The following is a 56,034-nucleotide window of genomic DNA, read 5'->3' on the forward strand; positions in this document are numbered from 1 at the left end:
GCTCGCTGCAGCTTCCTCCTGTCGTGTGCTGTCAGCCCCAGCTCGGCTGGGCTTCTTGCCGGTCGCATGCCCCAGAAATTGGGCATGCGACCCGAATTTGTCTCGGAACTTCTGGCGGCCTACTTAGACGAACGCTGGCGCATTCCGGCGGGCTTCATAGAAGCAGCCCAGCTGGTAGTGCACGGCGCCCTCCGAGTGCGCCCAGTCCGCGCACGTCCTGGGCGTCCAGCTCGCGGGCACGTTGATGGAGTCGCGCCAGCTGTCGGGGACCACCGCGCTGCAGACCTTCTGCCCAACTGCGCTCCCCGGAGGAGGAAGCCGGCTGCCATGCGCGACAGCGCCTCCCGCGAGGAGCATCGCCACCACCACCCACGCCGCCTGGATCCGCTTCCGCTGAGCCGCCATGGTCCTGCTCCTTCACGCCGGCCGGTTCATTCCGTGCCGCCAATGTCAGCAATGGCACTTCCCCGTGCCTTTCATTCAATGACTTATGCTCCGGCAATGCCACGCAATCAGCGGGAGTACGGCCTCAGCCATGCGGACCGCGTCGCTGAGATCGAACGGAAGTTCGGACGCGATCAGCTCGACGCGGTGCTCGCGCAACTGGGCCAGGTCTCCAACCCCACGGAAAAGCTGCTGGGCGCCATCGTCTTCCTCGCCAGGGTGGGCCATGTCGAGGACATCGCCAACACCGTGACGCTCGCCAATCAGGACCCGTCCCAGGTCTTGAACGCCGCGACGGTCAAGGACGAGCGCGGCTGATTCAGAGGTTGCGCGCCAGCCGCTCCCGCGCCTTCACGATGGCCGCGGTGCGCGTCGTCACGTCCAGCTTCGCGAACACGTTGCGCAGGTGCCACTTCGTGGTGGAGAGCGCCACGTTGGAGCGCTCGCTGATCTCCTGGTTGCTCAGGCCCTGGGCCAGCAGCTTGAGCATCTGGAGCTCCCTTTCGGTCAGCGGCTCCAGCGGCGCGCTGGGCAGGACCGCGAAGCCCGCGGGCTCGCTCCGGCCCAGGGACAGCAGGTCCTGGTACCGCTCCGTGTAGCGGGCCGGCAGCACGTGGCTCAGCTTGCGCTGCGTGGCCGCCGCGACGAGGACCTCCTGCAAGCCCGGCGTCTCGTCGAACACGCCCCGGCTGAAGCCGAACCGGGGCACCAGCGCGAAGCCCCGGTTCACCGCCGCGAACGCCGCCGTGGGGTCCCCTGCCCTCCAGTGACACACGGCCAATGCGGCCAGCAGCGCCGTCTCCCGCGCCACGCAGCCCGCCTCGTGCGCGCTGGCCCTCAGCGTCTCCAGGAGCCCGTGCGCCCGGTCGTGCCTCCCCTTCGCCATCAACACCCAGGCCTGCGCCACCCCCAGCTGCTCCCAGGTCTCGTCGTAGAAGCGCCGCTCGCTCCACTCGCCCCGGCGCATGCGCTCGCCCAGGTCGAACTCCCGCGCCACGACCTTCATCCGCGCGGGCGACTGCTCCACCATGGAGAGGCGGATCTTCTCCCCGCAGACGTGGGCCAGGAAGCGCGTCTGGTGGCCGCACTCGAGCACGCTGTGCAGGTAGTCCAACAGCTGCCACGCCTCCGCGTACTTCCCCCGGATGGCCTTGATGCGGGCCAGGACGAGGTAGGCCACCGCGAAGGTCTCGAACACCGCCGCCTGGGACAGGAGCGGCAGCACTTCGATGCAGAGGGCTTCGGCTTCGTCCAGGCGGTTCTGGTCGTAGCGGGTGTTGGCCAGCGCCGTCGCGGCGTTCACCCAGACCGGATTGCGCCGTCCCCGGCTCGCGCGCTCGAAGGCCGCCTCGCACCGGTCCACCGCTTCCTTCATGTGGCCCTGCGCCCGGTCCGCCAGGACGATGAGCACGTCCGTGTAGCCCACCATGTAGGGATTGATTGGCCCCTGCAGCGTCTCGCGCGCCACCGACGCGAGCCTTCGCATCGCATCGAACCGGTTCTGCCGCAGCGCCTGGTACGCCTTCGCCGCCAGCACCGCGCCCGCCATGAAGATGTCCGGATCCTCGTCCCCCGGAGACGCCTCCAGCTCGATGCCGGAGGCCGAGTCCGACAGCACGGCGTGCAGCAGCGCGAGCCGGGAGAGCTGCCGCGACAGGCGCTCGCGCTCCGGGGCGGGCGCCGCCGTCTGGAGCCGGCGCTGCGCGTCCTGCAGGGCCAGCGAGGCCGGCGCGAAGCCCCGGGACAGGATGAGGCACGCGATGCGCGCCACGCAGATGGCGGGCGACTGGAAGACCTCCTCCGCCGTCAGCTTCTCCGTCCACTGGAGCACCGAGGCAATCTCCCCCTCGCGCATCCACGCCTCCGCGCACCTCGCCACCAGCTCCAGACACCAGCCCCGGTCCCCGGACGCGAACGCGTGCGTCAGGGCTTCGTCTGGCAGCGCGTGCTCGGCGAACCAGGCGCTCGCCGCGCGGTGCAGCCGGGGGATGCGGTCCCCGTACGTGCACGCCAGCTGGGTGCGCAGGAAGTCGAGGAACAGCGGGTGGTAGCGGTACCACGGGTCCTGCGTGTCCAGGGACTGGATGAACAGCTGCGCCCGCTCCAGCTCCGCCAGCAGCGCCGGCCCCTGCGTGATGCCCAGCAGCGCGTTGCACAGCTCCCCGTTGAGCCGGTCCACCACCGAGCTCAACACCAGGAAGGCGTGCACCTCCTCCGTCTGCTCGCGCAGCACGACATCCGCCAGGTACCTCGCCACGTCGTGGTTGGAGCCCACCGCCTTGCGGAGCGCGTCGCTCACGCTGGCGTGCTCCCCCGCCGTCAGCAGGGCCAGCTTCACCCCGGCCACCCAGCCCTCCGTGCGCGCGCGCAGGTACTCCACGTCGTCAGGCTGGAGCACCGCGCCGCACAGGCGCCGCCCCAGTTCGTGGATGGCCTCCCCGTCCAGGCTCAGGTCGCGGCTGTCGAGCGTCACCAGCTGCTCGGTGAGCTTCAGCTTCGCCAGGTCCAGCTCGGGCGGGCTGCGCGAGGAGACGATCCAATGGACGTGCGGCGGGGCGTGGTCCAGCAGGTACGAGAAGGCCCGCACCAGCGCGCGCTCCCGCAGCACGTGGAAGTCGTCCAGTACCACCACCAGCTCGCGGCCCAGGTTCCACAGGCTGCGCAGCACCACCGTCGTCGCATGCTCCAAGGGGAGCGCCACCTGCGCGTCCAGCGGGCTGGCGATGTACGCGTCGAACTCCGGGGCCGCGCGGCGGATGGCCCCGACGAGGTAGGAGAAGAAGCGCTCCGGCGCGTTGTCCCGCTCGTCGAGCGACAGCCACGCGAGCAGCCGGGAGCCGTGCACCTCGCGGCACCACTGCGTCAGCAGCGTCGTCTTCCCCGAGCCCAGCGGCGCCGTCATCAGCACGAGCGTGCCGACGGCACCCCGGTCAATCTTCCGGAGCGCCGCACTCCTCGAGACGAGCACCGACGCCGTCCGCGGCGGCGCGAGCTTCGTCGGCAGCAGGTGCGAGAGCGGGTCGCCCATGGGCACGTCCCCTGTGACCGAGTGCAGCGCGAAGTAGACCACCGCGTCGTGCGCGGGAGAACCCGGGCCCTGACGTACCGAGCGTCAAGCAGTGAACACCGCGACGCGTCACGAACGGAGGACACCGCGACGCATCCTCGCACCCGCAGTGCGTGGGCGCCCCCCTCCCTTCGGAGGGGGCGATGTCGCAAGGCTCACTGGTAATCCCTAGTGCGCAGCTCTTACTCGCTCACCAGGAGATCCCCATGGTCCCGACCCCGCAAGTGGGCCCGAGCACGAACCGGTGGCGCACCCGAACCGGTCTGCTGTGCGCCGCCGTGTCGCTGTTCGCCTCCGCCCCCGCCGCCGCCCAGGCGCCCTCGTTCATTGAATTCGAGAGCGCGCACGTGCGCCCGCTGGCCCTGTCTCCGGACGGCACGAAGCTGTTCGCCGTCAACACGCCGGACAACCGCCTGGAGGTCTTCAACGTCACCAGCGAGGGGCTGTCCCTGGTGGCGGAGGTGCCGGTGGGCCTGGAGCCGGTGTCGGTCGCCGCGCGCAGCAACACCGAGGTCTGGGTGGTCAACCACCTGTCCGACAGCGTCAGCGTGGTGAGCGTGAGCGGCACGCCGCACGTGGTGCGCACGCTGCTGGTGGGTGACGAGCCGCGCGACATCGTGTTCGCCGGCGCCAACGGCAATGCCTTCATCACCACCGCGCACCGGGGCCAGCAGCGCACGGATCCGTCCATTGCCTCCGTGCCCGGCGCTGGAGACCCGCAGCTCACCACGCCGGGCGTGGGCCGCGCGGACGTCTGGGTCTTCAACCCCGCGTCCCTGGGGACGACGCTGGGCGGCACGCCCGTCCGCATCCTGACGCTCTTTGGCGACACGCCTCGCGGGCTGGCCGTCAGCCCGGACAGGAAGACGGTCTACGCGGCCATCGCCCAGTCCGGCAACCGCACGACGACCATCAACATGGACAGCGTGTGCAACGGCTTTGGCAAGGCGGGCGTGTGCCTGGTCCAGCCGGACACGTTCCCCTGGGGCAACAACCTGTTCGTGGGCGGCCTGCCCGGTCCGTCCACCAACGCCGACGGCGCCAGGGCCCCGGAGACGGGCCTCATCGTCAAATGGAACAGCGACCGCAGCCGGTGGGAGGACACGCTGGGCCGCAACTGGAACAACGGCGTGCGCTTCAACCTGCCGGACAAGGACGTCTTCGCCATCGACGCGGACGGCCTGCAGCAGAAGGCGTTCTACACGGGCGTGGGCACCACCGTGTTCAACCTGGCCACCAACCCCAGGACGGGCGCGGTGTACGCGACCAACAGCGACGCCAACAACCTCACCCGCTTCGAGGGCCCCGGCGCCTTCGGCGGCAGCACGGTGCAGGGCAACATCGCGAAGATGCGCATCACCGTCATCAAGGGGACGACGGTGTCGCCGCGCCACCTGAACAAGCACCTGGACTATTCAAAGCTTGCCGGCTCGCCCGGCTTTGACTCCACGGCGAAGAACCACAGCCTCTCCACGCCCACGGAGATGGCCGTCTCCAGTGACGGCACCAAGCTGTACGTGGCCGCGTTCAGCTCCAGCAAGGTGGGCGTCTTCGACACCGCGGCGCTGGAGGCGGACACGTTCAATCCCCGGACGGCGAGCGCCAACTACATCCCGGTGACGGGCGGCGGCCCCAGCGGCCTGGTGCTGGACGAGGCGCGCAACCGCCTCTACGTGATGACCCGCTTCGACAACGCGGTGAAGGTCATCGACCTGGCCACGAAGAGCCAGCTGGCCTCGGCCGCGCTCTACAACCCGGAGCCTGACTCCGTCGTGCAGGGCCGCCCGTTCCTCTACGACGCGAACTTCTCCTCGGCCAACGGCGAGGCCTCCTGCGCCAGCTGCCACGTCTTCGGCGACAAGGACGAGCTCGCCTGGGACCTGGGCAACCCGGATGACGCCGTCACCACCAACGCCATCGACAAGCGGCTCGCGAGCAGCCTGGAGATTGGCGCGTTCCGCCTGCTGACCGGCCACCCGAGCTCCGACGTCAACGGCACCGGCAACCAGAACTCCTTCCACCCCATGAAGGGGCCCATGACGACGCAGACGCTGCGCGGCATGTCCACGTCGGGCGCCATGCACTGGCGCGGGGACCGCTCCACGGGCTTCTTCGGCTCGGGGGCGTATGACGAGGCCCTGTCGTTCAAGAACTTCGTCGTCGCCTTCCCGGGGCTGCTCGGCCGCGCGGACCAGCCCACCGAGGCGGAGATGAACAAGTTCACGAACTTCCAGCTCCAGGTGCAGCTGCCGCCCAACCCCATCCGCAAGCTGGACAACTCGCTCACGTCCACGCAGGCCGCCGGCCGTGACTTCTACTTTGGCAGCCGCCGCGTGGACGGCCTGGCCATTGGCTCCAACACCGGCTTCAACTGCAATGGCTGCCACGCCATCGACGCGGCGCAGGGCCACTTCGGCACGGACGGCCAGTCCAGCTTCGAGGGCATCAGCCAGATCATGAAGATCCCCCACGTGCGAAACATGTACACGAAGGTCGGCATGTTCGGCTTCCCGGACAACAGCTTCTTCCAGCACCCGGAATCCGGGCCCACGGGCGACCAGGTCCGCGGCTTCGGCTTCACGCACGACGGCGCGGTGGACACGCTGTTCCGCTTCTTCAGCGCCATCGTCTTCGCCAACAACAGCATCGGCGGGCCCCTGGTGGGCTTCCGCGGCGACACCGAGCGCCGGGAGGTGGAGGCGTACATGATGGCGGTGGACTCGGACCTGGCGCCCATCGTGGGCCAGCAGGTGACGCTCACGTCGACGAACGCCTCCGCCGTGGGGGCGCGCATCGACCTGTTGATTGCCCGGGCGAAGGCGCCGTTCGTGTCGAAGATCCTCGGCGGCTCCACCTACGAGGCCGACCTGGTGGCGAAGGCCGCCATCGGAACCCGCGTGAAGGGCTTCCTCTTCGACCGCGCGGCCGGCACCTGGAAGCCCGATGACGGCACCGCCAACCTCACCACCGCGGCCCTGCGCGCGCTGGCGAACACGCTGGGCCAGGAGGTGACCTTCACCGCGGTGCCCCCGGGCTCCGGCACGCGCATCGCGCTCGACCGGAACCTGGACGGCAGGCTGGACGGTCAGTGACGCACTGATATTGGCCCCAGGTCCAATCCCAGACATCCCCCGAAAGGGGCAGTCGCAGGGGCGCGCTTGACGACGAGCGCGCCCCTGCTCTTTGCTCACGGCATGAAAGCTTGTCTCTCCACGCTCGTGAGTGCAGCTGTCATCCTCTCCTCCAGCCCCGGCCTCGCGCAGGAACGTGCGAACGACCTGCTCAACGGCAAGCCTCCGCCCACGGGCACCGGGATGCTGGTCGCCGGCAGCATCCTGACCGGTGTGGGGGCGGTCAACCTGCTCACCTCTCCCCTGTGTAAAACCAGCATGGTCCCCCGCGACACGCAGGACGTCTGCTTTGGCTCATCCCTGGCCATTGGCGGCGTCTTCGCGGCCGTGGGGCTCCCGCTCCTGTTCGTGGGCATCAGCCGCCACAACAACTACGTGGAATGGAAGCGGCAGAACCGCGCCGTCGCGTTGCTCACCGACGTGGGCGTCACGCCAACTCCCGGCGGGGCCGCGCTCACGTGGAACGCGTCATTCTGATCCGGAAGGTCCCGCGCTCCATCGTTCGACCATCAGGTCGATGAAGCGCCGCACCTTCGCGGGCAGGTAGCGTTTGCTCGGGTAGAGCGCCGTGATGGGAACGGACTCCGTCTCACAGGACGGCAGCAGCGCCTTGAGCCGCCCGCTCGACAGGTCTTCGTCGACCAGGAACCCGGGCAGATAGGCGATGCCCAGTCCCGCGACGGCCGCGTCCCGGATGGCCTCCCCGCTGTCGAGCCGCAGGCGGCTTCGTCCCTCCACCTTCACCGGCGAGCCGCCCTTCTCCCGCAGACGCCAGTGCTGCCGCCGCGTCCGGCTGCTGAAGAACAGGCAGTCATGCGCCGCCAGGTCCTCCAGCGTGGCGGGTTCGCCGTGCGCCTGGAGATACGAGGGCGCGGCGCAGACGAACACCGGGTGCCGGGCGACGACGCGGGAGACCAGGCGCGTGTCGGGGCTGGCGGCGTTGATGCGCACGGCCAGGTCGTAGCCCTCCTCGATGATGTCCGTGACGCGATCCGTGAAGCTCACCTCCGCCTGGAGCTCGGGCCAGGTCCGCAGGTAGTCCCGCAGCAAGGGGAGGACCTGCCGTCTGCCGAAGGCGGCTGGCAGGGTGAGCCGCAGAACCCCCCGGGGCGTTCCCGCGCGCTGCCCCACGCTGGCTTCCGCGTCGTCCAGGGCCGAGACGACCTGGAGGCAGTGCTCGTGGAAGACCCGGCCCTCGTCGGTGAGGCTCAGCTGGCGCGTCGTGCGATTGAGCAGGCGCACCCCCAGGCGTGACTCCAGCCGCGTCAGCGCCTTGCCTGCCGCCGAGCGCGTCAGCCCGAGCGCCTGGCCACCGCTCACGAAGCTGCCCGCGTCCACGACGGCCATGAAGGCGAGGATTTCATCCAGATGGGCGCGCTTCATCGCTGGGGCGCCATTGTAGCGGCCGCATCGCTGGAGAGGGGAACGCCGTTCCCCAATGGGACCGGTATACGAGCCCGGCATTCACCCATCCACCCGGAGACCTTCCATGCCCGTGACCCTGCTCAACCCCGATGGACTCATGAAGCCCGACGTTTACCGGCAGGTGGCGATCGCCACCGGCTCGCGGCAGGTGCACATCGCGGGACAGGTCGCGTACGACGCGCAGGGACAGCTCGTCGCGCGGGGGGACCTGGCGGGACAGGTGGCGCAGGCCTACCGCAACGTCGCCATCGCCCTGGCGGCGGCGGGGGCGACGTTCAGTGACGTCGTCCGGCTGACCATCTACGTCGTCGACTGGAAGCATGAGCAGATGCCCGCCTTCCTCGCCGGCATCGAACAGGTCTCCCGGGAGCTGGGCATCGTGCCGGCCCCGGCATCGCTCATCGGGGTCTCCGTGCTCTTCGAGCCGGGCGTGCTCGTTGAAATCGAAGCCACCGCGGTCTTGAGCTGAGCCGCTTCGTTACCTCGACTGGACGCGGCGGCGCCGCCGCGACTTCTCCCGGCGGTGCGACGGCTTCGGGTGGGCCCTGGGGGCCTCGGGAGTCCGGGCGAGGTGGAGCATCTGGTAGAGGCTGAGCAGCATCATCGTCACCGCGCGGGACGCGTCCGGGGCGGCCGGCGCGTCCTTGGGGATGACGGGACGCCAGGACTCGTCCAGTTGGATCCGGAGGCGCAGGTGTCCTCCACGGATGCGCAGCCGGTGGAGCTTCGCGCCGGGAGGAAGGCGCACCGCCTCCCGGGCCCGGTCCTCTGACAGCGTCGCGAGCTGGGGGTGCCGCTTCGCCTTCACGCGCAGCCGGGCCTCCAGGAACAGCGTGTCGTACTCCTTGAGCTTGATGCGCCGGCGCGGCCCGTTGGGACCGGCCTTGCTGACCTTGACCCGGCGGCGCTCCACGGCGGTCAGCCGCAGGTGTGCCCCGTCCCTCAGCCGCGTCTCCAGCTGGAGCCACGGGTCCAGCTGATCCGGCGGCGCCGTCTTCTTGAAGGTCAGGGGGAACGTGCTCGAACCGGGGCCCTTGTCGCGGGGATGGGGACGGATCCGCAGACGGATGGGAGCCCCCGGCACAAGGTCTTCCCTCAGGCGCCGGAGCACCCGGACGACCAGCTCCGAGCGCCGGCGCGGGTCGTCGCCAGGGTGGCCGTCCGCATGGAAGCGGAAGCTTCGGAGCTCGTAGCGCAGCCACAGCAGGATGGCCGACACGAGGAACACGCCCTTCGCGACGGTCGACCCGGCCCCCTCCAGGATGGTCCCGTAATAGAGGCCCAGGCCCACGCCCACCAGCGGGCCCAGGATCCACAGCACACGCCCGAGCCCCTGGAACCGCAGGGGCGAGGGAATCGCTTCCATGGCGTCCAGCACGCCCAACATGGGCGCTTCCACCACCAGGGCTTTCGACGTCGGGGCGATGACCTTCGCCGGTGCTGCGGCCATGCCGGGCGTCCTTCCAGAGGCGGCGTGTTCGGGAGCAGGCATGCTAGCCGATATGATCCCCGGGCCATGAGCCCCTCCCCTGCCCAGGGCCGTGGCGCTCATCGGCGCGTTCATCTACGGGGAGCTGGGCCAGCGCATCCCCAAGGCAGGGGGCAGCTATGTCTATCTGCGCGATGCCTTCGGCCCGCTGCCCGCGTTCCTCAATGCGTGGGGGTTGATGCTGATGATGAGTGCGCCCTGAATCAGGGGCGTGTATGGGAAGCCCCGGGGAAATCCCGTAGCCAGGCAGCCACCGCAATGTGCAACGCGGCCAGATCGCAATCGTCCGCACTCACAGGAACTACACGTTTTGCTCGTTTTGATTTGCAGTTAGAACGAGCGCGGTGTTAGTAAGGCATTGGCTCCGGCCAACCCCCGTACAAACAACTCAGGAGAAGTCCATGACGAGGAACGTGAAGCGTTTCCTGGCTGCCTCCCTTTTGTCCCTCGCGCCGTCGGCTGCCTTTGCCGGCCCGGCCGACCTCGGGTTCCCCGACTTCCTTTCCCAGCGCACGGAATATGTCAGCGTGCGCGAGGGCGCGTTCGAGATTGCCCAGGTGAAGGGCGGTGCGTCGATTGGCGCGGCGCTGGAGAACTTCTTCGTCACCAACCAGAGCGGTGCCACCGTCTCGCTGGGCCTCCAGATCCTGAATGGCACGTTCAACGGCGTGTTCTCGCCCTACCCCGTGCCCACCGCCAACCTGGGCGGGTTCCAGGTGAGCGCCCCCGCTCCCATGCCGTCGTTCTCCCAGCAGTACTACTGGACGGTCGACCCGGCGAACCCGGCCGGCGCGAAGACGTGTGTCTGGCGCGTGGACATCGCGGACAGTGCCGGGAGCTGCACCGCGACGGTCTATTACGGCACCTACGGCGGCGCCGTCTGTACGGTCGATGCGGCCAACTCCTTCATCGACATCAACACCTGCCAGGCGCAGATCGTCACCATCATGCAGTGAGTTGAGCCTCACGCTGCCCGGGGCCTTCTCCATGAGGCCCCGGGCGGTACGAGCCGTTCAGCGGCGGGCGAACATGCGTCCCAACCATCCATCTCGCGCCGCGATGCAGGCCCGGGCCAGGCCGGATTGCGGAGCGATGTCATAGAAGCCGTGGAAGGCCCCGCCCCAGACGTGCAGCTCGCATTCACCGCCCGCGGCCAGGATGCCGCGCGCATAGGCCATGGCTTCATCCCGGAACGTCTCCGCGGCCGCCACGTCGATGAAGGTCGGCGGCAGCCCCCGCAGGTCCGTGGCGCGCGCGGGCGCGGAATAGACAGACACGTCCGGGCCGCCCTGACGGTCGCCCAGCACGGCCCGCCAGGCCGTCAGGTTGCTCACCCGGTCCCAGACACCCACGCCTTCGTACCGGCGCGCGGACTCCGTGTCGTTGCGGTCGTCCAGCATGGGGCATTGCAGCAGCTGTCCCGCCAGCCGGGGGCCCTTCCGATCCCTCGCGAGGAGCGTGGTCCCCGCCGCGAGCCCGCCACCGCCGCTGCCTCCGAAGATGACGAGCCGGTCCGGGTCGAAGCGCAGGGCTCCGGCGTTCGCCGCCATCCACGCCAGCCCCGCGTAGCAGTCCTCCACCAGCGTGGGCGCGGGATGCTCCGGTGCCAGCCGGTACTCGACGCTCACACAGACCGCGTCATGCCGGAGCGCCCACTCCACCAGCGGCTTCGCGCCCGCGAAGCGGGTGCCCATCACCATGCCGCCGCCATGGATGTGATAGACGGCCGGGCCCGGCGTCGAGTGGTCCTTGCGGGTGATGACCGAGACCGTGATTTCCGCGCCCTGATACCCCGGGATGACGTGGTCGACGCAGTGGACCTCCGCGTCGCCAATCAGGTCCTCCCGGGTCACCCGGCTCAGCGTCCGGAAGTGCTCCAGCTGCGCCAGCGTCATGCGCACGGGCACGTACCCCGCCAGGGCTGGCAGGAGGGCGGCCAGCTGGGGGTCGAAGTCGGCGGATGCATTGGGAGGGTTCATCCCTCCGTCAATACCACTTGCGGGTGAGGGACACGCGCGCACCCCGGACCTATGGGTGACGGACATCCACGCCCGACCGGCGGAGGTCCCGTCCGATGAATTTCAACACCCGCGAGCTCCTGGTCCGCGACGATGTCATCGCGGCGCTCAACAGCTCGCTGTCACTCCCCCAGGTTCTCGAAGCCGCGCGGGCGTCGCTGCTCGAATTCGTTCAGGCCGACGCCATGGCCCTGTGCCTGATGCACGTCGAGCCTTTCGATTTCCAGTGGCTCGTCCCCGGCTCGCCCATCTCCATCCTGGATGAGTACGCCGTTCACGCCGAGCATGACTTCCTCCGGCCCGCCATCATTGCCCGGCCCAACGTGGTCATCCGCGATACGCAGCTGCTCACCCGCCCGCAGTTCGAACGCACCCGCATCTACCAGCGCAGCCTGGAGCTGGACCTTCCGCTGGAACACATCATGGCCGTCCAGCTCCCCATCCGCTCCGGCCTCGTCGGGGCGCTGGCGTTCTACCGGCATGAGCCGCACCCCTTCACCTCGCGGAGCACCACCGCCGTCGCCAGCCTCAACGCGCACCTGATGAACACGGTTCGCAACTGCCATGACGTCCAGGGCCTCATGGCGGGTGCCCACCTCATGGATGAGCTCCACCACGGTCCCGGCTCCGCCTACCTCGTCGTGGAGCCTCACGTCCGCGAGGTGTACCGCTCCAAGCACGCCGCGGCCCTCCTGGCCCGGTGGTTCAGCCCCTCGGACCTCCACTCCTCCGGCCTTCCGCGCGTCCTCCAGGAACAGCTGGAGGCGCTGGTGGCCATGGACGCGGACAATCGACTGGGGAAGACGCTCTGGGTCTTCAACCATCCCGAGGCCAGCCGCACCTGCCGGTTCATCGAGCTGCCCATGGCGGATGGAGCCCGGCGGTGGGCGCTCGTGTTGAACGAGCTCCCGCGCTCCATCCCGCTCCCCCGGGAGATGGAGCGCCAGCTCACGCCTCGCCAGGTCACCATCGCGAGGCTCCTGCTCCGCAACCGCACCAACGAGCAGATCGCCGAGGAGCTCGGCCGCAAGCTCCTGACCGTGAAGACCCACGTGCGGGACATCTTCGACCGGCTGGGCATCGACAGCCGCGCGGACCTCCTCTTCCAGGCCGCGCGGCTGAACAGGCCTGTCTGACGGTCGCTACCTCACCGGCTGGTGGCGCCGCTCTCACGGAAGATGCGCGGGTAGACGCTGCGGGCGACGCGGGCGGAGAAGAGGATGGCCTCCTGGTCCTCCGGGTCCGTCAGCGGCGCCAGGATCCGCTGCATCTCCGCCACGTGGTCTCCGTCCAGCGCGCCGTGGCTGCGCAGGAACGTCACCGACTTGTGGATGTTGGGAATGGCGGCCACCGCCTTCAGCCGCTCCGCCCACACGCCGGCCCGCGTCCGCGACAGGTACTCCAGCGCGTACGCGGTCCCCAGCACCGCCGTCGGCACGCCCGCGAGCGACGTGAAGAAGTTCCACCCCGTATATGCATCCACTGCGGGGCTGCGCTCCGCGGCCTCCACCTGCTCCTCCGGGACGCCCAGGTTCTTCAGGTCCGACAGCAGCCACCGGTCGTGGCCCTTCTCCTCCTCGCCCTTCTGGACCAGCAGCTCCGCCAGCTCCGGGTGCCGGCCCAGCCGCCTCAGCCGGTAGCCCCCTTCCGCGAGGATGGGCGTGCTCCACCGGGCGTAGTGGTACGTCTGGACGAGGTAGTGGATGTAGCCCTCCGCGTCGAGCGTGCCGTCGAGAAGGCGGCGGCCATCCGGCTGCGCGTCCACTGCCGCCACCAGCGCCCGCGCCTCCTCATCCAGCCGCGCCAGCCAATGCGTTTCCGTCTGTGTTTGCACGTACGTCTCCTGTCCGGGGCCTTCCGGGCTCCCGGCTGCTGCGTGTTGAAGGTGAAGGGAAGAGGCCGCCCCGGGACTCAGGCGGCGGAGTTCACGGCGTGCTCCAGCACGTCGAAGCGCGCCAGGGACTCCGCCGGGATTTCATCCAGCGACATGACGAGCGGCAGCGTGAACCACCGGAAGTACGCGTCGTAGAGCGGCTCCGCGATGAAGCGCGCCCCCATGGTCCTGGCGAAGAGCGAGGGCGACCGGGGCAGCCGCAGCTCATCCAGCAGCCCCCGCGCGGCCTTCGCTCGCTCCTCCTGCGTGTAGAACGGGCTGCGGGGAGGGACCGGGGCCTGCCACGGGTCGGGCACGTTCACGCGCCAGTGCGGGCTCACCCATCCCCGGTGGGCCGCCACCTGCCACGACAGCAGCGCGTCCTCGGGCGAGTCCGTCTCCAGGTTCGCGGAGGCAATCCAGTGCGTCACCCCGCGCCGCCGGCTCTCCGTGTACATGGCCGCCAGCAGCCAGGTGACGGCCTCCGTGCGCCGCCACTTCGGCAGCACGCAGAAGCGCGAGGGCTCCGCGAACACCCTCCCCGGCTGGAGCATGCCGGAGAGGTCCACGCGCTGCTCCATCTCCAGGCCCAGCCTCACGCCCAGGTTCGCCGCCACCTCCGCGTTGGGCAGCGCCACCCGCATCGCCGCCACGGCCTCCGAGCCCGCGTAGACGAGCAGGTGCACCGTGGTGTCGAGCGTGTCGATGGGGGTCATCTCCCGCCGCGCGACCGCCGACTGCTCGGACAGCAGGCCCATCTCGCCGCCAAAGACAGCCCAGCGGATGCGGGCCGCGTCATCGAACTCCCGCTGCGTGGTGGCGACACGCCAGCGCCAGTGAATGCACGTCATGGGTCCTCTCCCGGGGCCGGCTTCGCGCCGCTCCCACACCTCTTCTTTCGGGGCCGAGGGGCCGAGTTCGAGCGTGTTTCGGCTACGCTCGGGGGTGCGCGGCCAAGAAGCCTGGGGCCCTGACCGCGCCAGGACGGGGACATCGAGGATGAGCGCGGCCGTCGCGGGAGTGTGTCTGCTGGTGGAGCTGATGCTGGGCGTGGCGCTGCTCGTGGGCGCCTTCTTCACGCTGGCCTTCAGCAGCGAGGCATACCGGAACTCGGCCACGCCGCTGCATCAGGCGCTCAACGCGCTGACCTTCGTGCTCGCGGTGCTGCCGCTCGTCCTCACCCTCTGGGTCGGCTGGCGGCGCTTTTTGTCGGACCGTCCGTTCGACCCGGTGCCGCTGGGGATGGGGCTCCCCCTGGTGGCGCTGGGGGTGTGCGCCGTCGCCGGCTACCTGGCCCTCCTGGGCGGCGAGCTGGCGACGTCGAGCCATCGCCGGGAACAGGAGCGGGCCGCGCGGCTCGCGCTGCGTGCCGAGGTCGAAGGGGGCGCCGTGCACAAGGCCTGTGACCTGGTGGCCGCGGATCCGCGCGCTTCGGCGGAGGACATGCGCCGGTGCCGGGAGTTCATCGAGTCCCGCCCCGACGTCGCGGCCCGCTGGGCGGAGCTCACGAAGTTCACCGACCCGCGAGGTGGCTTCAATACCTGGCACCTGGCCCAGGTGGGGCTCGCGCCGGACTGGGCCTGGGGCGCGACGGTGCCGGTCATCCGGCACGACCAGGCGTGGCTCCTCCGCACGTTCCATGAGACCTGGCTGGCCCGGACGCAGGACCTGCCGTCCATGGACGACATGGGCCAGCTGCAGCTGGCGCTCCAGACCAGCACCCGCTTCCGGGGCTGGGACGCCCACGCCGTGGAGACGCTGCGCACGCAGGTGCTGCCCTCGCTGGTGGCCTGGCTGGATGCGCGGGAGCCGCGCCTGCGCGCCCTTCCGGACGTGGACACCTGGGTGCTGGGCGCCGTGCGTGAACGCATCCAGAGCCTGCTGACGAAGCCCGACGAAGGCGTGGAGCCACTGCCCCCGCTGCCAGGAACGCCGTCCGCGAGCGACATCGGCCTGGTGCGGATGGACGACACGGGCGCGCTGGACCTGTGGCTGCGCGCGTCGCCCACCTCGGGCAACATCGGGGATGTCTACCTGCACCGCGCTTCGTACGACAGTGATTACGAGCGATGGCGGAAGTACGTGGGAGACCTGCGCCCCGGGCAGCCGCGCTTCCTCCCCGCGCCCTGAGCGCGGCGGGGCCGGTCAGCGCGGCTTCTGGGCCAGCAGCTCGCGCATGCTCGTTGGCTCACGCCCGAGCAGCTGCTTCAGCGTGGGGTCGACGGCCGCGAACTCGCCCGCGTGGCTCGCGCGGTAGAGGCCCAGGAAGATGGCGATCCGGGCCGCGGGCAGGCCGGCCGCTTCGAGCTTCGCGCGCACCTGCGCCTCCGGCACGGTGGCGTAACGGATGGGACGTCCGAGGACGCCCGACGCGAGGTCGCACAGGCCTGCGAAGTCGAGCGCCTGCGACGCCGTGAGCGGCGGGGTCGGCCCATCGAACCGCCCCTCCTCCGCCAGGATGACCGAGGCCGCTTCCGCGAGGTCGGCGTGCCCGGTCCAGGAGACCTTTCCGTTCGCGGGCGCCTCGAACACGCCGGTCTTCATGGCCTGCTCCAGTTGGAGCAGCGCGGCCGACGCATAGAAGCCATTGCGAAGCGCGGTCCACGCCAGGCCGGACGCCTCCAGCATCCGCTCCGTCGCCGCGTGGTCCAGCATCGGGGGGAACACCGACGTGGGGCTCGCCGCCATGTGGCTCGTGTAGACGATGCGCCGCGCGCCGGCGGACTTCGCGGCGTCGATGGCGGCGCGATGCTGGGCGAGCGGATCCCCGCCGTAGGCCGAAGCGTTCGAGGAGACGATCAGCACCTGGGACGCCCCCTCGAAGGCCTGCGCGAGCCCCTGCGGCCGCGCGAAGTCCCCCGCCCGCACCCGGACGCCCCGGGCCGCGAGGTCCTGGGCCTTCTCCGGGTCCCGGACGCTGACGGCGACCCGGTCCACCGGGACGCGGGTGAGGAGCTGCTCCACGATGAGACGGCCGAGCTGCCCCGTGGCCCCAGTCACGATGATCATTGAACGCCCCTTGTCGTTATCGGTGGAAACAGCGTTCCGATACCGCCGATAACGTAGCGGTCGTTATCGCCGATATCAAGTGGTCGTTATCGATGTTCCGGAATCGGCGTGCTAAGTCGCTCCCATGCCGGACCGACAGAAGCCCACCGCCGAGGACGCCGAGGGCCCTGATACGCGCGCGCGAATCATCGCGGCCGCCGCGGAGCTCATCGCCTCGGGAGGCTCCGACGCCGCGACCACCCGCGCCGTGGCCACCGCCGCCGGGGTGCAGGCACCGACGATCTACCGGCTCTTCGGCGACAAGCGCGGCCTGATGTCCGCCGTCGTCGAGCACGCGATGACGAGCTACGTGGCGAAGAAGGCCGCGCGCAAGGCGCACCCGGATCCGATCCAGGAGCTGCGGATCGGCTGGGACTCGCACGTCGCGTTCGGGCTCGGCAACCCCGGGCTGTTCGCGCTCATGTGCAGCGACCTGGAGCCCCCCACGGAGTCCTCGGTGATCGGCACCGGGAACGACCTCCTGCGGCGCCGCATCCGGAACATCGCGCTCGCGGGCCGGCTGAAGGTCAGCGAGGAGCGGGCGCTGGGCCTGGTAGCGGCGATGGCCAACGGGGCCGTGCTCACGCTGCTGCGCCAGCCCGAAGGGCAACGCGACCGCGGACTGTCGGACGCCGCGCGCGAGGCGGTCATCGCGGCGATCACCAGCGATGCGGCGCCTCAGGCGAACACGGAGGTCCGCTCCGCGGCCACCACGCTGCGGGCGTCTTTGGATCGACTCACGGTCCTGAGCCAGGGCGAGAGCGCGCTGCTGAATGAATGGCTGGCGCGCATCACGGACGCGGACTGACCGGGCGTCAAACCCATGGGTCATCCCCTGCCCATCTGCCAGGGCGCCATGCCGTGTGTTAGGCATTGCGGCCGAGAGGGGAACCCCATGAACAACAGACGCAATGACTGGCTGGCCATTGGAATGGCCTGCCTGCTGCAAGCCTGCACGCCGTCACCGGAGGAGTCTCAGCCTCCGGAGGATTCGGCCTTCCGGCAGCAATCCCAGGCGGCCTCCGTGGCGACGGGCTCACTGGCGAAGGTCCGGGCGCAGATTCCCCACACGCGCCTGCTGGATGGCCGGGTGCTGGTGGCGGGCGGCATGGAGTTCAACGACATCTTCCTTCCGCAGGGCAAGCCGTACCACGCCACCGCCGAGCTGTACGACCCGAAGACGGGCACCTGGTCCTTCACGGGCAGCATGAACCAGATTCGCGACCTGGCCACGGCCGAGCGTCTGGCGAATGGCCAGGTGCTGGTGGCGGGCGGACATGAGAACAACACCGTCCAGACCCGCACCGTGCACGCGACCGCCGAGCTCTTCGACCCCGCCACCGGGACCTGGTCGTACACGGGGAGCATGGCCTGGCCCCGTTACAAGGCCGTCAGCGTGGTGCTCGGGGATGGGCGGGTGCTGGTGGCGGGCGGCGTGAACCTCCAGTCCACCACCGACATGCTCACCGCGGAGGTCTACAGCCCCGCCACGGGCAGCTGGACCTCGACAGGGGCCCTGGGGGCGAAGGTCCAGCGGCTCGCGCTGCTCCCGGATGGCCGCGTCCTGGGTGTGGCCGCGGGAGTGAACGCGCAGGTCTACACGCCGGCCACGAACGCATGGACGAGCCTGGGAGCCCTGCCCACGGGCCAGGGGACCGAGGCCGTGGTCGCGCTCGCGGATGGCCGGGTGCTCCTCGCGGGAGGTTCGGGTGGGACGGTGCAGAAGTCCTCCCTCTTCGACCCCACGACGAACACCTTCACGGCCACCGGCTCCATGGTCACGGGGCGCGTCAATCCGGGCGCCGTGCGCCTGCCCGATGGAACGGTGCTGGTTTCCGGCGGCACCTCCAGCGGCACCGGAATCCTCTCCACCGTCGAGCGCTACACGCCAGCCACGGGGACCTGGTCCGCCGACGCTCCCATGCTCGCGATCCGTGTCACTCACGGGTCGGTCGTCCTGGACAGCGGGGCCGTCCTGATGTCGAGCGGCTCGGGTGTCAGCAGCGGCTACTCGAACCAGATCAAGTCCTGCGAGCGCTACGTCTCCTCCTCCTGCGTCCCCACGTCGTGCACGAGCCAGGGCGCCGCGTGCGGCACCGTCTCGGACGGGTGCGGCGGGACGCTGTCGTGTGGCACGTGCGGCTCCGGCCTGACGTGCTCGGCGTCAAACGCGTGCGTGAGCGACGCGGCGCCTCCCACGGCCGCCCTCACCGCGCCCGGGACGGGCACGCCCCTGACGGGCACGGTGACGCTCCAGGCGACCGCGTCCGACGACGTCGCGGTGACGCACGTGGAGTTCTTCGACGGCACGAAGTCGCTGGGCACGAGCAGCACCGCGCCCTACTCGCTGGCCTGGGACACGGTGGCGGCGGGCGATGGCAACCACACCCTGGTGGCCAGGGCCTACGACGCCGCGGGCAACACCGGCACGAGCACCGCGGTGACCGTGCAGGTGCTCAACACGCCGAGCGCGGGCGTGGCCGCCTACGACTCCGTCTACAAGGCGCCCCGCTGCACCGTGGCGGGCGCCTTCTGTGATTCCGGGACATTGTTGAATGGACGCGGCACCATCGTGGGCCCGGAGCTGAACGCGCCCAACACGCTGAATGACTCCTGCGCGGACGGCACCAACATGTGGCCCTCCGTGCCCGAGGCCATCCATGGCCTGCGCGTCGCGACGCTGGACGGCTCTCCCCTGGCGCCCGGGAAGGTCGTCACCATCCAGGTCAGCGCCTACGTCGGGATGCCGGCGCCGGCGCGCATCGAGCTCTACACCACCACGGATCTGGCCAACCCGGCCTGGAGCCTGATCTACAGGTTCGCGCCGAGCACCAACATGCTGCAGACCTTCAGCTTGAAGTACACGCTGCCCCCCGGTCCCATCCGCGCCATCCGGGCCCGCCTCAACTCCGACGGCCCGGCGGGTCCTTGCGGCTACGTGGGAGGCCAGGACGACCAGGACGACCTGATCTTCGCCACGCAGCCGTAGTGGCCGTGGGTGAACGGCCGCGCGAGCCATGACTCGCGCGGCCGTGCGCACCCGCTACGGCATGGGACGCGAACCGGCGGACGGCGCCTCCGGGACCGCGGGCCAGCCGTTGGGCCAGGTGATGGCATCCACCAGCATCACCCGCGCCGTGTGGGCGCTGTTCCACGCGTGGTAGACCATCATGCTGTCTCCACTGGGGCCGGTGACCACGGAGTTGTGGCCGGGGCCCACCCAGCCGCCGCCCGTCTTGAGGATGGGGTTGCCCAGCTTCGTGTACGGCCCCAGCGGGCTCGTGGCGCGCGCCACGCCCACGGCGTAGGTGCTGTTGGCGTACGAGTTGCCGCTGTAGAAGAGGTAGTAGTAACCGCCCCGCGCGACGACCCACGGCGCCTCGACGACGCCGCCCTCCCAGGACAGCGTGTTGCTCATCAGCGTGCGGCGCGTGCCGGTGAGCGACAGGCCGTCCGCCGACAGCGCCTGCCCATAGATGGGCGTGGACTGCCCCACCGCGTTTCCGTCCGCCTTCCACACCAGGTACGGCACGCCCGCGGTGTCGTAGAAGAACGTGGCGTCAATCATCCCCATGCCCGCGTCATGCACCAGCGGATGGCCCAGGTCCGTGAAGGGCCCGAGCGCGCTGGTGGCCGTCGCCGCGCCGATGGACAGCTTCCCGTCCTGGTGGCGCGCGGTGAAGTACGCGATGTACCGGCCGCCCACCTTGTGGATCTCCGGCGCCCAGAAGTCGCCCGTGGCCCAGGTGGGCCGGCGCGTGGAGGGGAAGATGTTGCCCGCGGCCGACCAGGTGACCAGGTCCCTGGACGTGCGCAGCGGGAACGCGTTGGCCGCGCCTCCGGACGTGCAGGCCGCGACGTACTGCGTGCCGTCGTGGATGACGCCCGGGTCCGCGCAGTCCACGGGCACCACGGGGTTCTGGTAGAGCCCGCCACAGCCCGTGTAGCGCAGCGAGATGCCGCACGCGTTGGTGCCGCTGAAGTACGGCGCCCAGTCGTTGGACAGCACCGTGTACGAATTGGGAGAGGCGTTCGTGCAGCCCCGGTCCCACGTCACGCGGCCGCCCACGTCGTCGTACTGGGCCGTGTGCCCCGACGGATGCAGCCACGCGGGGCCGTAGGTGACGCGCGTCGCGCAGGTGGTGGCGCCGGAACAGTCCGTGTCGAGCGCCATCACACAGGCATTGTTCCCGGTGAAGTACGGCTTCCAGCCGTTCGACAGCACGGCGTAGGAGTTGGTGCCTTCGTTGACGCAGCTGCCGTCCCAGGTCACCAGGCCGCTCGCGACGTCGAACTGCTCCGGGTGACCGGGGTGGATCCACCGGTCTCCGTAGGTGATGCGCGTGCTGCATGCGAGCGCGCCGCTGGACGTGCCCACCGGGGACTCATCCCCCGGGACGGCTTCGGAGCGCTCCTCACCACAACCCGCCGCGAACGCTCCGGCGAGGACAACTGCGAACAACGAACGGTTCTGCATCGATGGACCTCCGGGAAGGGGAAGAAGGGGCAAGCGGCTCAACGCACCTCGAGCTCGTAGATGCGCGTCGCCGGATCGCCGTTCTGGGACGGGGTGGTGATGTTGAGCTTGATGTAGCGGGCGGACGTGGCGGTGATGGCGTGGGTCGAGGTGCTGGCGGTGTTGCTGGTCACCGTCACCGGGGTGCTCCAGCTGGTGCCGTTGGTGGAGGTCTGGAGCGTGAAGGCCCGGGTGTTCCAGGTGGTGGACTCGCCGCCCGCGCCCGCGTGCTTGACGGTGAAGCTGCTGACCGTCTGCGCCGAGCCCAGGTCCACCTGCAGCCACGCGCCGGAGACGAGCGAGCAGAACTTGTCGGTGGTGCCGCCGGAGACGCTGCCGTTGACCGCCTTGGCGGGCGTCTCGCTGGTGTTGCAGGCGGTGGAGCCGGTGGCGGGCTTGTTGAGCGCCAGGTTGGCGTAGCCCGCGCCGACGGAGACCGTCTGCGTCTTCGTGGTGCTGGCGCCGCCGTTGTCCGTCACGGTCAGGCTGACGTTGTAGTTGCCGGCGCTGGCGTAGACGCGGCTGGGGTTGGTGGCGGTGGAGCCGCTGCCGTCGCCGAAGCTCCAGCTGCGCGAGGCGATGGTGCCGTCGCTGTCGGTGGACGCGTCGCTGAAGGTCGCGGTCAGGCCGCTCACGGTGACGCCGAAGTTGGCCACGGGCGGCGTGTTGCCGCTGACGGCGGTGTTGATGGCCGCCGCGTACTGCGCGCTCGTGCCCTGCGCCGAGCACGCCAGGATGTCGTCGTAGAGCCAGATGAAGCCGCCGTGGATGCCGGCGGAGCTCTTCCAGTTGCTCATCTTGCTCTGCACGGTGGCGGGGCTGTCACCGCTGGCGCAGCCGGAGCCATGGCGCGACCACAGGCCCGGGGTCACGGTCATGCCCATGGCGGTGTTCCAGCTGGCCGGGTTGTTGCCGGCGCCGCCGTCGTAGACCTGCAGGTAGATGCGGTCCACCGCGCTGCCCAGGTTGTCCCGGAGGTTCCGCCAGAAGGTCTGCTGGGTGTAGGGCGCGAAGGTGATCTTGTAGCCCAGGCCGATGAGCATCTGTCCGAACTGGGTGGTCGGCGCGAGCGAGTAGGCGCTCTCGTCGTCGAAGTTGACGGCGTCGGCGCCGGTGGCGGCCTTCAGCGCCTGGAAGTTGCGGTACAGGATGCTGTTCGTGCCGGTGCCGCAGACGAGCGTGCTGCCGCAGCCGGTGGCGGTGCCATTGACGAGCCGGGCCATGCGCTCGAAGTCCGGGACGCTCCAGGCGCCAATGGACACCTCGATGCGATTGACCGACGTCGGCGCGGTCTTGAGCGTGGCCAGCCGGGAGGGCCAGCCCGCATCGCCGATATAGGCGCCGTTCCTGACGACCGGGATGTCGTTGTAGACGAGGTCGCCGTTGTCCTCGATGTGGAAGCTCCAGAGCATCACGGTGGTGAAGCCCGAGCCGCGCAGGTCATTCATCACCGGGGTGCCGCCGGAATAGAACGGACCGCCGCCGTAGATGGCCGAGTCAGCGAACGCCGCCTGCGCGAAGGCGGCCAGCGCAAGGGCCAGGCAGGACCCGAGTGGCTTCGACTTCAGCATGGTGTGCTCCCGTGTCGTGGAGGGGACGCCACGGACAGTGGGAGCACGCAGGCCGGGATGTCAATACTATCGCGGAAAACTGGAATATTACGCGAGCAACATCGTCAGTTGCGGACCAGCGCCACGTCGTCCACCTGCAACCAGGTGTCGCCTGCGTTCGCCCAGGTTCCGGCGTACACCTCCACGCTGTGGTTCGCGCCGGAGTTGAACGTCACGGTCTGGAGCGTGTAGCCGCCCAGCGGCTGCGTCAGGTGCACCTCGTTGAGGATGGGGCCGGCGTTGAGCACGCGCGCGCCGAAGTAGCCGTCGTTCTGGTTGGAGGACGTCTTCACCCAGCCGGTCAGCGTGTAGACCGTGTTGGGCGTCACCGAGACCTCCTGCTTGAGGGCGTTCCACCCGGTGTTGTTGCGCACGAAGCCGTTGTTCGCGCCCGTGCGCGCGAAGCCCAGCCCCCGGTCCACGCCGCCGTTGCCCTGCACGTACCAGGGTGACGTGGCCGTGGAAGACGGCTGCTGTTCGAAGCCCCCCTGCGCCACCAGGTTCGCGCCCCGGGTGAGGCTCACGTCATCCAGCTGCGCCCACGTGTCGCCCGCGTCCGCCCACACGCCGCCGTACACCTCCAAGATGGCGTTGGCGCCGGAGTTGAACGTGACGGTGCGCTCCGTCCAGGACGGCAGTGAGCCGTATTGCGTCTCCCCCAGGACGGGCCCGTTGCCCGCCGCGCGCGCGCCGAAAAAGCCCCGGCTGGCGTTGGACGAGGAGCGCAGCCAGCCCTTGAGCGTGTAGTCCGTGTACGGCTGCACCACGACGCTCTGCTTGAGCGCGTTCCAGCCGCTGGACGCGCGCACGAAGCCGTTGTCCTGGCCGGAGTGCGCCTGGCCCAGCGCCCGGTCGATGCCGCCCGCGCCCGCCAGGTACCAGGGCGCCATCGTCGGCGTCGCGGCCTGCGTCTCGAAGCCCGGCTCGGACAGCAGGTTGTTGCCGTCCGCGTCGGCCGTCAGCGTCGCGCGCAGCAGGAACGTGTTGTAGGGCGTCCACTGCGAGGTGATGAAGTACAGCTCGCTGGCGCTGTTGCCCCACGGGTGGATGAAGCCGTTGTAGATCCCGGGGAAGGCGGCGCCGGTGGCCAGCAGCTTCTCCCCGCTCCAGGGCCCCGTGGGCGTGCCCGCGTCGCGCATCACCACGGCCTGCCGGTGCTCGTTGAGATACGTCATGAGGAAGCGGCCCAGCGCGGCGTTGTAGGAGACGGACAGCTCCCCCGCGATGCCGATGACCACCGGCCGCGCCGCCGCCTGTGACGCGGACCAGCCGTTGCCGTCCCAGTACCGGTACGCGTTGATGTCCAGCAGCGCGCCCTCCGGCACGCGCGCCAGGTGCACGTTGCCGTAGCGCCCGTTGGGCGTGGCGTACAGGTAGACGAAGCCGCCGTTCTTCACGAAGGCGCCCATCTGGAAGGGGTTCGTGAAGGACGCGTTGTTCCCCCAGCGCGCCGTGGGGTGCTTCACCCAGTTCTGCCCGTTGTCATCCGAGTACGCGATGCCCGCGTAATTGGTGATCCACTGCCCCGGGTCACCCCAGTGCCTCACGGACATGTAGTGGATGTAGTGGCGCGTCCCGACGCTGACGCCCGCGGTGGGGATGACGGTCATCTCGTCGTTGTCCACCTTCCGGGACGCCAATATCTCCTTCGCGTGACGGGTGCCGTCCTGCACCATCGTGGTGAAGGTGAGCCCGTTGGACAGCGTGGTGTCCGCCGAGCGCGCCAGCACGTTGCTGCGCCAGCCGCCGCCGCACCCGCCGTTGCCACACCAGCCCGCGCCGAAGGTGTCGCCGAACAGGACGAACACCTCGCCGCCGCCCTTGTCCCAGACGATGCCCAGGTCCGTGCCGTACACCTCGTAGTTCGTGTGCGTCTGGTTCGGGTTGGGCAGCGTCTCCCCCGCCTGCGTGGCGCCCGTCACCCGCGCCACCTTCGTCACGTTCGTGGGCGTCACCGCCCCGGCCGTGCCCGCGCTGCCCAGCAGACACACCGCCTGCAACACCACCGCCCGCTTCCAGCTCATCGCGCGCCTCATTCCCTGTCCTCCTCCGGTGATATCCGTCATCGCCGCAAAAATCAGAAAACAGGAATTTATCCAGGCTTGGCCTGGAGACTCCAGCCGAGGGGTGACGCGCCGGTGTAGCCTGGGGCTTACGAAGGAGGACCGGATGCTCGCCTGCGTGGACGTGGACTACCGCCCCGATGTCACCGTGGCCGCGTGCGTCCTCTTCCGCGCGTGGACGGATGCCAGGGAGGCCTCGCACCTGGTGGACCGGGGCCCCATCGCAGCGCCGTACGAGCCCGGCCAGTTCTACCGCCGCGAGCTGCCGCACCTGCTGCGCGTGCTCTCGGAGGTGCAGGATCCGCTGGAGGCCATCATCGTGGATGGCTACGTGTGGCTCGGGCAGGACGTGCCGGGCCTGGGCGCCCACCTGTATGAGGCGCTGTGCCGCGCGGTGCCCGTCATCGGCGTGGCCAAGACGCCCTACGTCACCACCGGCCCGGCGCTGCCCATCGTGCGGGGGCAGAGCCTGCGGCCGCTGCTCATCACCGCCATCGGCATGGAGACCGCGACCGCCGCGCAGCACATCCGGCGGATGCACGGCTCCTCACGCATGCCGACGATGCTGAAATACGTGGACCGGCTGTGCCGTGAGTCCTGAGGCTCAGGGCGCGTCCAGCCGCACCGTCCGCGTCACGCGCATGCCCTCGTCCAGGCCCTCTCCGAAGGGCACCGGCATGGTGTCCTCCGGCCGCGCGGGGAGCCCCGCCGTCACCGGCGCGGGCACCGCGTAGACGTGCTCGCCCAACCGCACGGTGGGACTGCCGCTGGCCGTCAGCTCCAGCTCCAGGTCGAAGCCCTCCGAGGACGGCACCCAGTAGCGGATGAGCACGCCCTGGGCCGCGTTGCGCGTCCGCAGCGCGTCGCCCGGGGTCTGCTGGCCCGCGAGCCGCGCGGACACCACCGCGTCCCCGGGCAGCACCTGCACGTCCACGAAGGCCACGTCCGGACGTGACGGCGTGATGTGGAGCGACACCTTCCGGCGTCCACCCTCCCCCGCCGCCGTCCGTGAGTCCACCCTGGGTCCCCACACGTCGTCTCCCGGCGCGGGCGCGGGTGAGATCCAGAACGGCCCCTTCACCTCCGGCAGCGCATCCACGGCCTCACGCTTCGGACCGCTGCCCAGGTACGCGCGCGTCCAGTCGTTGAGCACGGCATCCGACGACACCCAGCTCGCTGTCTTCGCGTCCGCGTCCACCAGGTACAGCACGCCCGTGGGGCGCGGGTTGCGCGCATCGAAGTGGTAGCCAACGGCGAGCGACACCAGCAGCCCCAGCCCCAGCAGCAGGGCCCCGCCCGAAGCCCACGGCAGCCCCCGGCCCGCCAGCCACAGCCAGCCGGGCGCGAGCAGGCAGATGGCGAGCATCAGCAGGTCGGACGGCACCGCGGCCCGCTCAAGCGGCAGCACGGTGAAGAAGGTGGCCAGCACGTCCGGCAGCAACAGCAGGAGCGGCAGCGCCGCCAGTCCCCACAGCGGCACGTGCCACGGGGTGAGCGGCTGCGTCGCGCGACCGCTCAGCCACAGCAGCAGCAGGACCATGCCGGCCAGGGGCCAGAGGAACAGCGCGCTCGCGCCCGGCAACACGATGCTGATGGCCAGGCTGACCACGGCCCATGGCACGCATCCGCCCGCCGCCAGCTCCATCACCGGCGCGCGGCGGCGGAGGAACAGCCCCACGCCCATCACCGCCATCACCCACAGCACCACCGCGAGGAAGAAGCGCGCGTTGTCCTGCGTCTCGGAACGGCTGAGGGCGCGGAACGCGGGCTGGAGCGCCTTGAGCAACGGCCACGCGAGGCGCGCGAGGCTGCTGGCCAGGAAGCCCACCACCAGCAGCACCGCCGCCTCCCGCAGCACGGCCCACAGGCGCAGCTGCTTGCGCTGGCGGGCGCGGAAGAGCGCGAAGAGGAACAGCCCCGTCCAGAAGACCGCCAGCGGGACGGCCCAGGCCCGTGGGTAGTGGACGCGCAGCGGACCGGCGTTGAAGAAGATGAGCTCCTCGCCCTCCGGCACGGACGGCTCGCGGGAGATGCGCCGCGTGAGCGCGAGCAGCGTGTCGCCCTGCTGCTGGAGGAGCCCGTCGGAGACCGCGTCCACGGTCTCCTTGCGCGAGTGGTAGGCCTGCGTGCCCTCCACGTTGGCGAAGTTCAGGCCCTGCCAGCCGCCCTGCCGCAGCGCCGTGAAGTCCGTGGCGTTCTTCATGCGCTGATACACGGCCGTGAAGAGCGAACCGGCGCCGATGTCCGGGGCCTCCTCGCCGAGCCTGCGCACGAGCCAGCCGCCGCCCGGGGAGACCTCGAACATCAGGAGCGGCCCCGCGTTGCCGCGCGCGTCCACGTTGAGGACCACGCCGGACTCACGCGCCCACGGGTGGTTGGACGCGAAGGCGGTGCTGCCCAGCAGGTGCTGCTCCTCCGCGTCCGTGAAGAGGATCAGCACGTCGCCCGCGAGCGCGGGGCCCTGCTGGAGCGCCCGGGCCACCTCCAGGATGGACGCGACGGCGGCCCCGTTGTCGGAGGCGCCCGGCCCCGTGGGCACGGAGTCGTAGTGGGCCACCAGCATCACCGTGGTGCCCTTCGCGCCGTCCTTCGCGCGCAGCCGCCCGATGACGTTCTCCACGTTCGCGGCGGGCCGGGGGATGCCCTGGGCGGGAGCGAAGACGGCCTCGCGCTGGAGCTGGACCTCCGCGCCCAGGTCGCGCAGGCGTGCTTCCAGGTAGTCACGCACCGCCGCGTGCCTGGGCGTTCCAAGGGCGTGGGGCTCCGCGCCGATGAAGCGCAGGTGCTCCCGGGCGCGCGCGGCGGAGAAGCGCTCAGCGGGGGCGGAGGCGGGCACGGGCTCTGGCAGGGCGCTTCCGCGCAGCACCAGCAGGATGACGCCCAGGCCGAGCACCGCGGTCACTGACCGTGCAAGCCACGACGCGCGGGGAGAGGCACTTCGTTCCAGGCCCGCGCTCGCGGGGGTGTCGCTCATGGCTCGGTCCTTCAAGCGCGCCCCTCTTCGTCCGGAGGCGCGGGGGGTTCGCGCATCGTCGGGGGCGTCCATCGCGCGGGCACTCTACGTCACCCGGATCGTGACAGCATGGTCCCATGACGGTGGACCTGCGAATCGCCTCGTACAACGTCCTCGCGGACGCCTACATCAAGCCCGGGTGGTTCCCGCACACGCCCGCGGACCTGCTCCGGCCGCGAAGCCGTCACGCGCCATTGGCCCAACGCATCGTGGGCCTGGACGCGGACATCGTCTGTCTTCAGGAGGTGGAGCCCGACAGCTTCGCCGCGCTGGAGAAGGCGCTGGCGCCGCGGGGCTACGTGGGGGTGATGGCCCAGAAACAACAAGGCCGCCCGGATGGCTGCGCGGTGTTCCACCGGCTGGAGCGAAGCACGGGCCACCGGGTCCACCATTTCAACGACCGGCTGGAGGACGGGCGCGTCTCCGGACACCTGGCGCTGATCGTGGACTTCGACGTTGGTGGCTCGCGGCTGCGCGTCGCCTGCACGCACCTGCGCTGGGACCGGCCCGACAGGCCGGTGGAGCAACACCAGGGCATGCAGCAGGCCACCGAGCTCATCACCGAAGTGCTCCGGAAGGATCCGGAAGCCCTGTGGATCGTCTGCGGCGACTTCAACGCACGGCCCGGGGAGCCGCTGGTCCAGGCCTTCGAAACGGCTGGACTGATTGATGCCTACGCGGGACGGCACCAGCCGACCTGCAACGCGAACGGCATCCCCAAGGCCATCGACTTCCTCTTCCACTCCCGCGCGCTGCGGGCCTGGCCGGACCGGCTGCCCCTGCTGGAGGCGTTGACACCCATGCCCTCCGAACAGGAGCCCTCCGACCACCTGCCAATCGCCGCGCGGTTGAGCCCGGCGCTCTAGTTGAGCGACGCGGGCATCAGCTGCCGGCGGTTGCCGCACGAACTGGCCGTCGACCACTCCTCGAACTGGATGGCCACGGTCGGGTACGTGCTGTTCGGCCAGAAGTTGGCCCAGGGCACGGTGTTCGCGGAGCACCCCTGCCCCGTGGTGCCGCACTCGCACGTGGGGGCGCCCGGATGCACACGGCTCACCTCGAAGTGCAGGTGATCCGCGCTGGACCACCCCGTGCTGCCCGCGGTGGCCAGCCGCTGCCCCCGCACCACGCTCCCTCCGCACGTCACCCCCGCCGCGAGCGAGCCGCCCTTGAGATGCAGATAGGTGGCGTGCGTGCCATCGCCATGGTCGACGACGATGAAGTTGGCCTGGTTCACGCAAGCGTTGGAGTTGCAGCCGGACACGCTGTTCATCTTGAGGTGCGTCACGGTCCCGCCTCGCGCGGCGACCACCGGGAAGCCCACGCTCGGCGACGTGGCGAAGTCCCACGCGTACTTGTCCACCCCCACGTGGTCCGCGCAGCAGGAGTCATTGCAGTCCTGCGTCAGGTACATGCTGTTGGCGCGCGGCCAGGGCAGCCGGTAGCCATTGCCCCCCACGGACGCGCAGTAGTCCGCCGTCCCCGCCGGAGCCACCACGCAGCCATTGGGGCACGCCTGCGCTGACGTGGGCGCCTGGTTCGCGCCCGGGCACTGATACAGCGTCGAAGCCACGGCGTTGGACATGCTGTCATTGCCGCAGTACGCGCCAGGCTGGCTCGCCAGACACAGCGGGTTGCCCGTCGTGGTGCCCGTCGAGCTGCACGCGATGCCCGTGGACGTCCAGCCGCCCGTGCCACAGGTGTAGAACTGCTTGTCGCCGCCGCAGACGCGGAAGCCGCACTCGGTGATGTTGGGGTCGATGGCGCGCCCCTGATCATCCGAGCCGCCCGAACAGCGGCACTGGCCCGCGCCACAGGTCGAACCGGCCACCGAGACCCAGCCGCTCGACGTGCACTCGAAGTTGACGTTCCCCACGCCACAGACGCGGAAGCCGCAGTAGGTGGCGCTCACCGGAATGGCCGTTCCATTGTGGTACTGCCCGCCGGAGCAGGCGCAGGTCACCGCCTGCTCCATCTGGGAGACGTCCTCATCGCCAGGGGAGGTGTCCAGGTCCGCTCCGCTGCACGCGGACAATCCCAGCACCAGCAGGGCGCAGGCCGCTTGACGCAAAGAATGGCTGTTCATGTCGGGTCTCTTTCTTCAATTCATCCGGCAGGTGGAGCCCGCGACCGCGGACCAGGACGTCCCCACGCACTCGTAGAAGGTGTTTCCGCCGCCGCACACCTCCATGTGGCACGACGTGTCGGACGCGCTGATGACAGTGCCATTGAGGTGCGCGCCGTTCGCGCAGGCGCAGGAACCGCCGCACGCAACGGTCGTGTTCACCCACTGGTTGCCCGTCCCGCACTCGTACAGCAGGTTGTCCGAGCCACAGGTGCGGAAGCCGCAGTAGGTCAGGGATTGCGGAATGAGGTTGCCGTTCTTGTAGCGGCCGTTGGCGCAGGAGCACGTCTTCGGCGCGCTGCTCCCGGACAGGCACGAGTCCGCCTGGCCCGCGGGCGCGCGGTTGCAACCATTGGCGCACACCTGCTTCACCACGGGGATGCCGCCCTTGCACACGTAGAGGAAGTTCGGGTCCCCCGGCACGCCGTTGTTCCCGCAGAACAGGCCACCCTCCGGGGCGCAGTTCCCGGGCGGAGGCGGAGGCGGCGGAGTGGTGCCGTACCAATAGCTCTCACCGTAGAGGTTGAGCATGGCGCGGGTCCCGCTGTCGTACTGGGCCTTGATGGCGGCCCACTTGCTGGAGCCCCACGCCGCGCCGTTGTAGGTGTTGGCGAGGAAGCCCAGCCACAGGTCCCAGCCCGTGCCCCCCACACGGATGCTGTTGATCCAGTTGTACAGGTCCTGCTTCGTCGCGAAGTACGGCGTGTAGTCGGAGTTCCAGGCCCCATCGATGACGAACTGCACCGCCGTCGTCATGTTTCCCTGGACGCTCAGGACGGTGTTTCCATAGTGCGCCAGCGTCTGGGAATAGGTGCCCCGGTCGAACTGGAACATCCCCAGGCCGCCCTCCTGGGCGCCGTTGCAGTAGTCATCCCAATAGCCGGCCAGGACCGGACCGTTGCAGTCCGCCGAGTACGGCCCGGGACACTGGTCCGGGGCGTGCTCGCCGTAACAGTGGGCCATCCCCGTCTCGGTGTTGGCGATGCCCGCCCAGAGCAGCGGGTTGTCCACCCGGGGATCCGCCGCCAGCACCGCCTTGATGAGGTCCGAGCGCTGGCGCATGACGTTCGAGGACACCTGCGACTGGGATTGATCCATCAGTGCTGCGTCCGTCTCGGGTGCATCCTCCAGCGGCTGGCAGGCCCCCAGTCCTGCCACCAGGGCAATCCCTGCCCACCGGCGGACGAAATGTTCGGCTTTCATGTGGTTCCTCTCGGGCGGAAATCGCCCCCCCAATGGTCGTGCGTCGACCTTGAGCGGGAGTGTCCACGCACTCGAGGAAAGCGTGTGATTAACCCGAATTAAATCAGACGCTGCGGTCTCGTCGTCGCCTCGGAGAGGGCCGCGGGGATCCGCTCCCGCATCAGCTCCACGAACCGGCGCAGCCGCGCGGGATGGAACCTCGCGGCCGGGTAGAGCAGGAACATGGGCAGCGGTGCCGCCCGCCACTCGGGCACCAGGTGCACGAGCCGGCCGCGCTGGAGGTCTTCCCGGAGCACCCACGTCGAACCCACGCCGATGCCCAGCCCCTTCACCGCGGCGCTGCGCATGGCGTAGAGGCTGTCCGTGCTCACGCGCGGCTGGAAGACGATGCGCCGCACCTCGCCGGTGCCCACGTGGGTCAGCGAGAGCTCGCCGCGATAGAACGTGCGCAGCGACAACCAGGGCAGCCTCGCCAGCGCGTCCGGATGCGACGGCGCGGGCCCGCCCTTCAGCACCGACGGCGCGGCCACCACGATGCGCGGCACCTCCGCCACCCGGATGGCCACCACGCTGGGGTCCTGCACCTCACCGACGTGGATGGCGCAGTCGATGCCGTCGGCGATGAAGTCCACCGCCCGGTCGTGCAGCAGCCACTCCACGGAGACCCGCGCGTGGCGGTCCAGGTACTCCCTCAGGAGCTCCACCAGCAGCTCCTGGCCGAACGCGTGCGGCACCACGACGCGCAGCGTGCCCTCGGGCTCGTCGCCCGCGCCGCGCAGGTCGGACTCGAAGGACTCCCAGCTGGCCAGCAGCTCCTTCGCCCGTTCGTAGCAGCGCGCCCCGTCCTCCGTGAGCTTCATGGCGTGGGTGGAGCGCTGGAGCAGCCGCAGTCCCAGCGAGCGCTCGAGCGCCTGGAGGCGGCGGCTCACCGTGGGCTGCGTGGTGCCCAGCTGCGCGGCGGCGGAGGACAGGCTCCCGGCATCCACGATGCGCAGGAACGTCTGCATCAGCTCCAGGCGGTCGGTACTGGCGGGCGCGGGGCTCTTGAGAGGGGGCGCGCGCCTCCGGGATGGCTTCGACGGACGGGGCATACGCACGGCGTATAACCGCTGTACGACTCACGCGTCTACCGTGGGCCTCCTCTCTGGAGCACTGTCACCTCATCGCGCATCAACCGAGGTGAACGTCATGTCCTTCATTCGCGCCGTACATGGAACCGCCCTCCCCGCTCCGGCCACCACCTCCCCGGCGCCGCTGTCGCACGGCCTGCGCCTGCTGCTGGCCGCGAGCGCCGGCCTGTCGGTGGCGTCCATCTATTACAGCCAGCCGATGCTGGGGGTGATGGGGGCCAGCCTGGGAGCCTCCGACACCGCGGTGGGCCTGGTGCCCATGCTCACGCAGCTGGGCTACGCGCTGGGCATCCTGCTGCTCACGCCCCTGGGTGACCGGTTCGACCGGCGCCGCATCATCGTCATCAAGGCCGCCCTGCTGAGCGTGGCGCTGCTGCTGGGCGGCTTCGCCCCGGGCATCACGCCGCTGTTGGGCGTGAGCTTCGTCGTCGGCCTGACGGCGACGCTGGCCCAGGACATCGTCCCCGCCGCCGCGACCCTGGCCGCGGAGCACGAGCGCGGCAAGGTGGTGGGCTCGGTGATGACGGGGCTGCTGCTGGGCATCCTCCTGTCCCGCGTCATCAGCGGCGTGGTCGCCGAGCACTTCGGCTGGCGCGCCATGTTCCAGGTCGCCGCCGCCAGCGTGGCGCTCGTGGGCGTGGCGGCGTGGCGCGGCCTGCCCCGCTTCCACCCGTCCAACACGCTCTCCTATGGCGCGCTGCTCAAGTCGCTCGTCAGCCTGTGGACGCGGTATGGCGCCCTGCGCCGGGCCGCGCTGGCGCAGGCGTTCATCTCCATTGGCTTCAGCGCGTTCTGGTCCACGCTCGCCGTGATGCTGCACGGCGCGCCGTTCCACCTGGGCAGCGCGGCCGCCGGTGCCTTCGGTCTGGCGGGCGCGGCGGGGGCGTTGGGTGCGCCGGTGGCGGGCCGCATCGCGGATCGCTTCGGGCCGGAGGTCGTCACGCGGCTGGGTGCCGGGCTGACCGTCGTCTCCTTCGCCACGATGTTCGCGGCCCCGTGGCTGGAGCCGCACCACCGGCTGTGGCTGATTGGCGCCAGCGCCGTCGGCTTCGACCTGGGCGCGCAGATCACCCTCGTGGCGCACCAGACGCTCGTCTTCGGAATCGAGCCCGCCGCCCGCAGCCGGCTCAACGCGGTGCTGTTCGTCTGCGTCTTCATCGGCATGTCCATCGGCGCGGCGGGCGGCAGCCTGGTGCTCGCCCGCTGGGGATGGATGGCGGTGACGCTGCTGGCGACGGCGTCCTCGCTGGCGGCCCTGGCGGTCCGCCTGTTCCCGGCCGCTACTGCGCGGCCTGCTCCGACAGCAGCCGGACGTTGAGCGCGCCGTTGGCGAAGAACTGGCTGTTCTGCCCCACGCGGTGCTGCTCCAGCCGGCGCTGGAGGTTGACGTCGTAGCGGCCCAGCTTCATCAGCCCGTCGTTGAACCAGCCGTCCCCCACCCCGGTGCCATCCACGTAATCGGAATACACCCTGGCCGAGGGCCAGATGACGGTGTTGAGCGTCGCGACGAACCGGCGGATGTCCGCGTCCGTCCACTCCATGCCCGCGTCGTGGGCCTCGACGATGTAGGCCACCACGTTGTTGGCGTGCGCCACGTCCTGGCCGGGCTGGGCGTTGGTGTCCCACTTGTCGTTCCAGAACCACGCCGTCGGGTGGTCCGGATTGGGCGCCAGCTTCGAGCGCAGCGAGGACGGGAAGTTCGGCATGCCGCGGTTGATTTTGTCGAAGACCTCCAGGTAGCGGGCCTTGTTGTCCGGGTTGTTGGTCATGCGCGACAGGTCCATGGCGATGAAGGCCCAGTGCGCGGCCATGTGCGTGCGGTTGCGGTAGACGAAGTCGTTCGCGCCGCGCACGTACCACTTCTCGAAGATGTTCTTTTCGGAGAAGGCCAGCAGCCGGTCGTACTGCCTGCGGTAGGTGTACGTGGCGTAGAGGTCCGGCGTCTCGCGGATGACGCGCAGCATGCGAGTCACGTAGCGCCAGCAATAGCTCTCATAGAGCGGCACCTCCTGCCCGGCCGGGGATGACAGGGACGAGGTCCAGCCCAGATACCCGTCCTTGAACTGGCTGTTGGGCAGCGACGAGGAGACCCGGGCGGAGGCCATCAGGTTGTTGGCGTAGAGCAGGGCCCGGTCCAGGTACGCGCGCTTCCCGGTGGCCCGGTACATCGCCGTGTTGGCGTCCAGGCCATAGGCCAGGTTGTAGAAGTCCCAGCTGTCGCGCGAGTTGCTCCAGGGCAGGAAGGTCTGCATGTGCTCCCGTCCCCACTCCTCCACGAACATCCCCTCCCAGGTCGTGACGGGCCGGAGCCCCGCGGGCGTCGGAGGCAGCGCGGGGGGCGTATAGGGAACGGCATCCGTGTCGGGCGAATGAGCCGGATCCACGGGGAAGGCCATCGCTTCAGGGTCTTCAATCCGTCCTGAGACTTCACATGCACCGCACAGCAGAAAAGCGAGCATCACGACCGGGACATGGATCCAACGAGAGCGGCACGAGCAGCGGGGGTTTGACATCGGGGGTCCTCGCTTCAGGTCGATGTGGCCCGCAAGGGTATGGGCGCGACCGGACCCTCCCAATGCCCCCCAGGCAACGGCCGTGCTTCCAGGACCGGACGGAGACATGCCCCGGACGCCTGCTTCCTCTCGGGTGTGACATCCGCGGCTGGACAGACGGAACGTCCAGCACCAGCCGCTCCCGCCGGAAGCGGTTCGATAGTCGAGACACGGCCCCGCGGGCCTACAGGCAGCCCAGCTCCATGGCGCGCAGCACGGCGCGGGTGCGGTCCCTCACGCCCAGCTTGGAGAGGATGCTGGAGGTCTGGTTCTTCACCGTGCCCTCCGCGGTCCCCAGCGCGTCGGCGATCTCCCGGTTGCTCAAGCCCCGCGCGATGAGGCGCAGCACCTCCACCTCGCGGCGGGTCAGCCCCTCTGGCAAATCCGCGTGGGGGAAGTCCCGGGGCAGCTCCGCCATGCCGCGCGCCACGCGCTCCGCCACGCCCGGCGGCAGCAGCGTCTGTCCGGAGGCGACGCGCCGGATGGCCTCCGCCAGCTCCTCCAACGACACGTCCTTGAGGAGGAAGCCCTGCACGCCCAGGCGCAGGGCCTCGATGAGGACGGCGTCCTCGTCGAAGGTCGTGAGCAGCACCACGCGCCGCTCCGCGTCCGTGCGGCGCAGCGCGCGCAGGGCCTCCAGCCCCGTCATGCGCGGCATGCGCACGTCCATGAGCACGACGTCCGGCTGAAGCTCCGCGACCTTGCGCAGCGCCTCCTCGCCATCCGAGGCCTCGCCCACCACCCGCAGGTCCGGCGTCAGCTCCAGCAGGCTGCGCAGGCCCTGGCGCACCAGGGCGTGATCATCCGCGAGCACCAGGCGCACCGTGTTCACGTCCCCACCTCATGCTCCCGCGTGGCCGGCAGCCACGCCTCCAGCTCCAGGCCCTGCCCCGCCGCCGCGCGCCACTCCACGCGGCCGCCCAGCCGGGTGAACCGCTCCCGCATGCCGGTGAGCCCCGCGCCGGGCGCCACCCGCGCCGCGCCGCTGCCGTCGTCCCGCGCATGCACGCGCACGCCGCCGTCCTCCGTGGAGGCAATGACAATCCACAGGTTCCGGGCCCGGGCGTGGCGCAGCGTATTGGTCAGGACCTCCTGCACGCAGCGGAACAGCGAGTGCGCCGCCTCGGAGGACTCCAGGGCCAGCTCGCCGGGGACGTCCAGGTGGACGGCGAGCCCGGGGGCACCTTCCGCGAGCACGCGCAGCGAGGGCAACAGCGGCATGGGCGCCTCGCGCAGCTCCGTCACGGTGCGCCGCACCTCGGACAGGAGCGTGCGGGCGGCCTCGCGCGCACGGCGCAGGTGTTCCGCGACGGCCGGGTCCTTCGCGGTGTACGCGGCGGCCTCCAGGTTGAGGCTGAGCGCGGTGAGGTGGTGCCCCACGGAGTCGTGCAGCTCGCGGGAGATGCGCAGCCGTTCGCCCTCGCGCTCCCGCGTGGCCAGCAGCACCTGGGTGGCCTGGAGTTCCGCGTGGACGTGGGCCAGCTCGCGGCGGGCCTCGGCCTCGCGGACCATCACCAGGGCCGTGCCGAACGTGAAGCCCTGGAAGCCGGTGTAGATGAGCGTCTGCACCAGGGCCTGCACGAGCGGGCGCTGGAGCGCGAACACGACGAGCATGCCCAGCGCCTGGGCCCCCACCCACGCCAGCGCCCGGCGCTGGGGGAGGATCTCCGGCACCTGCCCGGCGGTGATGGCGAGCAGCGCGCCGTCCAGCCCGCTTCCCCCCGTGGCCAGGCAGACGAGCGCCGACAGCGTCTGCGCCGCGAGCAGTGGCAGTTCGCCCCGGCCCTGCACCCGCGTCTGCAACCAGAAGGACCCGCCGAAGGTGAGGAGCGCCAGCGCCCAGAGCAGCGTGTCCGGCGCCAGCCACCGCGAGGGCTCACGCGCCAGGTCCTCGACGTGCGCGAAGCCGACCACGGCCCAGGTCAGCATCCCGGCGACGAGCAGCATGCGATGGGTGTTGGCGGGCTTCGCCACGAAGGACCGCGCGGACATGGCGCCGGACCCTAGGCCACCCGGGGCCTGGGGACCATGTGCCGGAAGTCACATGCGGGCCGTATGACTTCCGCCAGATGGAGACACATGCGCCGGCGCGTACGGTGCTTCTCGGACTCGCAGCACATCGGAGGCATCCGTGTCGCTCTATCTCTTCGCCCGCTGGCTCCATATCGCTTCGGGGATCATCGCCTTCATCTCGCTCTGGCTTCCCCTGGTGGCGCGCAAGGGAGGCACCCTGCACCGGCGCGTGGGCCAGGTCTACGTGGGCGCGATGATCTCCGCGGCCATCTCCGCGCTGGCCATCTCCGGCTGGCGCTTCATCCAGGCCCCGGGCGAGCAGCCCATGGACCTCTTCTTCATCTACATCGCCGTGCTGAGCGCGGCCTCCGCGTCCATGGGCGTGCGGGTCATCCGGACGAAGGCGCGCACCGGGGCGAGCACGCACCCGTTGGACGTGGGCCTGTCCACGCTGCTGTTGTGCATGGGGCTCTTCACGGAGGCGTATGGCCTGCGGATGGGCGTGCCGCTCCTGTGGGGCTTCGCGCCGGTGGGCATCCTCTCCGGCGTGACGGGGCTCTGGTACTGGATGCGGCCGCCCCAGGAGCGGATGCACTGGTGGTTCCAGCACATGGGCGCCATGGTGGCCTCGGGCATCGGCACCATCACGGCCTCCCTCGTCGTGAACGCCCGGCACGTGGGCATCGAGGGCCTGCAGCTCGCCATCTTCCTGGGGCCCACGGTGGTGGGCGTGGTGGGGCTGAACGTGTGGACGCGCTACTACCGTCAGCGCTTCTCCCCCAGGAAGGCTCCGGCCCTCAGCGCGGCGCCCCTGCCCGGGCGGTAGGCCGCAGCGCGGCGATGGCCAGGTCCGCCACGGTGTCCGCGTACGCGCTGGTGAGGGGCGCGGTGCGAAGCAGCCACCGGTGGAAGAGCGGCCCGACGAACAGCTCCACCGCGACGTCCAGGTCCACGCCCTTCGCGACCTGGCCCGCGCGCTGCGCGGAACGCAGCCGCTCCTGGAGCGCCTTCAGGTGGGGCCGCAGCACGGCCTCCACGAACTGCTGGGACAGCGCGGGGTCCATCTGGGACTCGGCGGTGAGCGCCCGCGAGGGCAATTCGAAGCGCGGATCCGTGAGCTCCTTCACCGTGGCGCGCAGCACCTCCCGCAGGTCGGCCTTGAGGTTGCCGGTGTCCGGCAGCGCCACGGGTTGGCTGCCGCCGCTCAGCTCCACGAAGGCGTCCAGCACCACCGCGCCCTTGGAGGGCCACCACCGGTAGATGGTCTGCTTGCCCACCCCCGCCCGCGCCGCGATCGCTTCCACCGACAGCCGCGCGTAGCCCACCTCTCCCACGAGCTCGACGGCGGCCGTGAGGATGGCCTGGCGGGAGCGCTCACTGCGGCGGGTCGGTTCCGGCGTCTTGGGGTCAGCCATGGGCGCTCAGCCTACCAAGCCTCGAAACGAGACGACACGTCTCGTCTTGACATCCCTCCCCGCCCGGCGGATTGTGACGAAACGAGACGGTCCGTCTCGCTTCCCGCCATCAGGAGAGCGCCATGTCTCGTCGTGCCCACATCGCGATGGTCAGCATCCCAGCCCACGGACACGTCAACCCGAGCCTGGAGCTCATCCGGGAGCTGGTGTCCCGAGGCCACCGGGTGACGTACGCCAACGACGCGGCCTTCGCGGAGCCCATCGCCCGCACGGGCGCGGAGCTTCGCCCCTACCGCTCGCTGCTTCCCCAAGAGGGGGTGACGCAGACGCGCTGGCCGGACGACCTGGTGGGACAGCTGGACATGTTCCTGGATGACGCCATGGCCATGCTTCCGCAGCTGCGCGCGGCGTATGAGCACGACCGGCCGGATCTCTTCCTCTACGACATCGGCTGCTCCACGGCGCGAATCCTGGGAGAGAACTGGGGCATCCCCGCGGTGCAGCTCTCCCCCTCCTCCGTCGCCTGGGAGGGCTACGAGCAGGACATGGCCGAGCTGGTGGAGATGCTGCGCACCGACCCTCGCGCCGTGGCGCACTACCAGCGCTACTCCGCCTGGCTCCAGGAGTGCGGCGTGGCGGAGACGGACGCCATGCGCTTCGTGGGGAAGCCGCCGCGCGGCCTGGTGCTCATCCCGCGCGCGCTCCAGCCCCAGGCGGACCGGGTGGACGGAAAGCGCTTCACCTTCGTGGGGCCGTGCTTCGGAGACCGCTCGGAACAGGGCTCATGGCAGCGTCCCCCCGGCGCGCGGAAGGTGGTGCTGGTGTCGCTCGGCTCGACTTTCACGAACCAGGCCGGCTTCTACCGTGCGTGCCTCGCTGCCTTTGGAGGGCTTCCCGGCTGGCACGTGGTGCTGCAGATCGGCAAGCACGTGGCGCTGGAGGAGCTGGGCGCAATCCCAGACAACGTCGAGGTCCACCGCTGGGTGCCGCAGCTGGCGGTGCTCGAGCAGGCCGATGCGTTCGTCACCCACGCGGGCATGGGCGGCTCGCAGGAGGGCCTGTACTGCGGGTTGCCCATGATCGCCGTGCCCCAGTCGACGGATCAGTTCTCCAACGCCGACCAGCTCGTGGCGCTCGGTGTCGCGCGGCGGCTCGACACGGAGGACGCCACGCCCGACGCGCTGCGCTCCGCCCTGCTTCAGCTCACGGAGGATCCGGCCGTCGCCACCCGGCTCGCGGCCCTCCGGAAGGAGCTGCGAGCGGAGGCGGGAGCCGCCCGCGCGGCGGCGCTCCTGGAGAAGGAGTTCCGCCTAGAACGCCTGGGCGAGGACCTTTGACCAGCGCTCCCGCATGGCCTCCCGGACGTCCGCGTCCGGGAGCTTCTCCATGTGCACGTGCAGGGAGGCGCCCTTCGCCTTGGGCATCACCGTGAGCTGCAACGTGGCCGGCTTCGTCCAGCCGTCCGGCTGCCAGGTCATGCGCAGACGCTTCCCGGGCTTCACCACCCGAATCTCTCCGCGCACGCCGGGGTTCCCGCGACGCCTGGGCGCTACGTAGCTTCCTCCGACCTCCGCGTTCAACGTCGCGCCCGGCCCCAGCCAGCGCTCGGGCTGGGTCGTGAGCCACGTCCACAGCTGGGGCGCGGTCATGGGCAGCGTGCGCACCACGCCCACCTGGAAGCCCGTGGTGGCTGTCTCGCCCACCACCCGCTTGCCCCGGGCCTGCTCGTACGCGACCGCGATGGACTGGCGCCACCAACCGGACTCGACGTCCCGGCCCACCAGCGTGACGAGCTGCTTGTGCGGAAGCCCGGCCGCCCCCGCCTTGTCCAGCACCCGCATCCAGGCCTTCCAGTCATGACCGGTGGCCTCCTTCACGGCGGCGTCCGTGATGCGTTCGGTGATGAGCGTCTTCTTCGCGGCCGCGAGCTTCTTCGCGCGCGTTCCAATCTCCGCGAGCCGTGTCTGCACCAGCTTCTTCACCAGCTTCGCCGGGAGCGGCTGGTCCGGCGGGAAGGTGACGCCGCTCTTCGACGTGACGTAGCCGTCCAGCTCCGCCGCCAGCGCCGGCACGACGCTGCCGCTGAAGGGGTAGTAGCCGCAGTGGTGCTTGAAGAACGCGAAGCCCGCCACGGCGCTCCCATCCACCTTGAAGGTGGGCATCTGGTAGCTGATGGACTCGGTGGCCTTGGGGAGCAGCTTCTTCAGCTGCGCGCGCAGCGCGGTCAGCGTCTTCTTCGCCGCCGGGTCAGGCACTCCCGCCAGGTAGGCATCGATGGTCTGCGGGACTCGGGTCTTCGTCGCCATGAGGGCTCCTGTCGGGTTCGCGCGCGCATGGCATCATCCACGGCTGGAAACCCCAAGCGGAAGAGGTCCCGTGAGCGTAGCAACCGTCGAAGAGGGCCCATTGCTGGGCCCGAGCTTCTTCCTCAACCGGACGGCGCTCCGTTCTCTGGCGTTGGCGCGTCGCGACACCTACGGCGGAGCCCGGCCCCATCCGCACGTCGTCATCGATGGCTTGCTGGGGGAGCGGCTGGCGACGCAGCTGGCCGGCGTCTTCCCGGGCGCGACCGGTGCACCGTGGATGCGCCGCGATCATCCGGAGCAGGCGGCGCGGCTGGGACAGCTTCAGCGCAAGGCCTTCGAAGGCGTGCACGGCGCGCTCCGGCACCTGCTCGCGGAGCTCTCCGGCATGGCGTTCCTCGACTTCCTGGAGACGCTGACCGGCATCAAGGGGCTCATCCCGGATCCTCACTTCCGCGGCGCCGGGCTGCACCTCACGCTGCGCGGAGGCCACCTGGCGCTCCACGCGGACTTCAACCGCGACCGCACCCGCGCGCTCTCACGGCGGCTGACAGTCCTGTACTACCTGAACCCGGGCTGGGAGCCCGCCTGGGGCGGTGACCTGGAGCTGTGGAACGCCGACCTCTCCCGCTGCGAGGCCCGCATCGCTCCGGTGCTGGACCGGCTGGTCGTGATGGCGCACGGCGACACCCACTGGCACGGCCACCCCGCCGCGCTGGCGTGTCCCGAGGACCGGGGCCGCGCCACGGTCGCGGCCTACTTCTACACGGCGGAGGAGTCCCCGGACGCGCCGGAGGCCCACAGCGCGCTCTGGGCGCCGGCGCGCTCCTGAGCGACCCACTCCACCGTGACCCCCAGGGCTGGAGCGCCGCTAACGCCCCGCGGCCTTCGCCCGCTTGCGCTCAATGAGCTCGCGCGCGGCCTGCCCGCTCGTGACGAACTCGACGTCCCCCTTCAGCCGTCCCGTGAGGTAGAGCGCGAAGGCGACGGCCTTGGCGCTCGCGATCTGCAGGCGCTGAAGACATCGGGCGCCTCCAGATGCACCCGATGCGCTCCGAATGCCCACTCACGTCGTTCCGTCATGAGTCCCCCCGGCCGGATACACAGACCGGGGCGGAACATACCGGGGCGCGCGGGCCCGCCACCAGGGCGGCCCCTACTCGATCGTGGAGTTCGTGACGCGGATGGGCGTGTCCGAGTGGTTGGAGATCTGCGGATAGGTCACGTACCAGGAGCCGCCCTTGTTGTTCTGGATGACCGAGCGGTCGATGCGGATGTCCCCCGAGTGGTCATTGCTCACGAAGAAGATGGCGCTGCCGTGGGCGTTGACCTCGTTGTGCTCGATGCGCGTGCCACACAGCGACAGCGTCATCTGATTGCCGTCGTTGTAGATGGCCCCGCCGCTGCCACCACCTGGCGTGCCCGGCTGCGCGGGGTTGGCGCCGTTGCCGATGGCCCGGTTGTGGGAGAAGAGGCTGTTGATGACGGTCCACGACACGCCGATGCTGCTGATGCCACCGCCGTTGGAGCAGACCCCGCCGTAGCCCTCCTTGCCTCCGAAGGTCGTGTTCACCACGTAGACGGGCTGGTCGTCGTACTGATCAAACACCCGCAGCGCGGCGCCACCGACGTCAGGCCCGGTGTCCGCGCAGACGTTGTTGAAGAAGCGGGAGTTGATGACCTTCACCCGCCCGCCGCGCACCCAGACCGCTCCGCCCCCGTCGAACTCCTTCTCGCTCTTGGAGCTGGCGTCCACGAAGGTGAGGTTCTGCAGCGTCAGCCGGGGGTGGTCCTGGTCCTGGCAGTGAGAGGTCGTCCACACCTGCGCCTGATCACAGGTGTTCATGTAGAGGATGCGGTGCTTGCCCGCCCCGCTGAGCGTCACCAGCCCCTTGCCGTCGATGACGATCTCCGGCCCCTTGTCGTTGAAGACCTTCGCCGTCTTGTCCAGCGTGATGACGACGGGCTCCGGGCCGCAGTCGAAGGTGATGACCCCACCCTTCGCCACCGCGTTGACGAACGCGTCCGAGGTGCAGCTGGCCGGAGTCCCCGTCCCGACGACGGTCGTGGGCCGCGACACGTCCGCGAGGCCCGCCTCCGCGGGGATGGTGCACGTGGCCTCCGCGTTCGGGTTGCCGGCCGGAGGTCCGTCCTTGGGGTTGGTCAGCGGATTGGGGACGTCCACGCCCTCATCGCTGGAACAGCCCGCGGCGAACACCAACGCGACACCCGCCGCCAGGGAGAGCAACGGGGACGCGGGGAACCGGTGAAGTCTCTTCGGGTGCATTCTGCCTCCAGGAGGGAGGCAGTCTAGACGGCGACAGGAATTACTGGGTGATGATGTCGGTGTACTCGCTGCCGCTGATGGAGTTCTTCCACTTGGAGGAGAAGCCCAGCGCGTGCTGCGGATTCACCACGTGCGGCGCGGCTTCCTTCGCCACCTCCAGGCGGGTGATCTCATTGTTGAACAGGTCCAGCACCAGGCCGAACTGCGCCGCCGTCAGGTAGACGCGCTTGAGCATCTTCTCCGCCTTCTCCTGGCGGACGATCTCGTTGCTCTCGCTCTTGAGCGACTGGTAGAAGCCGCGCCAGGTCGTCGCGTCCATCGCGAACTGCCCATCCCGCCGCATCGTGCAGCCCTCGTCCGAAGGCGTGCCACAGTCACGGAACGCGGGCTCGGCGGGCATCTCCGCGCGCGGCTCCTGCCGGCGCTCCATGCGGGGCTCGCGCCGGGTCTCCCCGTAGGTCTCCGTGTGGCGGCTCTCCGTCTCCATGGTGCCGCCCGTCATGCGGACGTCCATCCGGGCGCCGCCGCCGCGCACCTTCACGGTGGTGGTCTCCTCGCCGTTCTCCGTCGTCGTCGTCTTCATCTTGATGCGCGCGTTGGGCATGTCCGCGTCATCGATGTCCACCTGCATGTTGATCTCCGCGTCCTGCGCGAAGCTGGCGGACGAAACGAACAGGGACGAAACGAGCACGGCACGGACGATGCGGTTCATGGGGAATCCTGGAGTGATGTGGGTTGGGCGCGGGTGGAACGAAGGCCGTTCTCGCCGCCGCATCCTCTTCACGCACTGACCGCGAAAATATTCACGCCCTCCCAACACAGCCCGCGCGCTTGCGGCGCGCTGGGATTTGGGGCACTGGACACGGCCGTGATCGTCCGTCCCCGCCCTGGCTTCTTCAAACTGCTGTTCGTCGTGCGCGGCACCATCCTGCCGCGCGTCCTCCCCCACGTGCTGGGTGTCGCGGCGCTCGCCTCGCTGGTCGTCCTGACGCTCAAGCTGGGCCACCTGCGGCTCTCCGTGACGTCGCCCGCGCCCCTGTCGCTGCTCGGCATCGCGCTTTCCATCTTTCTCGGGTTCCGGAACAACGCCTGTTACGACCGGTGGTGGGAGGGCCGGAAGCAGTGGGGCGCGCTCATCATCGAGGTGCGCGCCTTCACCCACGCGGCCATCGCGCTGCTGGACGACGGGCGCGCCGAGCTGCCTGAAGCGGGGCGGCAGGCGGCCCGGCGGCTGATTCACCGCACCATCGCCTTCCCCTACGCGCTCGCCGCGCACCTGCGTGGACAGGACGCCGGAGAGATCATCGGCCGCGAGCTGGAGGAGGCAGAACGCTCTCGCGTCCTGGGCAGCAACAACCGCCCCAATGCCCTGCTGCGCGAGCACCAGGTGGAGCTGGCCCGCCTGCTCCGTGAAGGCCGGCTCACCGACATCACCTGGAGCGCCCTGAATGACCGGGTGCACGCCATGATGAGCATCTTCACGGCCTGCGAGCGCATCCGCCTCACGCCCCTGCCCTTCGCGTACACGGTGCTCCTGCACCGCACGGCCTACCTCTTCTGCCTGATGCTGCCGTTCGGGCTCGCCGAGTCGATGGGCTGGTTCACGCCGGTGCTCACGGCGATGATTGCCTACACCTTCTTCGGGCTGGACCTCCTCAGCGAGGAGCTGGAGGAGCCCTTCGGAGAGGCGCCCAACGATCTGCCCCTGCTCGCGATGTCGCGCACGGCGGAGATCAACATGCGGGAGTCCCTGGGCGAGCCGCAGCCGGAGCCGCTGCGCCCCAGGGACTTCATCCTCGGCTAGGGGCCGCATTTTCAGCGAATACAGGTTTAGCTAGTCTCTCCAGGCCACGCCAGGAATCACCTGGCGTGGCTTCCGAGGGACCCATGCTCAAGCTCCTGTCCTCCGCCGTCCTCAGCCTGCTGCTCTCCCTGGGGCTTCTGCCCTCCACCTCTTCGGAGGAGGCCACGGCGCTCGCCGCCACGACGGTCACGGTCGCGACGCACAACATCTGGGTTGGCCAGGGGAACACGCGGCCGCTCGCGGACATCATCGGCTGGCAGGAGGTGAGCACCGCGGAGGGCCACTCCAAGCTGGATGCGCTGGAGTACTACGACCACTTCCGGCCCGGCGCGGAGCGGCTGGCCGCGCGCAACTCCATCGCCATCTCCTGGCGCAGGAACAAGTTCGACAAGACCGGGGATGGCTCCCGGATGACGCACGAAGGCCAGGAGGGCGTGACGCCGGCGCGCTTCGTGAACTGGGTGGTGCTGAAGAACAAGGAGACCGGCGCGAAGCTGGCCTTCGTCAACACCCACTACATCTCCGGCGCCTGGAACGGCGAGCACCCGGAGCGCCAGGAGCGCTGGCGGACGCACAACGCCGTGGTGCGCGAAGTCGTCGCGGACCTGCTGGCCCGCGACCTGCCCGTCGTCCTGCTGGGGGACTTCAACCGCGCGCTGTCCCAGGACATCCCCGGGATGAACCACCTGAACACGGCGGGCGTGGACGGCGTGCCCATTGATCAGATCTACGTGAAGCGCGGCATCGGCACCGGCCCCGCGGAGCGGCTGGAGAAGTACGGCTCGGACCACTTCGCCTACCGGGCCACCGTGTCGTACTGAGTGAAGGGGCCGGGGCGCGAAGACACCCCGGCCCGCTTCGCGCTACCAGCAGGTGAACTGGAGGTTGTCGTACCGGACCGACGCGGTGGTGAAGACCAGGGTGCGCAGGTCGCCCTGGGCAAAGCCGCTCTCACCGCAGGCGCAGGTCGCGCCGGTGCCCGTGCAGGACGTCCAGCCGGTGGTCACTCCGCCGGAGTCCTTGCGGTACTCGGCGTTGAAGACCGCCTTGTTGTTGTTCGTGAAGGCCGTCTTGTAGACGCCGCACTCGTTGTACTTCTGGCACTGCTCGTTGATGGCGAAGTCGAAGGCGTCCGCGAGCGACGCGACCTGGTCCACGTCGTTCTTGAGCGCGATGCCCAGGCACAGCGAGTGGGCGGTGGTGGCCAGCCAGCGGTTGTAGTCCAGCTGGTTCGCCGCCGTGAGGCCCCAGCAGGCCTGGTCGGTGCAATTGATTTCATCGTCGTGCGAGTAGCCGTCCACGTTGTCCGGCTCCACCGCGTCGCAGCCCTTGTCCTTCGCCAGCTGCATGCGCGACGTCATCACCGTGCGCACCGCGGGCTTGCGGTGATCCAGCCACCATTCACAGCCGCCGCCGCTGGTGCACCAGTCGCCCAGGATGTGGACGGACTGCGCGCAGTTCTCCCCGGGGGTGCAGTACGTGTCCTGCGGGAACTGGTTCACGTCGTCCCGCCAGTCCTCGTAGGTGCCCGCGCTGAAGTAGCAGACCACCTTCTTGCCGGCGTTCTTGTACTCCTGGATCTTCGTGGGGGTCGTGTTGAAGAGGTCCACGACGTAGACCTGGGCGTTGAGGTTCGTGGGGATGGACGCGTGCTCCAGGTCCCACATCCAGGTGGTGCCCCTGGGGAACACCGGCAGCGTGCAGGTCGGGTCACCACCACCACCACCACCGACGTCCCACGACACCTGGAGCCGGAGGCTGTCCAGCTGCGCAGCGTCCGTGCCCGCGCCCTTGACGAGGCGGGCGCGGATGTCGCCCGTGCTCGACACGAAGTTCGACGCGGCCTCGGTGGCCGGCAGGCCGAGCGTCAGGGCCGGGGTCCAGACCCAGTCACCGCGCCCCTGCGAGTTGGCGAGGGTGACCCAGCTGGACGTCGAGAACCGGTAGAGCTGCCACTGGTAGTAGGACGTGGCGGTCCCGGGCCCCTGGTACTTCGTCAGGAGTTGGAGCTGGGTGATCTGCGCCGGGGTGGGCGCGGCCTGGGTGAGGCTTGAGAGCTTGAAGGTCAGGTAGCCCGTGTAGCTGGGGCTGAACTCGATGTACTGCGCATAGCAGTCCGCGTACGCGCCCACCGTGCAGTTCGCGCTGTTCGTCTTGAGCACGGCCATGCCGCCGCTCTTGCCGGACGCGTCCGTGTTCGCCAGCGTGCTCGCGGAGGCGAAGTCGATGACCTCCGAGCCCGGCAAGGCCTGCTGTTGTGACTCCGGCGCGTCATCCGCCTCCAATGACATGCATCCGGGCAGCAGCAAGGCAAGACAGGGCAACAGCCAGGCACTCCGATTCAGCATCACGCCTCCAAGGGTTTGTGCCCGGCTATCACAAAAGGCCATCGGAGCGGCGCGATGGTGCTCAACGAACAGGACACCACGCTCACGCGTCCAGGACCGCGCGGCGCACCAGCTCCCGGAAGTAGCGCGCCGCCGGGTCCGCGTGCGTGCGGTCATGCCAGCACAGGGCCAGCTTGACGGTGTGCGCGGGCACCGGCGCGTTGACGCCGCGCACGCCCAGGCGTGTGCCCTGAGCGGCGAGCAGTGACTCCGGCAGCGTGGTGACCAGGTCCGTCTCCGCCACCATCGCGGCAGCCGTCAGGAAGGACGGCACCGTCACCGCGACCTCCCGGCGGATGCCCGCGCGTGCGTACGCGGCGCCGGCGAGGTCCCGGAAGCCCTTGCCCGGAACCATCTCCACGCCCACGTGCCGGAGCGCGCCGAGTGCACGCGGGGACAGGCGCTTCGCGAGCGCGGGGTGGCCTTCACGCGCGACGAGGACGGTGCGCTCGTCCAGCAGGGGTTCGACGTGCAGGCCCGCGCCCCTCCCGGCGAGTCCGAGGTGCAGGTCGACCTGGGACGAGGTCAGGTCCCCCAACGCGACGAGCGAGGCGATGCCGACCACGGCGAGGCGCGCGTCCGGCATCTCCTGGCCCATCCGGGAAGCGATTCGGGGTCCCCAGGTGACCTGCCCCGCGTCGGCGACGGCGAGGGTGAACGTTCGCTTGCAGCGCGCCGGCTCGAATGGGGCCTCGTGAAGCCCGGACTCCAGCTCCCGCAGCCCTCGCGCGATGGCGGGGGCGAGCGCGAGCGCGCGCGGCGTGGGGACGATGCCCCGGCCCTTTCGCGTGACCAGGGGGTCCCCCAGCACGGAGCGCAGGCGCGCCAGGCTGTTGCTGATGGCGGACGGCGTGACGTGGAGCCGCTCGGCCGCGCGCACCACGCTGCGCTCGGTGAGGACGGTGTGGAGCACCAGCAGGAGGTTGAGGTCGAGGGCCGCGATCGAAATGCTCACGGCTGGTGAGCCTAGACCTCACGAACCATCACTACCAGCGAGGTCTCCCCTTCCCCATCATGGGTGCATGCACAGACTGCTCGGCTGTCTCGCCGCGGGCGTGCTCATCGCCTGCCGCGCCTCCCCACCGCTTCCATCCCGGAGCACCCCCATGCCCACGGTTCATCGGCTTCAGGTCCTCGACTCGTTCATCTCCTACCGGGAGACAGGGACGGGCTCGCCCATCGTGTTCCTGCACGGCAACCCCACGTCCTCGCACGTGTGGCGCAACGTCATGCCGGGGCTCGCCGGCCGTGGGCGGTGCCTCGCGCCGGACCTCATCGGGATGGGCGATTCGGGCAAGCCGGACAGCCCCTACCGGTTCGCGGACCATGCGAAGTACCTCGATGCGTGGTTCTCGGCGCTCGACCTGCGGGACGTCGTGCTCGTTGGCTATGACTGGGGTGGCGTGCTGGCCCTGGATTGGGCGCGGCGGCATCCGGACCGCGTGCGGGGCGTGGCCGTCTTCGAGACGTTCCTGCGTCCCATGCAATGGAGCGACTGGCCTCCCCAGGGCGAACAGCTGTTCCGCGCCCTGCGGACCCCAGGCGCCGGCGAGAAGCTGGTGCTGGAGCAGAACGCGTTCCTCGACAGGTCCTTCGCGAATGGTGTCCAGCACGGCCTCGCGGAGGCGGACCGGGCCGTCTACTTCGCTCCGTACCCCGACCCGGCGTCGAGGCGCCCGGTGCTGCAATGGCCGCGCGAGATTCCCATCGAGGGTGAGCCCGCCGACGTCGTCGCGGTGGTGAAGGCCTATGACGCGTGGCTCGCCGAGCCGTCCGCGAAGCCCGTGCTCCTGCTGACCTTCGGGGACACCGGCCTCAACGCGCCGCACATCATCAATTGGGCGCGCGACAACCTCCCGGCCGTGGAGATCGTCCCGCTGGGACGCGCGGGGCACCATGCTCCGGAGGACGCACCGGAGGACATCGTGCGCGCCCTGAGGCTCTGGCTGGACCGCCGCGCGAGATGACTTCGCGGCTCAGCGCCGCCGCCTGCCTCCCGGGCGCCTGCCATTCCTGGGCGCCTTGCCGTGGTGGCCCCGTGGCCCCCCGCGCCAGGGGGCGCCCCGCTCACGCTCCTGCTCCGGGGGCGGACGCTCCCGGGTGGCCTGGGCGATCTCATCCGGCATCCAGGGCCGGTCGAGCAGTTCCTGGAGCTCCAGGAGCGAACGAGCCTGGAGCACGCCCCGGCGGCCCCGGGCCACGCTGAAGCGCTGGGGACGGTCGAGCAGCGGCAGCTCCTCCTCCACCAGCGTGCGCGCAAGCTTCTCCGGCAGGTGCAGCCGCACCACGCCGCGCGGGGCGCCGTCCGTCAGCTCCTCCACGTCGTACTCCAGCGGCACCTCCTGCTCGCGGACCTCCACGGCGTCCGGGAGCGCCATGAGCGCCCTCCGCGTCGCGGGCGGCACGAGCGCGTCCAGGTCCAGCCGCAGCGGGCGCGCCTTGAAGTCGTCGAGCGTGTCCACGCCGTCCAGCTGCGCTTCGTAGAGCGCGGTGAGCTCCGGCTCGCCCAGCGGCGCGGTGATGCCTCCCGAGCGCCGCCACAGCTCACGCACCTCGGCGATGGCGACCCGGTGGCGGTCCACCGCGGGGTGTGGCGCTTCGCCCCGCGCCAGCGCTTCGGCGAGCGCGTGGCGGGCCGCCTTCGCGTGCTCCGGCCCCCAGGCGCGCAGCACGTCCACTTCCTGCTCCAGCGCGAAGCCGAAGAACTCCAGCCGCGTGACGAGCACGACCGAGCGGAAGCGCTCGTCGTACACGGGCGCGGCGGAGTGACGGCGGGCATGGCGGCGCAACAGCGACTGGGGCAGCTGGGTGCCTTCGATGCCGGCCTGTGATTCGCCGTTGCGGTCCGCGAAGTAGCGCAGCACGCCCGCCACCGCGCCCAGGTTGCCGCACACGCTCGTCTTCGACACGCGCGCGGAATCGCCCCAGGCCGTGCGCTCGTCGATGACCAGGTCGAAGGGCATGAAGCGCGCGAGCAGGTCGCAGAAGCGCTGGTACACGCCGGGGCTCGCGAAGGGCATGCGCGCGGGGAGCGCCAGCCCCACGCTCCGGTACACGCTCGCCGTCGCGAGCGCCGCGTCCTCCAGCGCCTTCACCAGCACGCCGCGCCCCTCGGCCCACGGCGTGAGCTTCTCCGGGTCGAAGACGTGGCGCGGCAGCCCCTGCACCTCGCCCACCGTGCCCGCTTCACGGAAGGCCTCGGCGTAGAGGTTGTACGCGGTCAGGTGGTCGCTGCCGGGCACGAGCACCCCTTCCAGGTTGCGCTCCTCGCGCGTCATCCGGTGCAGGGACTCCACCGCGCTGCACACCGCGAGGAAGGGCAGCAGGTCGTCCTCCGCGTTGACGATGAGCTCCGCCCACGGGCGCTCCACGGGCAGGGCCTCCACCGCGCGGCCGTAGGCGGACAGCCGCCCGTCCTCGTCCACGATGTTGCGCGCCCGCAGCTTCGCGAGCGCCCGGCGATAGGCATCGCGGTCCAGCGGCACGGGCAGGTCCAGCTCGTCCACCCGCACGCCCAGGGCCGCCGCGGTGAGCGCCACCCGCTCGGGTTCTCCCGCGAGCTGGAACTCCGGCTCGGTGGGCCGCAGCGAGGCGAAGTTCAGCGGCCTGTCGCTCAGGATGAAGACGCGCCCACCCTCCACGCGCCCGTGCACGCGCCCGGCCATCTGCAAGAGCTCGTTGTTGCCCAGGTGCACGCGGGTGAGCACGTTGCGGCCGCCCTCCACCACGTTCGCGAAGCGCAGGTCGTCGATGACGACCGTGTCCAGCCCCGGCACGTTGAGCGCGCTCTGGCCCGCGGCCGTCATCGTGAGCACGAAGGGCCGCGGCGCGGTGCCCTCCAGGAAAGGGCGGATGGCGCGCAGCGGCTCGCCGCCGTGGTAGTGCGCCGCGTGCACCTCCGGCGCGTTCGCGCGCACGTGGGCCGCCGCATCCTCCACGCCCGCGCGCGTGGGCAGGAACACGCCCACGCCGCGCCCCTGCCCCAGCACGTCCCGCAGGAAGGCGTTGTCCAGGAAGGACAGCGGCTGGCGGCGCTCCACCTCCACCCGGGCCGCCTTCCTCGGGTCGAAGCTGGACACCTGGAGCACGTCCGCGCTGTCCAGGTAGCGCGCGTAGAAGGCCGGATCCACCGTGGCGGACAGCCAGATGAAGCGGCAGCCCACGCGCTTGCCCAGGGCCAGGCACAGCTCCAGCTCCGCGGAGGTCTGGTGGATCTCATCCACGATGAGCGTGTCCTCCCGCCGGATGGCGCCGCCCTGGAACCAGCGCCGCGCGATGCCGGTGGTGACGATGGCCACGTCCGCGAGCGGCGTCTCCGCGGTGGCCTCCCGCTCGCGGTTGACCACCGTCACCCGCAGGGGCCGCCGGCCCACGAGCTCCTCCGCGATGGGGCGGATGGCCAGCGTCTTGCCCGTGCCGGTGCCCGCGACGATGCCGAACCCCTGCCCGCTCCGCGCCAGCTCCCGCAGGCGCTCACCGTGGTGCTCCTCCAGGTACGTGCGCAGCTCCAGCCCGAGCGCCAGCTCGATGGTCTCGCATGCTGCGCGCGTGGGCGCGATGATCACCACCCGCCCGCGTGGGGAGGGAGCGTCGGCGTGGGGCGGGAGGAATCGGTCGGTGGGCGTGCGCACGGAGACCAGTGATACGCACAGGCCGTACCCGAGGGAAGCGATTCGCTCGCGCAGGCCCGGCTCCCGGGAGGCAGGCAGCCGTCCGTGGCGGGGCCTTGGACGAGGGGCCACTGGGAACGTTGTCCACGCCCCACTCCCCGCGCGGGCGCCGAAGCGGTGCTCGACCTGCAGGGGAGCCGAGGACGCGAATCGCACGCCCCCGGCTCGTCCATCCACTGCGCTGGACTCGTCAGGGTCAGCGGCTCATGTCGCCACCACCACTACCACCGCCGCCGCCACCACCACCGCCGGAGCCGCTACCACCCGAGCCGCCCGTGCCACTGCCGCCCGTGCTGGAGCCCCCGCCGGGGGTGCCCTTGTCGCTGCCGTCAATGCTGGAGCCGCCCGTGTCCTGACTCGGCGCCTTTCCTGCTTCGCCGATCTTGCCCGGGCGTTTCCCGGCCCCCCCGGTTCCTCCATGGGGGGTCCCCTCGTCTCCACTCATGTCGTCGGACCCACTCGGAGTCGATCCGGAGCCGCCGGTGCCGCCCCCCTCCGAGCCTTCGCCCTTCGTGGTCTTGCAACCCGCCCCCACGAGCAGCGCCGACGCGAGCGTCCCCAGCAGGACTGCCTTGAATGCCTTCATTGCATGCTCCCCCTTGATGAACCGGGGCTGAAGGTCGAGGGACGCCTCTCAGGGAACCACTGCCCTTGGGGCTGGGCATGGCATCAGGAACGTGCACAACCCATGCGACGAAGAGGCAGCACGGCGCCAGGGCCCTGGACCTCCGGGCCGGGCCTCGCCCGGTGGAAGACGCACCTCTAGAATGCCCGGGCCGTTCAACCTGGGAGGTCGTACATGCGCAAGGGAATCGTGAAGTGGGTGTTCATGCTGGGCGTCGTGGCCGGTGGCGCCGCCGGGACGCTGATGCCCGCCAGCTCCGAAGCCAGCGGCATCTGCCCCGACATCTGCATGAACGAGGACTGCTCGTGCTTCCGCCAGTGTGGCCTGGCCGGCGCTCGCCAGTGCCTGTGTTCGGACGTCACCATCTGCCAGTAGGCCCCGGCGGATGAACCACGGCCGGGCCCTCGTCGGGGGCCCGGCCGTACGCCATGACTCAGAGCGCGACGCGGACGATGGCCGTCCCCGCGGTGCCATCCGCGTTCACGACGTCCGTGTCCAGATAGAACGTGGGCGGGTTGTCACGCACGATGCTCATGGGCCCGGGCGCGCCGTCCAGCCGGCCCAGGTCGACCCGCCGGAACCGGTCCCACGTCCACAGGTGGCTCCGGGCGATTCCATCCGCCTCGAACACCTGCTGGTGGAACACCACGCGCGACTTGTCGGGGAGGAACTGGATGGGCGCGCTCGGATAGGGCGCGTCCAGGTACAGCGACCAGAACTCGTCTTCCCGTCGCCATTCCAGCCGGTGGAGCTGGCCCTGTTCACCGTAGAGCCCCACCGAGTTCTTGAGGTCCTGGCTGAGGATGGGACCCAAGACCCTGCCGGACTCTGACTCGGAATAGAGCCACGCGCCTTCGCTGTCCCGGTAGCTGGGACTGGGCTGCGGGCATCGGATCTGGAGGCAGGGGTCCGGCCGGCACCACATCGCGAGCTGGCCCTGCAACGTGGCGGGATAGCAGCTGTCGCCGCCGAGGGATGACGAGCAGCCCTGCGCTCCGCACGCATACGTCCGATGACTCTTGGGCACGCCCTGCGGAGTGCCCATGTAGATGTCCTCCGAGCCGACATAGACCCGCTCTTCGCTCAGCATGAAGGCATGGGTGGAGATCCAGCTCTGGAAGTCGGCGTGCTCGATGACCTGTTCCCACACCTGCGCGCCCGTGGCGCTGTCGAACAGGCGCACGTGATCATGCTCCGCCCAGCCGTAGCGGGTCATCGCGGGCGACACGAAGGAATGCCCCGGGAGCTCTCCCAGGTCCTTCACCGCGCCAGTGGGCACGTCAATCAACCAGCGGTGTGCGCCATTCTGCAGTGACAGCGTCGTGCCACCGCGCCGCAGCGCCGGCGCCCCGTCCTGGACCTGGAGGAGCGTCTGGAGCACGCAGTCACCGGGCAGGCAGGTTGGAATCCTCGCCACGCGCACGGCGGAGGCGCCCGTGCCGTCCTGTTCGAGGAAGGCCACGAAGCTCTGGCCTCCGTCATGGAGCACCGGCCCCCGGGCCTTCTGGCTGAGCACGATGGCCTCCGGCGTGCCGCGCCGCCAGAGCCACACCGTCCGCATCCCGTCCGCCTCCGCGCTCCACATCACCGTGGTCTGGCCGTCGCCCGTGATGTCCGCGCCTTCCGCCGCGTCCGCGATGCGCACGGGTGCGCCATCCGGGAGGTCCTGCGCGTAGGTGCCGTCCGCCCGGATGGACAGCAGCACGCGCTGTGCCGCATCCACCTGGAGCAGGCGGGCTTCGCGCGCCATGGCCGGAAGGGGCGGCGTCTCCTTCTCCCCCTCCACGGGCGGCGGATCCACGGGGTCGCGGCAATGCGCGGCGCCCAGGCCCGCCAGCAACAGTCCCAGCAGCGTCCACGTTCGTCTTTGAGCAGTCATTGGGTGTTCTCCTACGGCTGGAGCCGGATCCGGGCGATATGGGAATAGTTGCGGTCCGCCGCCTCGACGTTCACGTACATCGTGGTCGGGGAGGCGCGCACCACGGGAAGGGACGAGGGCGGGCTCGGCAGGGCCAGCTCGTCCTTCAGCGCGGTTCCGTCCCAGGTCCACAAGCGGGTTTCACTCACGCCATCCGAACGCGTCAGCCTCTGGGCGAACACCACGCGCTCCGCGCCCGGCAGGAAGGTGCAGATGTTCGTGTCCAGATAACCCTGCAGCGCCAGCTCGCGACCGCCCTCTGGCCGGTTCCAGATCAACCTGTCGGAGGATGAGTCGCGATAGAGCGAGACGTTCTGCGTCAGGTCCGCGCTGAAGGCCGGTTGAGGCTGGCGGGCGCCGGTGCTGGACGTGTTCGAGAGCAGCCGCATGGAGGCATCGAAGTAGAGGGAGTTGTACTCGCATCCGTACGGACCGCACCGCACCTGGCGGCTGCAGCTCACGAGGTCCCCGCGGCCCGCCAGCCCACAGTTCCCGTCCCCGCCATCGAGGCCCCGGCACGACGTCGCATCACAGGTGAGGGTCGCGCGCACGAGCGGAATGGAGCCGGGCGGCGGCGGCTCGTAGATGTTGACGACCAGGAGCTTCGCGTCGGTCATCACCGCGGCGCCGACCTTCCAGCCCGCGCGCGACACGTCCTGCGCCCAGGGGCGCTCCCACTGGAGGGTGCGGGTGGCGGTGTCGAACACCTGGAGGTGCCCGGCCCCGTCGAACAGGATGTAGTGCGCGCCATCCGGAGAGAGCGTGGGCGGCTCCGGCTGCGGCCCCAGCTCCGTCACGGCGCCGGACGGCACGTCGATGAGCCAGCCCTGCTTCGCGTCGAACGCGAGCACGGTCTTCCCTCCCACCTGGAGCGACAGCAGGTTTCCGGGGACCTCGAGCACCGTCCGCAAGGGGCAGGCCTGCTGGGTGCAGGTGGCCGTGTCCATCACGCGCAGTGAGGTCGTTCCCGCGTCGGTTTCGGTGAAGGCCAGATAGCTCAGCGCCCGGTCATGAACGGCGTCACCGGTGGAGCGTGTGGTGAAGGGAATGCCGGCGCCTGAACCGGGGCGCCAGAGCCACCGGGTCCGGGCCTGTGCTCCATCGGGCGCGCTCCAGAGCAGCACCACGCTGCCGTCCTGCGCGAGCGTGGCCCCTTGCGCCGGATCGCTGATGCGCGTGTCCACGCCCAGGGGGAGCAACTTCGCGTACGTGCCAGAGTCGTTCTGGTCCGTGAACAGCAGGAAGCGCTGCCGCTCGTCCACGCCCAGCAGCCGCGCGTTCTCCCGCAGCACCTCGAGCCTCGGGACTTCCTGTGTGTCCGGGCCCGGATCCTTCGTGCCGCACGAGGCCATTCCCAATCCCAGGAAAAACAGCGCCGTGGCCCGTGAGAGCATTTCTCTCCAACTGACTGTCATGGGGACTCCCCCTCGAATTCAAGGATGCCGCCGGCCCGGCACCCTCTTTCCCAATCACTATCACATCCGAGCGGGTAGCGTGTCCCCATGCTCCTCATTCAGGAAGAATTCCTCTCGCGCGCGGAGGCCGTGCGTGCACGGCTCGACGGTGCGACCCTCGAAGCGCTCTCCCACCACGGGGACCCTGAGGTCTCGGAGCTCGCGAGCAATTTCCGCGACCCGCGCATGGAGCCGTCCCAGCTCATCCAGGCGCTGTGCCCCGGTCCCCTGTCGCCCGTCGGCTTCGCGGCCGTGGTGATGCGCGAGCTGCTGGCGCCCGAGGACGCGGTGCTCGAAGGGACCGTCTCCGAGGCCCGGGTCATCACCGGCAACGCGAGGGCTTCCGGTCCGCTGCGTGTCGAGGCGCCCCTCGTCGTCCTCGGCGACCTGGAGGTGGCGGGCGTGCTGGAGGACTGCGGGCCGGACTCGACGGTCGTGGTCCTGGGCCGCT

Annotated in this window: 50 protein-coding genes (1 of these 50 only partly in view); 21 read left to right on the forward strand and 29 right to left on the reverse strand. The window is 70.1% G+C overall.

What is annotated here, in order from left to right; all coding sequences use genetic code 11:
- Positions 1–123: 123 nt before the first annotated feature.
- On the reverse strand, positions 124–405 hold the full coding sequence (locus D7X96_RS11995; protein WP_120548488.1) for a hypothetical protein: 282 nt from the start codon (positions 403–405) through the stop codon (positions 124–126).
- 96 nt (positions 406–501) lie between these two features.
- On the opposite strand from D7X96_RS11995, the gene D7X96_RS12000 reads away from it, so the two are divergent.
- On the forward strand, positions 502–762 hold the full coding sequence (locus D7X96_RS12000; RefSeq protein WP_120548489.1) for a hypothetical protein: 261 nt from the start codon (positions 502–504) through the stop codon (positions 760–762).
- A gap of 1 nt (position 763) precedes the next feature.
- Here D7X96_RS12000 and D7X96_RS12005 read toward each other — a convergent pair whose 3' ends face one another.
- Complete coding sequence (locus D7X96_RS12005; RefSeq protein ID WP_121769784.1) at positions 764–3,472, reverse strand: winged helix-turn-helix domain-containing protein; 2,709 nt, start codon at positions 3,470–3,472, stop codon at positions 764–766.
- Between the two features lie 245 nt (positions 3,473–3,717).
- Between D7X96_RS12005 and D7X96_RS12010 the strand changes: the two genes are divergently transcribed.
- Both D7X96_RS12010 and D7X96_RS12015 read left to right on the forward strand, forming a co-directional pair.
- The gene (locus D7X96_RS12010) at positions 3,718–6,603 is read left to right on the forward strand and encodes a YncE family protein (protein ID WP_121769754.1); all 2,886 of its coding nucleotides are present in this window, start codon (positions 3,718–3,720) and stop codon (positions 6,601–6,603) included.
- A 102-nt stretch (positions 6,604–6,705) separates the two neighbouring features.
- The gene (locus D7X96_RS12015; RefSeq protein ID WP_147442738.1) at positions 6,706–7,119 is read left to right on the forward strand and encodes a hypothetical protein; all 414 of its coding nucleotides are present in this window, start codon (positions 6,706–6,708) and stop codon (positions 7,117–7,119) included.
- Here D7X96_RS12015 and D7X96_RS12020 read toward each other — a convergent pair.
- Positions 7,111–8,025 (reverse strand): LysR family transcriptional regulator, encoded by a 915-nt coding sequence (locus D7X96_RS12020; RefSeq protein ID WP_121769755.1) that lies wholly within the window; start codon positions 8,023–8,025, stop codon positions 7,111–7,113. The genes D7X96_RS12015 and D7X96_RS12020 overlap by 9 nt on opposite strands.
- Positions 8,026–8,131: 106 nt before the next feature.
- Here D7X96_RS12020 and D7X96_RS12025 point away from each other — a divergent pair, with 106 nt between their 5' ends.
- A complete protein-coding gene (locus D7X96_RS12025; RefSeq protein ID WP_121722239.1) occupies positions 8,132–8,536 on the forward strand; it encodes a RidA family protein in 405 nt (134 codons plus the stop codon).
- A gap of 9 nt (positions 8,537–8,545) precedes the next feature.
- Here D7X96_RS12025 and D7X96_RS12030 read toward each other — a convergent pair whose 3' ends face one another.
- Positions 8,546–9,517, reverse strand: coding sequence for a hypothetical protein (locus D7X96_RS12030; RefSeq protein ID WP_121769756.1), 972 nt, complete (start codon positions 9,515–9,517; stop codon positions 8,546–8,548).
- Positions 9,518–9,608: 91 nt separating this feature from the next.
- On the opposite strand from D7X96_RS12030, the gene D7X96_RS12035 reads away from it, so the two are divergent.
- Together D7X96_RS12035 and D7X96_RS12040 are read left to right on the forward strand one after the other, a co-directional pair.
- On the forward strand, positions 9,609–9,758 hold the full coding sequence (locus D7X96_RS12035; RefSeq protein ID WP_244219552.1) for an amino acid permease: 150 nt from the start codon (positions 9,609–9,611) through the stop codon (positions 9,756–9,758).
- A 325-nt stretch (positions 9,759–10,083) separates the two neighbouring features.
- Positions 10,084–10,512: a hypothetical protein gene (locus D7X96_RS12040; protein WP_233609548.1), complete on the forward strand. Its 429-nt coding sequence runs from the start codon at positions 10,084–10,086 to the stop codon at positions 10,510–10,512.
- A 57-nt stretch (positions 10,513–10,569) separates the two neighbouring features.
- On the opposite strand, the gene D7X96_RS12045 is transcribed toward D7X96_RS12040, so the two are convergent.
- Positions 10,570–11,535 (reverse strand): alpha/beta hydrolase, encoded by a 966-nt coding sequence (locus D7X96_RS12045; protein ID WP_120548496.1) that lies wholly within the window; start codon positions 11,533–11,535, stop codon positions 10,570–10,572.
- A 95-nt stretch (positions 11,536–11,630) separates the two neighbouring features.
- On the opposite strand from D7X96_RS12045, the gene D7X96_RS12050 reads away from it, so the two are divergent.
- On the forward strand, positions 11,631–12,710 hold the full coding sequence (locus tag D7X96_RS12050; protein WP_121769757.1) for a helix-turn-helix transcriptional regulator: 1,080 nt from the start codon (positions 11,631–11,633) through the stop codon (positions 12,708–12,710).
- A gap of 11 nt (positions 12,711–12,721) precedes the next feature.
- Here D7X96_RS12050 and D7X96_RS12055 read toward each other — a convergent pair whose 3' ends face one another.
- Positions 12,722–13,408 carry an iron-containing redox enzyme family protein gene (locus D7X96_RS12055; RefSeq protein ID WP_120548498.1) on the reverse strand — a complete coding sequence of 229 codons (687 nt, stop codon included), beginning with the start codon at positions 13,406–13,408 and terminating at the stop codon, positions 12,722–12,724.
- A 77-nt stretch (positions 13,409–13,485) separates the two neighbouring features.
- A complete protein-coding gene (locus tag D7X96_RS12060; RefSeq protein WP_120548499.1) occupies positions 13,486–14,298 on the reverse strand; it encodes a GNAT family N-acetyltransferase in 813 nt (270 codons plus the stop codon).
- 148 nt (positions 14,299–14,446) lie between these two features.
- On the opposite strand from D7X96_RS12060, the gene D7X96_RS12065 reads away from it, so the two are divergent.
- Complete coding sequence (locus D7X96_RS12065; RefSeq protein ID WP_121769758.1) at positions 14,447–15,577, forward strand: hypothetical protein; 1,131 nt, start codon at positions 14,447–14,449, stop codon at positions 15,575–15,577.
- A gap of 15 nt (positions 15,578–15,592) precedes the next feature.
- Here the strand turns inward: D7X96_RS12065 and D7X96_RS12070 are convergent, their stop codons facing one another.
- Positions 15,593–16,456 (reverse strand): SDR family oxidoreductase, encoded by an 864-nt coding sequence (locus D7X96_RS12070; protein ID WP_121769759.1) that lies wholly within the window; start codon positions 16,454–16,456, stop codon positions 15,593–15,595.
- Positions 16,457–16,580: 124 nt separating this feature from the next.
- On the opposite strand from D7X96_RS12070, the gene D7X96_RS12075 reads away from it, so the two are divergent.
- Both D7X96_RS12075 and D7X96_RS12080 read left to right on the forward strand, forming a co-directional pair.
- Complete coding sequence (locus tag D7X96_RS12075) at positions 16,581–17,303, forward strand: TetR/AcrR family transcriptional regulator (protein ID WP_121722243.1); 723 nt, start codon at positions 16,581–16,583, stop codon at positions 17,301–17,303.
- Between the two features lie 87 nt (positions 17,304–17,390).
- Positions 17,391–19,484, forward strand: coding sequence for an Ig-like domain-containing protein (locus tag D7X96_RS12080; protein WP_158626574.1), 2,094 nt, complete (start codon positions 17,391–17,393; stop codon positions 19,482–19,484).
- Between the two features lie 54 nt (positions 19,485–19,538).
- Here the strand turns inward: D7X96_RS12080 and D7X96_RS12085 are convergent, their stop codons facing one another.
- The 3 genes from D7X96_RS12085 to D7X96_RS12095 form a co-directional block, all read right to left on the reverse strand.
- Complete coding sequence (locus D7X96_RS12085; RefSeq protein ID WP_121722245.1) at positions 19,539–20,972, reverse strand: glycoside hydrolase family 43 protein; 1,434 nt, start codon at positions 20,970–20,972, stop codon at positions 19,539–19,541.
- A gap of 38 nt (positions 20,973–21,010) precedes the next feature.
- Positions 21,011–22,582: a PKD domain-containing protein gene (locus tag D7X96_RS12090; RefSeq protein WP_121769761.1), complete on the reverse strand. Its 1,572-nt coding sequence runs from the start codon at positions 22,580–22,582 to the stop codon at positions 21,011–21,013.
- Positions 22,583–22,686: 104 nt separating this feature from the next.
- Entirely contained in the window at positions 22,687–24,645 is a 1,959-nt protein-coding gene (locus D7X96_RS12095) for a glycoside hydrolase family 183 protein (protein WP_244219553.1), read from the reverse strand.
- A gap of 145 nt (positions 24,646–24,790) precedes the next feature.
- Between D7X96_RS12095 and D7X96_RS12100 the strand changes: the two genes are divergently transcribed.
- Complete coding sequence (locus tag D7X96_RS12100; RefSeq protein WP_121722248.1) at positions 24,791–25,285, forward strand: endonuclease V; 495 nt, start codon at positions 24,791–24,793, stop codon at positions 25,283–25,285.
- A 3-nt stretch (positions 25,286–25,288) separates the two neighbouring features.
- On the opposite strand, the gene D7X96_RS12105 is transcribed toward D7X96_RS12100, so the two are convergent.
- Positions 25,289–27,658 carry a M28 family peptidase gene (locus D7X96_RS12105; RefSeq protein ID WP_147442739.1) on the reverse strand — a complete coding sequence of 790 codons (2,370 nt, stop codon included), beginning with the start codon at positions 27,656–27,658 and terminating at the stop codon, positions 25,289–25,291.
- A gap of 116 nt (positions 27,659–27,774) precedes the next feature.
- On the opposite strand from D7X96_RS12105, the gene D7X96_RS12110 reads away from it, so the two are divergent.
- Positions 27,775–28,563, forward strand: coding sequence for an endonuclease/exonuclease/phosphatase family protein (locus D7X96_RS12110; RefSeq protein WP_121769764.1), 789 nt, complete (start codon positions 27,775–27,777; stop codon positions 28,561–28,563).
- On the opposite strand, the gene D7X96_RS40415 is transcribed toward D7X96_RS12110, so the two are convergent.
- From D7X96_RS40415 to D7X96_RS12125, 3 genes are all read right to left on the reverse strand, one after another.
- Positions 28,560–29,783, reverse strand: a complete 1,224-nt coding sequence (locus tag D7X96_RS40415) for a M23 family metallopeptidase (RefSeq protein ID WP_121769765.1) — start codon at positions 29,781–29,783, stop codon at positions 28,560–28,562. The genes D7X96_RS12110 and D7X96_RS40415 overlap by 4 nt on opposite strands.
- A gap of 15 nt (positions 29,784–29,798) precedes the next feature.
- A complete protein-coding gene (locus D7X96_RS12120; RefSeq protein ID WP_147468287.1) occupies positions 29,799–31,025 on the reverse strand; it encodes a hypothetical protein in 1,227 nt (408 codons plus the stop codon).
- A gap of 98 nt (positions 31,026–31,123) precedes the next feature.
- The gene (locus tag D7X96_RS12125) at positions 31,124–32,032 is read right to left on the reverse strand and encodes a LysR family transcriptional regulator (protein WP_244219554.1); all 909 of its coding nucleotides are present in this window, start codon (positions 32,030–32,032) and stop codon (positions 31,124–31,126) included.
- Positions 32,033–32,213: 181 nt separating this feature from the next.
- On the opposite strand from D7X96_RS12125, the gene D7X96_RS12130 reads away from it, so the two are divergent.
- On the forward strand, positions 32,214–33,473 hold the full coding sequence (locus D7X96_RS12130) for an MFS transporter (protein WP_121769785.1): 1,260 nt from the start codon (positions 32,214–32,216) through the stop codon (positions 33,471–33,473).
- On the opposite strand, the gene D7X96_RS12135 is transcribed toward D7X96_RS12130, so the two are convergent.
- From D7X96_RS12135 to D7X96_RS12145, 3 genes are all read right to left on the reverse strand, one after another.
- Entirely contained in the window at positions 33,436–34,551 is a 1,116-nt protein-coding gene (locus D7X96_RS12135; protein WP_233609783.1) for a hypothetical protein, read from the reverse strand. The two genes, D7X96_RS12130 and D7X96_RS12135, sit on opposite strands and share 38 nt — an antisense overlap.
- A gap of 340 nt (positions 34,552–34,891) precedes the next feature.
- Entirely contained in the window at positions 34,892–35,539 is a 648-nt protein-coding gene (locus D7X96_RS41460) for a response regulator (protein WP_120548531.1), read from the reverse strand.
- A complete protein-coding gene (locus D7X96_RS12145) occupies positions 35,536–36,699 on the reverse strand; it encodes a sensor histidine kinase (RefSeq protein WP_121769768.1) in 1,164 nt (387 codons plus the stop codon). Before D7X96_RS12145 ends, D7X96_RS41460 begins: the two co-directional genes overlap by 4 nt.
- Before the next feature lie 139 nt (positions 36,700–36,838).
- Between D7X96_RS12145 and D7X96_RS12150 the strand changes: the two genes are divergently transcribed.
- Positions 36,839–37,546, forward strand: a complete 708-nt coding sequence (locus D7X96_RS12150; RefSeq protein ID WP_120548515.1) for a DUF2306 domain-containing protein — start codon at positions 36,839–36,841, stop codon at positions 37,544–37,546.
- Here the strand turns inward: D7X96_RS12150 and D7X96_RS12155 are convergent.
- Positions 37,518–38,135: a TetR/AcrR family transcriptional regulator gene (locus tag D7X96_RS12155; RefSeq protein WP_120548516.1), complete on the reverse strand. Its 618-nt coding sequence runs from the start codon at positions 38,133–38,135 to the stop codon at positions 37,518–37,520. The genes D7X96_RS12150 and D7X96_RS12155 overlap by 29 nt on opposite strands.
- A gap of 122 nt (positions 38,136–38,257) precedes the next feature.
- On the opposite strand from D7X96_RS12155, the gene D7X96_RS12160 reads away from it, so the two are divergent.
- A complete protein-coding gene (locus tag D7X96_RS12160) occupies positions 38,258–39,472 on the forward strand; it encodes a macrolide family glycosyltransferase (RefSeq protein WP_120548517.1) in 1,215 nt (404 codons plus the stop codon).
- Here the strand turns inward: D7X96_RS12160 and D7X96_RS12165 are convergent.
- Positions 39,446–40,441, reverse strand: a complete 996-nt coding sequence (locus D7X96_RS12165; protein ID WP_121769769.1) for a DUF1801 domain-containing protein — start codon at positions 40,439–40,441, stop codon at positions 39,446–39,448. The two genes, D7X96_RS12160 and D7X96_RS12165, sit on opposite strands and share 27 nt — an antisense overlap.
- A 70-nt stretch (positions 40,442–40,511) precedes the next feature.
- On the opposite strand from D7X96_RS12165, the gene D7X96_RS12170 reads away from it, so the two are divergent.
- Positions 40,512–41,270, forward strand: a complete 759-nt coding sequence (locus tag D7X96_RS12170) for a 2OG-Fe(II) oxygenase (RefSeq protein WP_120548519.1) — start codon at positions 40,512–40,514, stop codon at positions 41,268–41,270.
- Positions 41,271–41,309: 39 nt separating this feature from the next.
- Here the strand turns inward: D7X96_RS12170 and D7X96_RS12175 are convergent, their stop codons facing one another.
- From D7X96_RS12175 to D7X96_RS12185, 3 genes are all read right to left on the reverse strand, one after another.
- Entirely contained in the window at positions 41,310–41,504 is a 195-nt protein-coding gene (locus D7X96_RS12175; RefSeq protein ID WP_120548520.1) for a hypothetical protein, read from the reverse strand.
- A 90-nt stretch (positions 41,505–41,594) separates the two neighbouring features.
- The gene (locus D7X96_RS12180) at positions 41,595–42,725 is read right to left on the reverse strand and encodes a hypothetical protein (protein WP_120548521.1); all 1,131 of its coding nucleotides are present in this window, start codon (positions 42,723–42,725) and stop codon (positions 41,595–41,597) included.
- 40 nt (positions 42,726–42,765) lie between these two features.
- The gene (locus D7X96_RS12185; protein WP_120548522.1) at positions 42,766–43,437 is read right to left on the reverse strand and encodes a proline and serine-rich protein 1 family protein; all 672 of its coding nucleotides are present in this window, start codon (positions 43,435–43,437) and stop codon (positions 42,766–42,768) included.
- Positions 43,438–43,593: 156 nt separating this feature from the next.
- On the opposite strand from D7X96_RS12185, the gene D7X96_RS12190 reads away from it, so the two are divergent.
- Positions 43,594–44,529, forward strand: coding sequence for a bestrophin family protein (locus D7X96_RS12190; protein WP_121769770.1), 936 nt, complete (start codon positions 43,594–43,596; stop codon positions 44,527–44,529).
- 65 nt (positions 44,530–44,594) lie between these two features.
- A complete protein-coding gene (locus D7X96_RS12195) occupies positions 44,595–45,350 on the forward strand; it encodes an endonuclease/exonuclease/phosphatase family protein (protein WP_244219555.1) in 756 nt (251 codons plus the stop codon).
- Positions 45,351–45,392: 42 nt separating this feature from the next.
- Here the strand turns inward: D7X96_RS12195 and D7X96_RS40420 are convergent, their stop codons facing one another.
- Positions 45,393–46,877 (reverse strand): endo alpha-1,4 polygalactosaminidase, encoded by a 1,485-nt coding sequence (locus D7X96_RS40420; RefSeq protein WP_208647301.1) that lies wholly within the window; start codon positions 46,875–46,877, stop codon positions 45,393–45,395.
- 82 nt (positions 46,878–46,959) lie between these two features.
- Positions 46,960–47,871 (reverse strand): LysR family transcriptional regulator, encoded by a 912-nt coding sequence (locus D7X96_RS12205; protein WP_121769772.1) that lies wholly within the window; start codon positions 47,869–47,871, stop codon positions 46,960–46,962.
- Positions 47,872–48,022: 151 nt separating this feature from the next.
- Here D7X96_RS12205 and D7X96_RS12210 point away from each other — a divergent pair, with 151 nt between their 5' ends.
- A complete protein-coding gene (locus D7X96_RS12210; RefSeq protein ID WP_121769773.1) occupies positions 48,023–48,883 on the forward strand; it encodes a haloalkane dehalogenase in 861 nt (286 codons plus the stop codon).
- A gap of 9 nt (positions 48,884–48,892) precedes the next feature.
- On the opposite strand, the gene D7X96_RS12215 is transcribed toward D7X96_RS12210, so the two are convergent.
- On the reverse strand, positions 48,893–51,481 hold the full coding sequence (locus D7X96_RS12215; protein WP_306449773.1) for a DEAD/DEAH box helicase: 2,589 nt from the start codon (positions 51,479–51,481) through the stop codon (positions 48,893–48,895).
- A gap of 301 nt (positions 51,482–51,782) precedes the next feature.
- On the reverse strand, positions 51,783–52,172 hold the full coding sequence (locus tag D7X96_RS39945; protein ID WP_158626575.1) for a hypothetical protein: 390 nt from the start codon (positions 52,170–52,172) through the stop codon (positions 51,783–51,785).
- A gap of 213 nt (positions 52,173–52,385) precedes the next feature.
- Here D7X96_RS39945 and D7X96_RS12220 point away from each other — a divergent pair, with 213 nt between their 5' ends.
- Positions 52,386–52,586, forward strand: coding sequence for a hypothetical protein (locus tag D7X96_RS12220; RefSeq protein WP_120550545.1), 201 nt, complete (start codon positions 52,386–52,388; stop codon positions 52,584–52,586).
- A 58-nt stretch (positions 52,587–52,644) separates the two neighbouring features.
- Here the strand turns inward: D7X96_RS12220 and D7X96_RS12225 are convergent, their stop codons facing one another.
- Positions 52,645–54,090, reverse strand: a complete 1,446-nt coding sequence (locus tag D7X96_RS12225) for a hypothetical protein (protein ID WP_147468288.1) — start codon at positions 54,088–54,090, stop codon at positions 52,645–52,647.
- A gap of 11 nt (positions 54,091–54,101) precedes the next feature.
- Positions 54,102–55,481, reverse strand: a complete 1,380-nt coding sequence (locus tag D7X96_RS12230) for a YncE family protein (RefSeq protein WP_147468289.1) — start codon at positions 55,479–55,481, stop codon at positions 54,102–54,104.
- 150 nt (positions 55,482–55,631) lie between these two features.
- Here D7X96_RS12230 and D7X96_RS12235 point away from each other — a divergent pair, with 150 nt between their 5' ends.
- Positions 55,632–56,034: the start of a hypothetical protein gene (locus D7X96_RS12235; protein WP_121769777.1), read on the forward strand. It continues 1,022 nt past the right edge of the window; only the first 403 of its 1,425 coding nucleotides appear in the window; the start codon lies at positions 55,632–55,634; its stop codon lies beyond the right edge, outside the window.

The organism is Corallococcus interemptor, assembly GCF_003668875.1.
Lineage (GTDB): Bacteria > Myxococcota > Myxococcia > Myxococcales > Myxococcaceae > Corallococcus > Corallococcus interemptor.

What these genes read in the sequence shown, in the direction of transcription:
- D7X96_RS12005 (WP_121769784.1), bottom strand. Translation starts at nt 3,472, where the DNA reads ATGGGCGACCCGCTCTCGCACCTGCTGCCGACGAAGCTCGCGCCGCCG.
- D7X96_RS12105 (WP_147442739.1), bottom strand. Translation starts at nt 27,658, where the DNA reads ATGAGCGACACCCCCGCGAGCGCGGGCCTGGAACGAAGTGCCTCTCCC.
- D7X96_RS12095 (WP_244219553.1), bottom strand. Translation starts at nt 24,645, where the DNA reads ATGAGCTGGAAGCGGGCGGTGGTGTTGCAGGCGGTGTGTCTGCTGGGC.
- D7X96_RS12075 (WP_121722243.1), top strand. Translation starts at nt 16,581, where the DNA reads ATGCCGGACCGACAGAAGCCCACCGCCGAGGACGCCGAGGGCCCTGAT.
- D7X96_RS12160 (WP_120548517.1), top strand. Translation starts at nt 38,258, where the DNA reads ATGTCTCGTCGTGCCCACATCGCGATGGTCAGCATCCCAGCCCACGGA.
- D7X96_RS12225 (WP_147468288.1), bottom strand. Translation starts at nt 54,090, where the DNA reads ATGACTGCTCAAAGACGAACGTGGACGCTGCTGGGACTGTTGCTGGCG.
- D7X96_RS12085 (WP_121722245.1), bottom strand. Translation starts at nt 20,972, where the DNA reads ATGCAGAACCGTTCGTTGTTCGCAGTTGTCCTCGCCGGAGCGTTCGCG.
- D7X96_RS12110 (WP_121769764.1), top strand. Translation starts at nt 27,775, where the DNA reads ATGACGGTGGACCTGCGAATCGCCTCGTACAACGTCCTCGCGGACGCC.
- D7X96_RS12180 (WP_120548521.1), bottom strand. Translation starts at nt 42,725, where the DNA reads ATGCACCCGAAGAGACTTCACCGGTTCCCCGCGTCCCCGTTGCTCTCC.
- D7X96_RS12015 (WP_147442738.1), top strand. Translation starts at nt 6,706, where the DNA reads ATGAAAGCTTGTCTCTCCACGCTCGTGAGTGCAGCTGTCATCCTCTCC.
- D7X96_RS12045 (WP_120548496.1), bottom strand. Translation starts at nt 11,535, where the DNA reads ATGAACCCTCCCAATGCATCCGCCGACTTCGACCCCCAGCTGGCCGCC.
- D7X96_RS12220 (WP_120550545.1), top strand. Translation starts at nt 52,386, where the DNA reads ATGCGCAAGGGAATCGTGAAGTGGGTGTTCATGCTGGGCGTCGTGGCC.
- D7X96_RS12090 (WP_121769761.1), bottom strand. Translation starts at nt 22,582, where the DNA reads ATGCTGAAGTCGAAGCCACTCGGGTCCTGCCTGGCCCTTGCGCTGGCC.
- D7X96_RS11995 (WP_120548488.1), bottom strand. Translation starts at nt 405, where the DNA reads ATGGCGGCTCAGCGGAAGCGGATCCAGGCGGCGTGGGTGGTGGTGGCG.
- D7X96_RS12130 (WP_121769785.1), top strand. Translation starts at nt 32,214, where the DNA reads ATGTCCTTCATTCGCGCCGTACATGGAACCGCCCTCCCCGCTCCGGCC.
- D7X96_RS12025 (WP_121722239.1), top strand. Translation starts at nt 8,132, where the DNA reads ATGCCCGTGACCCTGCTCAACCCCGATGGACTCATGAAGCCCGACGTT.
- D7X96_RS12185 (WP_120548522.1), bottom strand. Translation starts at nt 43,437, where the DNA reads ATGAACCGCATCGTCCGTGCCGTGCTCGTTTCGTCCCTGTTCGTTTCG.
- D7X96_RS12070 (WP_121769759.1), bottom strand. Translation starts at nt 16,456, where the DNA reads ATGATCATCGTGACTGGGGCCACGGGGCAGCTCGGCCGTCTCATCGTG.
- D7X96_RS12155 (WP_120548516.1), bottom strand. Translation starts at nt 38,135, where the DNA reads ATGGCTGACCCCAAGACGCCGGAACCGACCCGCCGCAGTGAGCGCTCC.
- D7X96_RS12165 (WP_121769769.1), bottom strand. Translation starts at nt 40,441, where the DNA reads ATGGCGACGAAGACCCGAGTCCCGCAGACCATCGATGCCTACCTGGCG.
- D7X96_RS40415 (WP_121769765.1), bottom strand. Translation starts at nt 29,783, where the DNA reads ATGAACAGCCATTCTTTGCGTCAAGCGGCCTGCGCCCTGCTGGTGCTG.
- D7X96_RS12120 (WP_147468287.1), bottom strand. Translation starts at nt 31,025, where the DNA reads ATGAAAGCCGAACATTTCGTCCGCCGGTGGGCAGGGATTGCCCTGGTG.
- D7X96_RS12030 (WP_121769756.1), bottom strand. Translation starts at nt 9,517, where the DNA reads ATGGCCGCAGCACCGGCGAAGGTCATCGCCCCGACGTCGAAAGCCCTG.
- D7X96_RS12125 (WP_244219554.1), bottom strand. Translation starts at nt 32,032, where the DNA reads ATGCAGACGTTCCTGCGCATCGTGGATGCCGGGAGCCTGTCCTCCGCC.
- D7X96_RS12065 (WP_121769758.1), top strand. Translation starts at nt 14,447, where the DNA reads ATGAGCGCGGCCGTCGCGGGAGTGTGTCTGCTGGTGGAGCTGATGCTG.
- D7X96_RS12010 (WP_121769754.1), top strand. Translation starts at nt 3,718, where the DNA reads ATGGTCCCGACCCCGCAAGTGGGCCCGAGCACGAACCGGTGGCGCACC.
- D7X96_RS40420 (WP_208647301.1), bottom strand. Translation starts at nt 46,877, where the DNA reads ATGCTGAATCGGAGTGCCTGGCTGTTGCCCTGTCTTGCCTTGCTGCTG.
- D7X96_RS12060 (WP_120548499.1), bottom strand. Translation starts at nt 14,298, where the DNA reads ATGACGTGCATTCACTGGCGCTGGCGTGTCGCCACCACGCAGCGGGAG.
- D7X96_RS39945 (WP_158626575.1), bottom strand. Translation starts at nt 52,172, where the DNA reads ATGAAGGCATTCAAGGCAGTCCTGCTGGGGACGCTCGCGTCGGCGCTG.
- D7X96_RS12050 (WP_121769757.1), top strand. Translation starts at nt 11,631, where the DNA reads ATGAATTTCAACACCCGCGAGCTCCTGGTCCGCGACGATGTCATCGCG.
- D7X96_RS12080 (WP_158626574.1), top strand. Translation starts at nt 17,391, where the DNA reads ATGAACAACAGACGCAATGACTGGCTGGCCATTGGAATGGCCTGCCTG.
- D7X96_RS12210 (WP_121769773.1), top strand. Translation starts at nt 48,023, where the DNA reads ATGCCCACGGTTCATCGGCTTCAGGTCCTCGACTCGTTCATCTCCTAC.
- D7X96_RS12145 (WP_121769768.1), bottom strand. Translation starts at nt 36,699, where the DNA reads ATGTCCGCGCGGTCCTTCGTGGCGAAGCCCGCCAACACCCATCGCATG.
- D7X96_RS12100 (WP_121722248.1), top strand. Translation starts at nt 24,791, where the DNA reads ATGCTCGCCTGCGTGGACGTGGACTACCGCCCCGATGTCACCGTGGCC.
- D7X96_RS12230 (WP_147468289.1), bottom strand. Translation starts at nt 55,481, where the DNA reads ATGGCCTCGTGCGGCACGAAGGATCCGGGCCCGGACACACAGGAAGTC.
- D7X96_RS12000 (WP_120548489.1), top strand. Translation starts at nt 502, where the DNA reads ATGCCACGCAATCAGCGGGAGTACGGCCTCAGCCATGCGGACCGCGTC.
- D7X96_RS12135 (WP_233609783.1), bottom strand. Translation starts at nt 34,551, where the DNA reads ATGGCCTTCCCCGTGGATCCGGCTCATTCGCCCGACACGGATGCCGTT.
- D7X96_RS12020 (WP_121769755.1), bottom strand. Translation starts at nt 8,025, where the DNA reads ATGAAGCGCGCCCATCTGGATGAAATCCTCGCCTTCATGGCCGTCGTG.